The organism is Bacillus sp. MMSF_3328 (genome assembly GCF_030733525.1).
Classification (GTDB): domain Bacteria; phylum Bacillota; class Bacilli; order Bacillales; family Cytobacillaceae; genus Bacillus_AB; species Bacillus_AB infantis.
Window position 1 is genome coordinate 1 of sequence record NZ_JASHIV010000025.1, and the last position, 56,776, is coordinate 56,776.

A 56,776-nucleotide genomic window follows, 5' to 3' on the forward strand; every position below is an offset into this window, starting at 1 on the left:
AAAAAAGATATATATAGATTTTTTTATATAATTTTAAAAAGTTTATTAGCTAATCACCCAAAATGAATGATTAGATAGGCTTTCTTTAACTAAACTGACCCTTTTGTACATATAAAAGCTGTATAATTTGAGCGATATTAAAAATCACTTTTTCCGGAAATTTTTTCAACTATTCATCATATTACTTCAAAATTCATTTGTTTTATCGCTTAGTTAAAGGTGAGAATAGCCATTATAACTCTTAAGAACAGGCACATTTAAGAAGTGCATGTTTTTTTTACATACCTTTGAAAAATGGAGTAATACTACACTAAAGGAGTTGGCCTAATGTTTATACGTAAAGAAAGTAAATTCAATTTACTCATTTGGATGGGTATTGGTTCAGCATTACTCTCTAGCATCTTTAGCACCATTATTATTACTATTATTTGCAACAATAATAAGCGTATTAGAAATCAAATCAGCTAAAAATAAAGGTGCCACCAATGACTGCTCGGTTTTTCTTGTTTGTAACTCTCTACTCCCTTGGATTTGTTTACTGGCATATACCTTTTATATTTTTCGATACGGAGTATAAAAGAACTGATTACAGAAAGAAGCTTAACCTCATCTAATGAACTCTAAAATGAAAGGGATAAAATAATAAAATGACATCTATCTTTGAAGCATTAAAAGTTTATTTACAACAAAGTTTAGATAATGAACCTAAAAATCCACTACACGTAGGCGAAGTAATGAGTTGTTGGATGTATTTAGCTCTTATGGACGAAGCAACAGTGTACATACAGATAGGGCTTAATTCCACAAATGATGACGAGGTTATAGGCCTATTGAAAGAGAGCTTAGAACAGTGTGATGCCCAAAGACAGCGCTTCAAGAAATTTATGCAAGTAGAGGGAGTGCATTTACCTCCTACCAGTGAACCGCGGCCTAATTCAGATCCTAACGCTGTACCGTTGGGAACCAAATTAACTGATGACGAAATTGTGAACGGGCTGAGCATCAAAACTATTACTGCAATTACGCATTGCGCTGCTGGAGCTAGCCAATCAATTCGAATTGATGTCTCGAGTTTATTTACACAATGTCTACTTGAAAAAATGAAGTATGGTTACTCGTTAAAACATGCTATGAGAAAAAGAGGCTGGATAAAAGTGCCTCCTTACTACTACCCTCCTGGAGCACCCAGTAATTGAGCTCTCGTAATACCAAAGGGGATAAATGTATTTCCAAGTTAAAAAGGAAACCTTTTATCATGTGTGTAGATTAAGAGTAGGATATAATTCTATATGTGAATTTTTTAAAGAAAAACCTGTTGGCCACTTTTTTTAAAATAACGCATAAATTATATTAGTTGACTGCAATACAACTATCACCCTTTCTTGAAACAGGTACCTAATCCGGGACCTGTTTTTATTAATTCGCATTTTTCCCTTAAAGGAGTCATTTTCATCATAAAATCTTGCGGAATATTTCTAACTGAGCAGTATCGTGGTGCTGTACAATAAGTAGGTAGTCTTTACTGCCTTTAAATTAAAGGGATTTCAACAGCTAACTCTTCTGCTAAAGATTTTAACTAAAAGTGAGTTGAAAATACTTGAAAAGAAACTGGCTAATAAAACTCCGGAAATCTAAGAAATTAAAACAAGCTGACATTGCTGGTCAGATACCTATAAATAGAGGATATTATTCACAAATCGAATTAGGTGTAAGGAATCCGAGTGAACCAATTAGCAAAGCCATAGGAAGAATTCTAAATTTCGACCCATCACTCCTGCTGTTCGACTCATCGGCTTTTAAAGAGGCATTTTCCCAAACTGGTAGCTTATTAGCGCACAGCGATTTAGATTTGCGATACACCTGGATCTATAGTCCAAATCATCAGCAGAAAGCAGATAATTTAATAGGATTAAGAGACGACGAGAGTGACTTTTGGCCAAATAGCAGTAACCTCATAAAACTTAAGGAAGAAGTTATAAACTTGAAATCTTCTTCTTTAGTTATCATGAATATTGATTGTAACGAAGAAATACATACCTACCTTTTTTTAGGATATCCGCTCATAGATTCTTGCAGGGATTTGTTTGGTGTTGGATTAATGGTAATGAGGATATATGATACTCAATCGGATTGACACCTTATTTTGTATGCCCGAGTCATCTTTAACAAACCTCCCTCAATAAAGAAGCTGTCCCTTTTATATAATAAGATAGCCACCAAAATTTGCAGCGACCTTGAACATTTTTTCAAAAAGTGTATCAATATCATTATAAAAATAATCATTTATTTACTTCGATCAGTTACAGCTAGATTAAGCCTTAAAAATGAACGACAGGCGCACATAAAGCCTGTTTTTTTACATACCTTTAAAAATTGTAGTAAATACTACAGATAATAAACAAAAGGAGTTAACCAATGTTTATACGCGATCAAAGAAAATTAAATTTACTCATTTGGATGGGTATAGGATCAGCAATACTCTCTAGCATCTACAGCACAATAATAATCAGCTGTATCATTAAGAATAATAAGCGATTAAGAAATCAAAGCAGCTGAAATGAAAGGGGACACCAATGACGGCTCGTGTTATCTTGTTTGTTATCTCTCTTCTCCCTTGGCTTTCTTTATACTTCGTATCTAAAAAAACAATAAAAAGGTATATGCCGGTAACCATATTTACATCTTTTTTAATGACAATTATTTTTCAAATTGCCTACACCTACAAATGGTGGGTGATCCATGAATACATAGTGCCTTGGGGTTATATGATTGATGTAAGCTTTGCATATGGCATATTTGCAGTTGGGACTTTCTGGATTTTTATTCTTACTTCACATAATTTGAAACTGTATTTGATTGTAAATTTAATTATGGATGCAGTTATGTGTTACTTAACTCTTCCTCTCTTGGATAAGTTAGGAATAGCTGAATATAAAAACATTTCTCCTTGGGAGTATTTGTTAGTAATTTATGGACTATCTTTAATAATCTTTATTTATCATCACTGGCAAAAACAAATTTTCTCGACAGACTGATTCATGCAAATATCCCCCCTTAAAACAGGTGCTTTATCAGAACCTGTTTTAATGTGTTTATAGTATTATAGGTCTTAAATAAGTACGTATTCACGCCTAGTTCTTATGAATAAAATTGTGTCTATTCCCCAACAAGAAGTGGCGAATCTTTCCTCCACAAACCTGCCCCTTTTCTACATTAAGCAGGGAGTCACTTATTACAGGAATGCTGTGGCCCCCTTATGGACTTAAAGAACAGCTGCCAAGATTGGGCAGCTGTTCTTTAATATAAGCACCCGTTATTATAATTTGTTATCTTGACGATACTGATTTTTTTGCTTGTATCTCTTTTCAGAAACATTACCCAGTACCAATAAAGAACAACCAACAAGCATCAGCACAAATATTGTGAACATGCTTAAATCAGCAATATAATTAAGCCTATTTAGAAGAATAGGTACAATAAAAACACTAATACCCAGTATTTTTAATAAAATATACAAACACTTAAGTAACACCAAATTACTCCTTATATAACAAGATAAATTTAACTATCTTTACTAATATCCGTTTAGATATTTAGTGTTGCCGAGTTTCGCACCTTCACACTTTATTCTATTTCTTCCTTTTTTGAAGCATATATAATTGAATAGAAATAATAAAAGATGTTTGTATAGTCAACACCAACATTAATACATCTGTTTCTGTTGGACTATCTGGAAGTATATAAGCAATTAGATTAAATAATAGGTAAGAAACAATTATAATTACAATAAAATTTAAAGGTATTCTCCACCACACTCATCCCTCTTCCCTTCTATAAAAGCAATCCCATTTCCACTTTAGCGAACCAAGTAAGTTGTCATATTGGCAGCTGACCATGGAATCATTTAGCTTATTATTTTCTACTTTTTTCTTATTTTAAATGCAATAATAGCTATTACACTTACTAATACCAAAATGCCTATTACAACATATGTAAATGGATGTACAACAACAAAAAAACTGTCTTCAAATTGATAATTTTCACTTCCAAGTTGCATTTTGCCCTCCTGAAGTCTATGGATAGAATTAAAGTATGTTAATCAGACATACTCTTTTGAGATATTGCTTAAATATTCTTTCCAGATATTAGATACTTAGCACTTTTGAAGTCTGAATGAATAATAATTCTTTCCAGGATTTTATTTCTCCTTCTTCCAGTAACCTGCCCCGTTTGTCGCATAAGAAAAGCAGCCTAGTTTGGCAGCCGATCTGGATCATAAGCACCCTTTGCTAAACAACCGCGTTCTAAGACGCCCTACAACTAGCCATTTTTATCTTCTCTTTTTATTAAAATTTTTATAATTTGGCTTGATGAAATAATAAAAGCACATACAGCTAGCGAATAACTAGTGGTATAAAAACTAATATCAAAATAAATATTTCTTATTATTAAAATACAGGCAATGATTAAAACCATTGTGTTGGAAATTAGTAGACTGCTTCTTTTCATATAGTTCATCCTTTCTAACCAATATTACCATAAAAATCCACACCCTTCTTCTACTCCCCTGTTTGCAAATAAAAAAAGCTGCATCTGCAGCTTCAAAAGAATTTCTTGTATAACTCGCGTCTTAAATGTCCGCTTAGATAAGCGTATACTCTGGTTGTTTCGCTTTTTTCGTGTCCCATTAAATTTTGTATGACCTCTAAGGGTGCTCCATTATTAATAAGAGTCGTTGCGTAACTGTGCCTTAGCTGGTGTGGATGAATACACTTATTGATCCCTGCTCTTATGGAGATCTGTTTAATGACATATCTCATCTGTGCAATGCTCATGCGATGTGGCGCCCGGGTTGTAACAAACAGGGCTTGTTGATCATCCGTTCTTTCTTCCATATATCTTTTTAGCCAAATACTGCATCGAGTATTAAAGTACACTTCCCTTTCTTTTTTCCCTTTCCCAAATACGATAACCGACTGTTCTGCAAATTTGATTGCGTGCTTATCCAAGCTTGCAACCTCTCCGATCCTGCATCCGGTTGAATACATAAATTCGAATAGAGCTTTTTCAAAAGTGGAGTCACAGGCTTCACGTAGCAATTCGATTTCTTCCTCGGTTAAAAACTTAGGAATTCTGCTTTCTGGCTTTGGTTCTTTAATGGTTGATACAGGATTAACCGGGACATAATTCTCTTCCTGAGCCCATTTGAATAAAGATTTAATAAAACGGATTCTATGACAGAGACTTGATGCCTTTAACTCGGCTGCAGCTTCTCCAAGATAAAGTTTTACAGATTCTGTCGTAATATCAGTGATTTGGATGTCTCCAAAGTATTTAATCAACAAGAGCAGCTGAACCTTATACACCTTTAATGTCTGAAAGGAATATCCCTGAATTTGTTTATCTGCTTTATATAATTGCCAGGCTTCAGAAACAAGCATCATGAACAACTCCCTGGTACTTTTACATCTAGTGTTCACCTGAAAACCTGAAATTATACTAAGTTAATAGTTTTTTATTCGGTTATTGCACCCTTTAGTGCAACAATTAAACTAATCTATTGGGATAGTTGTATCAACGGTGTACATAATTTCATTATCAATATCCATAAAACGACCTTCATTTTCAGTTTGGAATAACCCTAGTTCCATCAATATTTCCGTATTGTTTTTAAATGTTATTTTGTATGGTGGTGCTGCAATATCAGAAGTATCTGATATTGCAGCACCTTTTGCATTATTTAATTTAGTAACAAGTGAGTCAATGAAGGCAGTATCTTCAAAGGATTTTATTAACTCTTCACTCTCCCAATTATATACTTCAACTTTGGTAACATCTTCATCTAGATTAAGGCTTTTATTCTGGCATCCTAATAGGATGAAGAATATAAGAGCAATTGAGACTATTCTGATTTTCACTATCAACTCCCCCTTTTTTATAAAAGCAGACGTGAAACATTAAACAAAATTTCCAAGCCCCTTCTTCAACTAACCTGCTCCGTTAGAAAAGCTGCCCTCTCATTTGGCAGCTGATCTTTAACATAAGCACCCGTTAGCCATCCATGAATCGCAAAAACCGGCGATTCACCACAGAGAATGAAAATGGCTCCAAACCGTCAATACTGTTCCTAGGCTGGGAGAGGAAGGTCGATCAACTATGGTGCCATTAGAGCCCATCCGTTAGTCTGACTCCAACGACCACGGTGCACCACCGACTGTCGCTCCCCTTTCGGGGAAGCACTCATGGTAGATTAATCCTAATTCTGGTTGCTGCACCAGCCTCCATTTTAACTGGCCAAGAAAGGAAGAGTTCAATGGATGTAATCATTGAAAGAGCTTGCGGGCTGGATGTCCATAAGGACAGTATTACTGCCTGCATCATGACATCTGACGGAAAGGAGGTTCGGACATTTTCTACTAAAACCATTTTTCTCCTGGAGTTAATCGATTGGATTAAGGAACAAAAATGCAGTCACGTTGCGATGGAAAGTACAAGTGTTTACTGGAAACCAGTCGTCAATCTGTTGGAAGCTGAAGGTATTGAATTTCTCGTTGTCAATGCACAGCACATGAAGTCCCTCCCCGGTCGGAAAACCGACGTCAAGGATGCAGAATGGATTGCCCAACTACTCAGACATGGGTTATTAAAAGCTAGCTTCATCCCAAATCGGACGCAACGGGAACTAAGGGAGTTGGTGCGTTATCGCCGAAGCATTATTGAGGAACGTGCCCGGCAACACAACCGTATTCAGAAAGTACTCGAAGGAGCGAACATTAAACTTGGGTCTGTTGTTTCTGATATTATGGGGGTTTCGGCAAAAGATATGCTTCACGCCATCGCAAATGGTGAAGACGATCCTGAAAAACTATCAAACTTGGCACGTCGAACGTTGAAGAAGAAGAAAGATGAACTTGAACTGGCTCTTCGAGGCTATGTGAATCCGCATCAACGATTGATGCTCAAGACAATTTTAACCCACATTGATTTTCTTACTGAACAGATAGAGTTGCTCGACAAAGAAATCGCTGAGAGAGTCAGTAAATATCAGGAAGATATCGAGCGGCTTGACTCCATCCCTGGCATTGCCACTAGAATGGCCGAACAAATACTTGCCGAGATTGGTCCCGATGTGGGTTCGCAGTTCCCTAGTGCTGCACACTTATGTTCCTGGGCAGCTTTGGTGCCTGGCCATAATGGAAGTGCTGGAAAGCGGAAATCTACAAGAGCCAAAAAAGGAAACAAGTAATTGCGTTCTGCATTAACTGAAGCAGCTCAATCAGTCAGAGGTTCGAAGAACTATCTTGGTGCTCTATATAGGCGGACAGCCGGTCGAAAAGGAAAGAAACGTGCAGCCATTGTAGTTGCACATGCGATGTTGCGGATCGCGTATTACCTTCTCACCCGAAAAGAAATGTACATTGATTTGGGTGAAGACTACTTTGACAAGCAGAGACAAGTTTCAATCGTACGGCATTCGGTTCGGAGGCTTGAAAACTTGGGATATACGGTGACAATTTCGGAAGCTTCCTAGTCTTTTTATTGAACATCCGAATTGGATCAGGCGCTCTCCTTTTTTTTAAAAACTGATTGAGCTGCGTCTATTTAAGCATGGCCATTTTCCTTTAGTTACAGAATTTTATTTTCATGGTAGTTTAAGTGTGAGCTTTACAAACTTGTACTTTCTCATATCTTTATTAGGGTTACTTCCCCCTCATTATAAAAAGCTGCCATTTAGAATGACAGCAATTTCTTTAATTGTCCTTATTGTTCACTTTCTCCTCCTGAGAAGGTTCGTAATACTTATAGTCGTTCCGTTTTATTGGGGTAAAGCCCTCCGGCGTGTAAAAACGTAGCAAATCACCATTGACGATTCGGTCGGAAAAAGCAAGCTTTTGCTCTGCTATTTCTTTGAATTTTTCAGCTTCCCCCAAGCTTTCCTCTTCTAGTAATTCGCCAGTTTTAGAGTCATAGAACTTTCCGTCAGCAGAGGTAATGGCCGGGCTTACAAAGTCACCATTCCGGAAAGGAATAATTTCATCATGCTGTTCTGACAGCAAATCAGATCCCAGATGTACATAATCTTTCGTTTCCATACCAAGCAAGTGGAGCAGGGTTGGAAGTAGATCAATCTGACCTGCATACTCATGGTTAATTCCACCTTCCATTCCCGGAACACGAATGAATAATGGCGTCCGCTGCAGACCTGCACTTTCAAATGGCGTAATTTCCTTTCCGATTACCTCTTCCATTGCCTTGTTGTGATTATTGGAAATGCCATAATGGTCCCCATACATAATAATAATAGAATTATCATACAAGCCGGTTTCCTTCAGGTACCCAAAGAATTGCTCCAGCGCTTCATCGGCGTACCTAGCCGTTTGAAAGTAATTATCAACTGTCTTGTTGCCAGTTGTATGCTTTTCAATGGTTGCTTCCTCCTCAACAATCGTAAACGGGAAATGATGAGTGACGGTGATGAAATTTGCATAAAAGGGCTCTGGCAATGCTTCTAAATACGGCATAGACTGTTCAAAGAAAGGCTTGTCCATTAAACCATAATCAGCCATTTGATCCGGATCCATTTCGAAATAATTAGCGTCAAAGAAATGGTTATACCCCAATGATTTATAAATTTCATTCCGGTTCCAAAAGCTCCCCGTATTGCCATGAAAGACAGCAGATGTATAGTCCTGCTTTTGTGCTAAGATGGCAGGCGCTGCATGATAGGTATTGAGACCTTTCATCGTAAAAGCAGAGCCCTGGGGCAGACCATAAAGCGAATTGGCTACCATAAACTCAGCATCAGAAGTTTTTCCTTGGGCTGTCTGATGGAAGAAGTTATCAAAGTAAAGGGTGCTTTCATCTTCTGCAAGAGAGTTCAGGAACGGAGTCACCTCTTCACCATGCAATTCATAATCAATCAGGAAGTTTTGGATTGATTCCATGTGCACATATATAACATTCATATCCTTGCCAACCCCAAAATAGTCAGGATTGAGTTCTGCATAATTCGATTTCGTAAAATTGATCACTTCTGTCATATCGTTGCTGTCTGCAAATGCCCTCTGGGCCGTTGCTTTCGTTGTTTGGACAGCATCATAGATCGTGTAATTGTACATGCCCAAATACTTGACAATGTAATTGCGGTCGAATCCCCTTGTCAATAATTGAGGACGGTCTCCTTCTGCGAGGGCCAAATTGAGTCCTGATATGGCTAAAGCTAACAGCAGCAGGGCCGTTACCTTGCGCTGTGCTAATTGTTTCACCTCCAATTGTTTAAATTGGAAGAGCAGCAAAGCCACGATCAGCAGAACGTCAGCAAAGAAGAAAAAATCCCAAGGCTTTAGCAGAGTGGCTATGCTGCCGCTCACATCCCCAAAATTCTGGGTCTGTGTCAATGTGGGCAATGTGATAAAATCGTTGAAAAAGCGATAATACATCACATTGGCATATAACAAAATCGACATGAACAAATCAATGACTATAAGGGCGATATATCTAGACCGCCCTTTGAAAAGAAATGCAAGTCCCAGGAATAATAGTGAGGAACCCAACGGATTCAAGAACAGCAAAAATTGTTGAAGACCATTATCGACACCAAGATTAAATTGGGTCAACTGAACAAAATAGGTTTTGAGCCAAATAAACATGACTGCTGTAAAGAAAAAGAAGGTAAATTTATTGGCAGCAGTTTGAATTGAAAATAATCTCATTACAACCCTTCCCTTTGAAAATGCAGCCTTTATACGCTGCTAGTTTTTTATTTTTAATAGTAGCTCCTTCTAGATAAAAAAAGTGTAACATGTTCAGAATCAAAAAGGAACCATTTTGGTAAAGGGGAATTCAGGAAGAGTAGTTCCTATTAACAGCAAAAAGAGGCCGTATAAAAGCCGGCCTCCTCAGAATAGATAAATTGTATACGCAGATTATTTAACAATCAGTACCGGACAGGAGGCACGTTTAGCCACCTTATGGCTGACGCTTCCAAGGACGAATTCCTGCAAGACGTTCAGCCCCCTGCTCCCAATAATCACAATATCAGCTTTGTTTTTATTCGCATAGTCGACAATACAAGGCCCGGGATCTCCATCCAATATAATAATCTCATACTGGACCCCTGATTCCCTTGCCAGCTTTTCCACCTCGATAAGCCGCCTCTTCCTTCCGTCACCAAGATCAGCAGAATTCCAATGGTTCAGCGTTTCCGACTTTGCTTTATCAGGATCAGCGACATAAACTATTTCAATCTTAGAGTCTGAGCTGCACTTGGCGATATGAATGGCATTTTCAGCAGCTCTCTTGCTATGTTCTGATCCGTCTGTTGCTAATAATATCTTTTGGTACATATGATAACCTCCCGATATTAAAATGATAACGCTTTCATTTATGCGTAAAATAAAGCCTTTCCTGCAACTTATTAATGATTATATCTATTTCTTTGGCTGATAGCTATTTGACTCAAGATAAATAAAGAATTTATTGCCCTCCGGACCCGGAGGGCATTTATTTATTTCACGATAAGGACAGGGCAGTCGACCCTTTTCACGACTTTATGGCTGACACTTCCGAGGACCATCTCCTGGAGAGCGTTCAATCCGCGGCTCCCTATAACGACCAAGTCAGCATCGGAAGAATTGACATATTCCACGATCGCCGGACCTGGTTCTCCATGAAGAATCTTTACACTGAAGGATAAACCGAGTGACTCTAGCTTTTCCTCAAACGGCAGAAGTTTTTCCCGCCTGGCTAAGTCCAGGTCTTCTTTGCTCTGTGTATGAAGGACATCGCTCATAGCTTTGGAATAATCGGCTACATAAACGATTTCAATAGAAGTCACACATAATCTTGCGATTTTAGCAGCTTCATCTGTTGCTCGCTCTGAATGTTCTGAGCCGTCAATGGCCAGCAGAATCCTCTTGTACATTCTTATTCCCCATTTCCATTAATGTGCTGATAATTTTGCGTTTGGATCATTAAAAACAGCCAGTTTGTCTACTAGTTTTTTACTTGCGGCATTTAAATTGATAACTTGAACATCGTTATGATTTTCTCTGAATTTGAAGACGGCCTTATCAATTGCACCTACAGCCGAGTCATCCCAAAGGTGGGCGTTTGTAAAGTCCAAAATAATTGTTTCATTTTGAACAGAAAAATCCAGTGAATCAAGAAAGCTTTCAACAGAAGCAAAGAATAATTGTCCTTCCACTTCATACACCACTCTTTGCTTATCAGTTCTTTTAACCAGCCTAACGGTTGAGATTTTCCAAACAAAGAAGATGGCGCTCAAGAGGACTCCTGCTAGAACTCCTTTAGAGAGATCATGGGTAGCTACTACAATAGCCACCGTTGCAAGCATAACTATTGCATCCGTTCTTGGCGCTCTTCGCAAATAAGTGAAGGAGCTCCAATCAAATGTCCCAATCGATACCATAATCATGATTCCGACAAGCACCGGCATCGGAATCTGCACTACGAGATCACCGAGGACAATAATCAGGAACATCAGGAAAACCCCGGCAACAAGAGTTGATAACCTTCCTCTTCCACCTGATTTTACATTAATGACAGACTGTCCGATCATCGCACATCCTGCCATGCCTCCAAAGAATCCTGTCACAAGGTTTGCAATTCCCTGTCCCCTTGATTCTTTGTTTTTATTGCTTTCAGTTCCCGTCATGTCATCGACGATAGAAGCTGTAAGCAGCGACTCAAGCAAACCTACAATGGATAGAGCTAATGAGTATGGAAAGATAATAGTCAGTGTTTCAAATGTAAAAGGCACATCCGGAATAAAGAAAGAAGGCAATGATCTCGTAATGGCCCCTAAATCACCTACAGTGCGAAGTTCTGCACCCGAGTAAATTGCAATAGCTGTTAAAACAATAATTGCAATCAAAGGAGCCGGAATAGATTTCAAAAACCTTGGAAGTACATAAACAATTACAAGCGTTATAGCGACAAAAACGTATGTCATGGTGGATATCCCAATAAAATGCGGCACCTGTGCCATGAAAATCAGAATGGCCAGGGCATTCACAAACCCAATCATGACGGCGCGTGGAATGAATTTCATCAACTTGGCTACTTTTAACACACCGAAAATAATCTGCAGGACACCAGTCAAAATAGTAGCTGCCAAAAGATAATTTAAACCATGATCTTTGACGAGGGGAACCATCAATAAAGCCATGGCCCCTGTCGCGGCTGATATCATCCCGGGCCTGCCGCCCACAAAGGCGATGATAACAGCGATGCAGAACGAAGCGTATAACCCCACCATCGGATCGACCCCTGCTATAATAGAAAAGGCGATAGCCTCTGGAATCAATGCAAGTGCGACAACGATGCCGGCAAGGATATCCGCCCTTACGTTTGAAAACCAATCTTTCTTAATTTTTTCGACCAATTTTACATCCTCCTATATATAAAAATAATGAATAACCAAAACCCAACTTAGACAGTCTAGCACGAATCGTTCCAAAAAGGAACCATTTTGAACCTAGATTTACAAAAACATAATGTGTTATGCTGTTTGTAAACCTTTCACTAAAGGAGAAAATCATGTTGATTGGATATATGAGGCCTCTTCAAGGCGATGAAAACTGCGAAAATCAAAAGAAAACACTACAAGAAATAGGTTGTGAAACCATCCTGGCGGAAGAGCATGCGTCCCCAAAGAGACGGACGCAGCTGACTTCTCTGCTGGAAGGGCTCAAGCCCGGAGATAAAATTGTGGTCACAAGATTATTCAGTTTGGCGGATTCTTCACGCCACCTTGTTGAATTGCTCGAAGAAGTGGACTCAAAGAATGCTTTTATTTTCTCACTCGCGGAGAACATTGATACAGGCAATTCTGGCTACTCTTTTCTCTACATAACCAAGCATCTTGTTGAATTTCAAAGCGATGTCAAAAGTGAAAAAACGAAGCAAGGGCTACTCGCTGCTAAAGAAAAGGGAAATATTGCTGGAAGACCGAGAAAGCCTGACAAGAATATCAGGCGGGCCATTGAGATGTATCAGAGCAAGCAATACAGCCTGAAGGATATCAAAGAAGAGACAGGCATCAGCAAATCGACCCTTTATCGGTATTTAGAAGGCTGATCCCATTGTATCTTGCCACCTTTCGGGACTTATAGAGATAGGGGAGCACGGGGAATGATAAAGGAAAGGTACAAAGGTATTTATTACGGTTGGATTATCGTCTGCTTGGCTGCTCTTGGCAGCTTTTTTTCCGGCCCCGGACAGACATATTCAAATTCTATTTTTATTGATGAATATATACATACTTTTGGCTGGTCCAGATCCGAAATTTCCGGGATCTATTCAGCTGCCACGCTGGCTGCAGGTCTCTTGATGATGGTGGTAGGCAGATATGTAGATAAGTTCGGACAGCGACAGATGATGGTTGTTGTAAGCATCATTTTAGGCGTAGCCTGCTTTTTCAACAGTATCGTCCAAAATATATGGATGCTCGGAATCGGTTTCTTTTTAGTCCGCTTATTTGGTCAGGGAAGTATGTCCTTAATTCCTAATACCCTTGTTCCTCAATGGTTTATTAAGAAACGCGGTCGTGCAATGAGCTTTATGGCGATGGGAGGGTTTGCCAGTGCAGCTTTTTTCCCCATCGCCAATGCCTGGCTAATTGACTTATGGGGCTGGGAAGCGGCTTGGCGGGTTTGGGGAATATTGCTCCTAGTCCTGTTTGCACCCCTGGCGTTCTTTGGCGTGAGAAACCGGCCCGAAGATATGGGTCTCTTGCCAGATGGCGATAGGGCCATACCCTTAAAAGCGGAAGAGGCACCGGATTCCAAACAAAAGCTACAAAAGCCAGTTAAGGATGACGACTGGACCCTTCAGGAGGCCATGAAAACGAGAGCATTCTGGGCGATCTTAATTTGTGTCGGAATCCCGGCTCTAGTCAATACAGGGATCACATTCCATCTGCTCTCCATATTTGGAGAAAGCCAGTTATCACCACAACTTGCGGCGACCGTTCTGAGCATGATGGCAGTCATTGGCTTCCCGATCTCATTGGCAGCCGGATTTATACTCGAAAAGGTCAGAACGACCCTTTTACTCACTGTTGTATTTGTTATTGAAATTGCTGTATTAATTCTTTTAATCTATACCCACTCAGTTCTGGCAGGAGTCGTGTTTGGCACCATATGGGGAATCGGCAATGGTTTGGAACGAATCACACTTAATATCATCTGGCCAAACTACTTCGGGAGAAGGTACATTGGCAGCATTAATGGAATTGCTATGATGATCATGGTAATCGGGTCTGCGTTTGGCCCTCTGCCCCTGGGTATTGGATTCGACCATTTCCACAGCTATAAAGAAAGTTTGTTTCTCTTATTGGTTTTCCCGATTATCGGTGTGATAGCTTCACTTTTAGCTAAACAACCCATTAAAGAAATATAAATAGGAAAGGAGGAGTGTCTGAACACTCCTCCTTTCTTTTAATTACCAGCCACGATTTTCTCCGCAACATTTCCCTATTCAACTAACCTGCCCCTTTTATAAAATAAGAAAAGCCGCCACAATTGGCAGCTGATCTGGAACATAAGCTCCCGTTAGCACAATAAGAACCCTTATTATAAAACCGAGAGTTTATCATTTCATTTAGATATACTTATAATTTCTTCAATGACGGAATTAACCTCTTTGTTATCTTTAATTACAAATAAATAATCTGCTTCCCCTTCTTCTGGGTCTAGTACATCTTCATGTAAAGATTCGGCTTGTTGCCGAATAAGTACTTGCTCAAAATTAGAATAGACGCCCCTAAAAATATTGGTATTACGCTTACTATTGATAACCCGTTCTTTTAGAATTTCATCTGGAATATCAAAATGAACCAAGATACGTATAAACTTATCTTTAACATAGAATTCTTCAAGCAAATACTTTCTACCTTTTCTAGTTCGATTTGCACTACTAGCAATGATATGAAGATCCGTGTTTTCTATTGCATAATTAGCAATTAACTTAGAGATAGAATGTTTAAGAGTATTAGGTCCAGTTTTCGGCTGTAACTTTTGGTAATACGTATTAATAAATTCAGCATGATTATCCTGATCTAAAACAAAAGAATTTTCTAGTTCTATTTCTAAATCTCTAGCAAATGTACTTTTCCCACTATGGGTTTTGCCTACAGTAATAACAACTAACCTTTTCATTATATTAGCCTCCTTTAAATCCATGCAATGTTAAACAAAGCTCCCTCAATAAAAGAAGCTGCCTTGTTTAGCAGCTGATCTGGAAAATAAGCACCCGTTACTTTAAGTACATTGTTTCACAAACTAAAAACCTGGTCGCTTTTAATTTCAACGCAATAAGGTCTACAATAGGTACTGAAACGAGATTTTTTACTACCGCATGTTTAATTGTAACCACATCTTCAACTTCTGAGCTAATATTATATGAGGAATTACCAAACAAAGTAAAAGGTCACTTTCTATTCCTGCCTTTTTTATTGCCAATTTTAATTGTTGGATTTTTACCTGGTCATTCAAAGAGTCTACTGCGTTTTCATTAGATTGAAGCTCAATTCTAAAATTATATGGTGTTGCAATAAAGGTTCTTCGTTCTCCTTTATCAACTTTCCAATTGAGTTTATTCGCATTTTCACATATCTTCAATTGTTCTTTTTCGGAAACAAAGAAACCAATATGGTCAAACATTATCTTTTTTCCGTACCCAAAAGTATATTTATAGTTCCTTTCCTTGCTTCGATAATACGAAAAAGGATATTTTCCTCCCGAAAGTCATCCCATTTTAAGGGAGGATTAAACTCTTGAAATTCCCCCTGGTATCTACCTATACGTTGAGATATGCGAAAACCATTATCTACATAAAAATTTTCCGTTTCTTCTACATTTGGAGTCCAAAAATGATAATGAAAAAGCATAAATCACCTCTTATTAAACATAATATTATATTTATTAATACAAAAAGGGAGGATATGGTCTTTAGTGATGGACTAACATAACTATTTATAAAAATGCCGCCTCGCAGTGGCTGCTGATCGAACTGAGTATAGAAAAAAAGCACTATTTATTATACGTTATATGGCGGTCATTCCTTCTTTAATTTGATACTTTCTGTTTTTTCATTCCATTCAACAGTCATTGTAATCACAGTATCTTCTTGGATAAACGCACACCCACTGCACATATCTCCAAAATCATGACTTTGCAGAACCCCGCCATTAGACAAAGTTCCCTGTCCCTCAGTAAAGCCAGAATCTGCTTCAATACGATATTTAATTTCTTTACCTGCAATACTCTTTAGATTACTCCCTTCGTACTTTAATGTGAAGTTTTGTTCTTGTGTATCTTCTGTCTGAATTACTCTGATTTTTCCGTACCAGTTTTGACTCACGCCGTCAAAATACAATGTTTTAGATTGGCAAGCAGTAAGAAGGATTATTGTTATAAAAAGAAAAGCAAAGAGCCTCTTCAAATTCAATTCCCCCTAAGACCTTTTGGGATATTTTAACATAAAACTCTGTGAATGGCTTTATAAATAACATTGTCTTAACCACCTTGCCGTCACCTTATTTCATTTTTTTTTAAAACGTATCTGCGTTATTCCAATAAGAAAAGCTGCCTGGTTTGGCAGCTGATCCTTATTAATCCTGTTTGCTTTCTTCCAGTTCCCTTTCAATTTCTTCATTAGAAACTCTAGGGAGTTCACCATTAATGTTAAGGTGTCTAACAATCATTCTTAACTGATATTTAATTGTTGAAAGACTAAATATTACGTATACCGCAAATATAAAGCCCAGTATAAACCAAAGCAAAAAATCCCACCTTTTATTTAAAGAGCTCCTTATCTGACTGTATTTCGGGTAACAGTTTTGTGATTATAAACCCTCCCGGAACTCACTCTGTTCTCTTAATGGTAACAATATGTACAAAAAAAACCAATAACCTCTATAAGTAAATTTAATGCGCAAACAAAAGGAGCCAAGGGGTCTGTCCCCCTGGCTTTTTAGGACGGCTTTAATCCTTTGTGTGATTCCTGACTGAAGATTCTTCCTTAGTTATTCTATACTTAGATTGTTCTAAATCGAAATTCTGCTCGATTCTGATTAGCGTATGAATTAATTCCTCATCTGCGTCTTGTTCAATGCGTTCCAGCCTTTTAATAATTCTCTCTGCTGCCTGCATATCGATTCCATCATTACGTATTGTTATCGTTTGTATTAGATATGATTTAACCCTATCAACGTCTCTCAGTATATTTGTCAATAACTCAAATAGCTCTTTATTCACAACCCTCCACCCTTTTTTAATCTGAACTGTGATTTTGTTATTTCTTTACCCACAATGCCAATGACTAATGCAAAGCCGACTTTAGTATCCAACTATTCCCTTATTTTCTCTGGCTTATCCGAAAAAAGAGCCACGGGGTCAGGTCCCCTGGCCCACTATCAGAAAAGAGCCAAGGGGTCTGTCCCCTTGGCTCTTTCCCCTTGGCTCTTAAATATTATTAAGCAGTGCTTGCTTTACGGTAGCGAATGTTTTCAAAGAAGGGAAGTTAATTTTAGCATTTACAACTGTTGTCGCTAAGTCAGGTCGAATCCCTGTGAATATGGTGTTTATTCCCAGCAATGCAAGAACATCATAAATATTAAAAATCCGACCGGCAATTTCAGTATCAATTTTAACTAATGCTGAAAAATCAATAATAAGGCACTCAATGTTCAGTTGACTGATTTTAGGTATAACATTGTTTAAGATATAATCACTTCTATCCAAACCAATTTCTCCGACTAATGGGAGAACAGCTATACCATCTTGCAAAGGCACAACCGGTGAAGAGAGCTCCATTATGACTTTCTGATTTTTTTTATTCGTTTCAATTGCTAATTGTTCCCGTTCAATAAAAGTATGAGTCATGCTTAAGTCGAGCAAATAATTGATGCGTTCAGTTACACAAATGATTTCCTCTACGGTAAGACCTTGTTCCATTGAGATATTACCTAGCATTCTTATCAATCGGCGGCGATTTTCCGCATAAGGTTCTATAATACTGGATAATTTCTCGAAAACAGAAGGATGAGACTGCATTTGAGCTTGCGATTCTTCCTGCTTTTGTTTAAACCATTGAATAAACTCCTGTTTCACTATCTCGTCCGTTAAATTCAATGTTTCCCCTGCAAATTCCAAGAAATCTCTATTGGTGCTTATGGAGCTCTCGATCAGTTCTGATGGCAGCTCGATTTTTAAATTTTTCAAACTGTAATTTACGATTTCTCTGCTTATTGACTCGGCATTTCGAATTAAAAATTCAGCAAATTTTTCCAGTGAATTCATTCATTTATCCTCATTTATTACTCTCTTTTTATAGGGATTATAACATAACTTCTATCAACTGCACTGCCTCTTTTGCTCAGGAAGACAAAGCCACCTGGTTTGGCAGCTGGACCATATAATGCACCATTTTTTCTTAATAACACTTCAATTATTAAGTAGGCTTAAATAATGTGTTGAATTTGGATGAATATTTTCCTTTGAAAATCCAAGGGAAGTATAAAACTTATCTCCTTGTTCTGTATCTGTATGAAGTACTAAAATCTTAAAAAAAGGTTTTGCATCTTTAATAATTTGAGTCAACAAAAGTCTACCAAGGCCAATCCTTCTATAATCCCTAGAAACATAAAACCTTCTCACCCGTCCAACTTCTTCATTATTTGAAAATGGATCTATATTAACCCCTCCGATGGCAATTAATGCACCTTCTTTGTTAAACAAACCATATAAAAATTCCCCAGTTTTATTAAAGTTATTAGTAGCATTCTCATAATCCTTAACTAACCTTTCAAGAAACCGAAAACCCTCTTCTTTGCTTTCCTTCACTAAATGGGTTAAATCCTTGTAAGACAAACTTATTAATTGCTTCACTTTAAACTCTTTCATAACTTCCTCCGAGAAAAGCTTTGTTTGGTTTTAAGACTTTCTCGAGAGTATATAGAAAATCCTTCTTCTAGTAACCTCCCGCTTTACTTTGAGTACATTTCTTCACAAATTTCTATAAATATATAAAAAGCTTTACTGCGAAGGAAGTGTCTACTACGTAATGCAATGGGTAATTGGTAAGCAGCCTGCCATTCTGTGAAATACTTTTCGTCATTAGGCAGTAACTATTATGTCAGAGGCGGTATATGGTAATGGATGTTATCATGATGTAACGGACTTCCCTCCGTGAGGGTATAGGGATTAGCAGAGACAGGTCCCCAGCCCAGCCATAAAAAGAGCCAAGGGACCTGTCCCCCTGGCTTCATTACTTAACCAACAAATAGATCAATGCCCCAACTGTTACTACACTTATCGAATAGAGCGGGATGATTAACTTTAGCATAAATCTTCTCTGTTCTTTCAGTGATTGTGCATGATTGCTTTTCATTAACGCTAACTGTTTTTTCAAATCGTCGTTGACCGACTTCATATATTTACTCTGATCGTTCAACTTTAACTCAAATTGTTGTGTTGTAACTTTAAAACCTTCGCTTAAATCATTTATGTTGTCAGAAAGCACTTTATTTGAGTGCGCTGCTTCCTTTTTCACTTCCTTGATTTGGTCACTAACTTGATTTAATGATGTGTTCAGTTTGCTTTGAATTTCCGTCCATGTATAATCAATCCTCTTGTCGAGTAGTGTTACTTTCGTATTTACGGTTTGCTCCAGATTTTGGACTGATTGTTCCTTATCCTTTAGTTCATTAGTTACAAACGCTTTTAGGCTAGTAACCGAACTATTTGTTTGCTCGATTAAGCCTTTATCTTTTGTATATTCCTGTTTTAAGTGCTCTAGTTCTTTATCGAATTCCCCTGACATTTGGGAAAGTCCTGTGATTAATTTTGCTACATCGAGCTTTGTTGCTTTTTCCCTATTTAATTGCTCTTCTACTTGTTTAATGTTTTCATTCATCTTTATTTTCACCTTTGCCCATGCCTTATCGGTTTTTTCCATATCGTGCTTATACTCTGTCCGCTTTATCATATAATCAGCAATTAATAACTGATTTTCCGCCATAGAACGCTCAAATATGTCATCAATATCCTGAAGAAACTTTTCCCGAGAGGAGTATTTATGGAGAACGCGATCAATATCCTCGTTTTTCTTATCCAATTGCTTACTATCGCGAATTCCTTTTGCTCCCTGTAAAAAAGCACCTAAAACCATCCCAATCACTCCTCTAGCAGGTCCTGGTCATTCCAAACAGATCCATTTAAATAATCTACCAATACAACTGTCATTCCAACAGGAGCGCCAATCTTCAGCACTTTTGATAATGACGTTAAAGCATGTGCTTTTGGGGCATTTTTCTCATACTGATCCTGTTTGTCTTGATTTATGACCTTCGCTGCTTTTTTTACACCTCTTGATAGGAGAATACCCAGCCCTAATGTGGCCGCACCGTCAACTAAATCGGCAGTTACGGATGCACCTTCCACGATAAGATCTACATTATCAAACAGTGCTCCTGTCCCTTCTATCAACTCGGCGAGATTAATGCCAACAGCCGCAAGCCCAATGTCGATGACCGCTGCCCCCACGCATATTTTGGATGTAATCGCCATCCCTTTTTGAAGGAAGTGTAACGACTGATCTAGTACTGGTAATTGCTTTCCTGATTTTTTGTACATATTCAAACAGAGGAGCGTATTATAGGAAATTAACAATGGATTGTCATCAACAAATCCTAATGCCATTCCAGCTGCAACCGCACCTTTATATGCCTTTTTATTCTTTTTTAAAAATTGCATTAATGCAGCTTGTCCACCAAGTTCGATAGCATCAGCAGCATTTACCGTTAACCAGTCAATTGCAATATCCATCTCCATTCCAGTTGCCTCATAAATAGCCTCTGAAAATGGCAGAGGAATACCCTGCGGTGAAGTAAAATCCTTCAGCATATGATCAAACCAAAGCCCGATTCCTTCAATCCCGTCTATATGGAAAGCTTCAATAGCCCCTTCTAGATCATGACCATACTTTATTCGATGCCCCATTCCACTAACGGAGTCCATCATCGCATCTACTTCCGAGCCGTTATGGCCGAGTTCATGAAAATTTTCCGTTAGGTCTATCAACACATCTTTCAGCACACCGATTCTCCTCTTTCTGATATCTTTATCCTAATAAAATACCATATTTTTGTATTGGTTAGTAGATGATAGGGAACTTTTACATACTTTGTGAATAAGTAAAAGATCCCTGTTGTATCCATGAATTGTTTCAATGACTTGGAGTTGTATTTACACAAATCTGGAGGAGCCGGGGGGACAGACCCCTTGGCTCTTTCATCTCAATGAATGTTACCATAGAGTAATAGATTCCCCTCCCAGAGGGTAAAGAGGTTAACAGAGACAGGTCCCCAGCCCAACCACAAATGGAGCCAAGGGACCTGTCCCCTTAAATTTTTATTAGGTGGGATTACGTGAATAAGAGATTGAGAACAGGGGCTTGTCTGGCAGCCATCCCCTATTTGATGTTAGCAGGCTGCTCGCAATCGGTAACGTCGTCAGAAGAAGGATCAAAGATGCATGAAGAGTCGAAGCTGCCTCTTAGTGAGATGCAGTATACGCTTGACGAAGCTGCAAAGTCATCCAGATTTGCACGTGAAGCGTCATATCAAGCAATCGAGCCTTCTGAAGGGGCACAGCCGCTGAAAACCAATTACACAAGCCAGCAGCTTGAGGAAATGCCAAAGACGCAGGCACATGGAGGCAGCACGAAAAGAAGCGTTCCTTTAGGCCAGACCTTGACTTCTGGCGCAGAAGATCAAACAGACGGACCGCTTAAGGAACATAGAGTCGTTTCCTATTATGGGCATCCCAATTCGAAAAACATGGGAATCCTGGGAGAATACAGTCCTGAAGTATTTATGGAAAAATTGCTGGCCCAGACCAAGGAATATTCCGAACTGGACCCTGAACGGCCAGCCATCCCGGCGATTGAACTGATTTCGACCGTCGCCCAGCGGAGCCCGGGAGATGATGGTGATTACATACACCCGACAGCCGAAGAAGATATTGAAACGTATGCAAAATTGGCCGAAGAAAACAACGCCCTGCTGATCCTGGATGTCCAGCTTGCCCGTGATACCGTCATGAACCAGGTGAAATCGGTGGAAAAATACCTCAAACTGCCTTTCGTCCACCTAGCCATCGATACCGAATTCCATGTCAAAGAAGGACAAATTCCCGGAGTGGACTTAGGGACAGTCGATGGGAAGGAAGTTCAAGAGGCAATTGAATATGTATCAAACCTAACAGCCGAAAATGGACTGCCTGACAAGATGGTCATCGTCCATCAATTCGCAGGAAATGTCCTCACCAACAAGGACTCCATCCATCCTACAGACAACACAGAAGTCGTCATCAATTTCGACGGCCATGGACTGGATGCCATCAAAAGAGCCGGATACAATGAATTTGTGCAAAAGGAGCCTATTCAGTATGGCGGATTCAAAGTGTTTTATAAAAAGGATGAGCCGTTGATGACACCTAAGGATGTTTTGGAGTTGGATCCGGCTCCGGGTTTTGTTAATTATCAATAGAGAGCCAAGGGGACTGTCCCCTTGGCTCCTTTAAGATTTATTTATTTAATCCGATTCGGGCTACATCTCCAATTCTAATAATTTTATCCCCAGTTTTTCTACCAGTTATTTGAGTTCCTTCAACATTAATTTTCTCTATTGTTGTAATTGTTTCTTTTGTGCCACCTAGTTCAGTAGAAGCTGCAAATGCTCTTTGCAACGCTGATGGGTGATATACTTCTTTCCTTTCTATCTTCTTACAAACTGAGAAGTCCGGATAAACCTCAGTAACTTCTAATTTATCTTTTATATAGTCTAATGTACCGAGTACTTTATCGCCTTTAAATGGATCGGTTATTTCATCACCTTCTAAGAATATCTCAATTTCTTCTCCTAATGAAATATCATCGTCAATCCCACCGTTTATTACGAGGCTATACTCATCAATTATCTTAATCACTCTGAACGTTGTATAACTGCTCATCGAAACTCCTCTTTTCGTTATTTATAATTTGTAAAGCCCTTTTCTTTACTGTTCCAGCTTCTTCTCTTAATTCTTTTTGTTTCTGTGATCGGTATGTATTTTTTACGTATCCTTCGTATTCGGTTAACAACTCGCTTAACTCAGTTAAATCGTGCTTTATAAATAGCTCTCTTTTATGAGTAAAAGCAGAATAGCTTTCTAATTTACCATTTAAAATAGTCTTTTCATCTTTTAATTTATCAATTTGGCAATTTAACGCAGAGGACTCTAGTTGTGCAATTTTAACCTTATGTTGAAGTACTATGCTAACAATAACAAAATAAAGTGTCCCAAATGCTAAAGGAACGATAACCTTTATGGGATAGGTTAAACCTGGCAAAAAGAAACTTAGGATAGTAACTGCAGCAGGAAAAATAGATGTAAAGAACGTTTCTGACCTTTTCAATTAGATCCCCCCTTTTGCTGGACAAAAGAGTATGCTTTCATACTAACTCCCTATATGTCGACTCTTTATAATTATATACATTTATTTCCTAGACCGTAAATAAAAAAGAACGCATAGAGTCCTTTATATGTGCCCAATTTCTATCTTTAATGAATATAACTTTTTCTCTTCATTTCTAGCGGATAACATCCGTATTTCTGGCGGCATTTGACGGTAATAGCGTATCTGCATAAGAGAAGGTACCTCACTCTACACGCTTTAAAGTTTTATCTGATGTAGGGTGAGCCAAGGGGTCTGTCCCCCCTGGCTCCTCACCCCCAAAACCGCCCAAACTCCTTCTCAAACCCCAACCTCACCATCCCAACCGGCCCATTCCGATTCTTCGCAATATTCACCTCCACTTCATTCCCCACCTCACTCTTGCTGTCATAATAAGCATCCCTATACAAAAACAAAACCAAATCTGCATCCTGCTCAATATTCCCAGAGTCGCGCAGATCCGAGAGCCGGGGACGTTTGTCCGCCCTTGACTCCACTCCCCTGGACAGCTGCGACAAGAGGATGATCGGAATCTTGAATTCCTTTGCCATGCTCTTCAGCTGCTTGGTGATGTACCCGATGGTAAGGTCGTGGCGGTCGAAGCGCTCTTTGACGGTGATGAGCTGCAGGTAGTCAATGACGACAAGGAATGGCTCGGTGGGATACTCGCGCTTCAGGTTCATGATATGCTGGCGGATCTCCATGAGGGTGACGAGACCGTTTTCCTCCACGGCCAAATTGGCTTTATACACGTTGTTCATGGCTTCCTGCATCCTCCCCATTTCTTCCATCGACAGGTATTTATGAGGATTATGCCATTTCATCATGTTGATGCCGGACAGGCTGCAGAGCAGCCGCTGGAAGATTTGCTTTGCGCTCATTTCCAGTGAGAAGACAAGCGATATCCCGTTCCTGCTTGCACATTCCCAGGCGAGCTGGATGGCAAGCGCCGTCTTCCCCATCGAGGGCCTGGCTGCGAGGATGATGAGTTCCCCTTCCTTCCAGCCTCCTGTCAGCCCATTCAGTGTTTCAAATCCAGTGTCCACGCCCGGGAGTCCTGTCTTCTGTTCATATAGCGATTCATACAGCTGGAGTAAAAGTTCATCTTTCGTCATTTTGTCTTTGTTATTTATCGTGTGGTATTGGATGAGCGTCTTATAAAGCTCTGCCGCAGATTCAGGGGTAAAATCGCCAAGGAAGTAGTGGGCAGATTTGCGGATCAGGCCCAGCTGGTAATACTTCAGGACAATCTGTTCATACTGATCAAGATTGGCTGCCGTCGGACAGCTATTGGCGACTTCCACCAGATAACTCACACCACCGGCATTCTCAATCTGCTCGCCCAGCTCTTCTACCAGCATGACCATATCAATCTTCAGTTTCTTGCTTTCCAAAGCCCTCATCGCGGAAAAAATCTGCCGGTTCTCCGCCTGTGTGAAATGCTCCGGTCCCAAAGTCAGCTGCTCAATCACCTGTGGCTCAAGCAGGACTGCTCCAAGAATCATACTTTCTGCCTCCAGCAGCTTCTCCCTCGGCTGATCACTCCTCCCAAGGCGGTCGTAGTTTATCCCTATACCTTCTGTCCCCAATCTTCTTCTCCCCTTCCCGCTCCCATTCTTTCATCATGTCCAGCACTGTTGTCTCCGTCTCATCCCTCACATAAAGATGAGCAAGTGCCGGCCGATATGAATTTTGCCTGATATAAGCATCCAGCCGCTGCTTCACGGCCGGATACCTGCATTCCGATAAATGACGATGCCAGATCTCAAGGGTATCAAGGTCCATCCGCTTTCCGGGAAAAGCAAGATGGATTTCCTTGATCACCCTGTTGAACTCCTCCAGTGTCATGCATTCTCCACTCTCTCGCCCAAGGCAGCAAGCGCCTCTTCCAGCCTCTGCTCCAGCACCTCCGGCGGTTCATACGATTCCAGGATCTTCTCCAAATATTTCGGGCTGTTGATCGTATCATGCACATCGCCCTGCTCCACCTTGTCAAACTGCTCATCCATAAACGCCGTCAGCTGCTCAGTCGATAGCGGAGACTCACAGATTCTTTCAATCGCTGCCAAATCCATTGCTGTCAGGAAAAATCCTTTGCCTCTCCTCACCATGAAATGTTCAGCAACAGCAGCGATTTTTGCTCTCCGGACATCTTCGGAGATGCTGTTGTTGTTGTTGTTTTTATTCTTTCTTTTCTCTCTTTTATTTCTTTTCTCTATTGTGTCTTCAGGTTCGATTCGCGAGTCCTCCACGTCCGATTCACGTGCAGGCGGCAAAAAAGGATCCTGTCCGTTTTCAGCCTGTACTTCTGCCGTATTTTTCGCTTCCACTTCAGCCAGTTCACGGCCATCTGCTGGTTCCTCCACACCCATTTCAGCCAGTTCTCGGCCATCCGCAGGTTCCTCCACTCCAAGCACCGTAAACAAAAACCCATGCGGAAACCGCTCTGCCGTAATCAGACCGAGCTTCTCCAGCCGCTTAATCGAACGCTGAATCCGCGAATGACTGTAAAAATCCTTCTTCTTCACATTATAAAACCACAGATCCTCCCGCAGCAGAGTGATCGAACGAACATACTGCCCCGCATTCAGCACTAACTCACCGCACGGCACCTCATCCTTCACCATCGCATCACTCTTCAGCAGCAAATACAACCGCAAATCCTCCACATGATGAAATACCTCACTCCACCGAACCTGCCTCTCAAACTGCGTCCACCCATTCATCTGCATCTGCATTCCCCAATCACTCCTTTTTGTTTGTTCACCTCTTATATATAGATGTGAATGGGAAATGGACATGGCGTGCGGAACTTTTTTTTGGCTTTTCCATGGGGTCTGGTCCCACTTAGCCATCGATATCGAGAATTTGTGCAAAAGCAGACTATTCAGTACGGCAGTTTCAAAAGTACCTAAGGATGTTTTGGAATTGGATCCTGCTCCGGGATGTGTTAACTATGAAAAGTTAAACAAAGCTAGCCACAGGGGCTTGTCTCTTGGCATAACATTAAAAAGAGCCAAGGGACCTGTCCCCTTGGCTCAGTATTATTTTAATGAGTTTCTAAATCAGCTTTTATCTGTATTCCTCTTGGCTTCTTTCAGGTATTCAATATATCTTTCAAGAGCAAGGCGATAATGATTTTTAGAATTCGGAAATTCTTTTTCAACAGCCTTTATCAGAGCCGGTGTTATCTCTTTTTCTCCTCTATAAATACCTTTATTAACAATGCCGTTAAAACGTCCGACATAGTCCTTGGCCGACTTATCGCCTATATTATATTTATGAATTAAAAACTCTTTAAACTCCATGATTTTTCTCCCATTAGTCAAACCTTATCGAGTTTTCTCTTAATAGCGTCCTGATCCGTTGTAAAGTAATAAGTGGCTCCATCCTTAGAGTACGATTCTCCGTACCAAATCCCTTTATTAATAGCAGACCAATTGAAACGTTTAGAGTTTGTTTGTCTTTTAAAAAATCTTGCAGCCTCCTGAATGCTTGGACATTCAGCAATTAATTCTTCTCCTTTGAAAATGTTAACAGGAATTTCAACTTTGTTTTGTATTATAGGTCTTTTTCTCTCCATATTAGCACCTGTCTACTTAATATTTTTATTCATGTTTATCAAGCTCAAAAAACTCCATAACCTTATCAATAGTATATTGACTTCTTAATTTATATGCACTATTCTGATTAGCTCTTAGCCCCTTCACCCAATAGGCTTCTTCCTTAGGTACAGTAGCTGTCCATTTTACTTTAACAACATACTCACACTTTTCAAGATCCTCTTCATCGTGAAACATGTTGGTTGCTTGGAGGTCTAGCGCTGACATTGAAACATCTTCTTCATTTACCTTAAATGTAACATCTTTAATAGGTTTAGCAGTTTCTATTACTGTACCAATACCGACATATCCGCTTTTAGGTATCATACAAAATATTCTGGCCCCTACAAATAATTGTTGTAATGTCCTACTATACCAGCGTCCTCCACCTGCTGAAATAAATCCATATTTCACTGCATCTTCCCATTTTCTAGATGCCTTATCTTCGAAATTCACCACAAAGTCTTGCTTATTCCATTTCTCCTTTTTATTCTCCACTTTTGTGTTACTTGATTTCTCATCGATGATATTAGGATCTAAAAGCCAACTTCTAGTTAAAAAATGTTGTTCCCCCTCTTCAAAATAACGGAAGAAAACAGCGTTGATGGGGACATCATAGTTATTTGATAAGTAATTAATAATTCTCTCTGTCTCACTATCTAGTTGTGAAGAGACAATTGTAATTTGATGTGAATCATTTAACTCGTCTGGTAAACTATCATCAAACTTCTCTGCAAACGCTTCCTCTAAAGGGCGGTTATTTTTATCTTCGTATATTTTTAATATCTGTTCATATGAAAGATTCTGTACCCAGGAAGCATAGTCTATTGCTTGGGCCACAACTTCTCTAGGTGCTTTATTCTTCTTTAATTCAATAATATGCAGGATGCCCTCTCCATCTATTGCTAGCATATCAAGATATTTCCCATACTCGGTTTGAACTTGTCTGCCAATCAATAATAGATCATCAGATAGGATAGACAAGTTTATTGAGAGAATATCTTCTAGTTTTTTTTCGGATTCAATTATAGAGAAATCCACCTTCTTTATACCGCCATTTACTTTCCATATCCCAACTTCTATAGGCATATACTCACATCCCATTATAGTTTTAAAAAAATAATATCCACAGTTAGTTATATAGTATAATGTTACCATATTAATCCAAAAGAAAGGTGAATTAAAATTGGCAAAAACAAAGTCTTTAACACATGACGCAATTATGAAGGCATTAGATTGGTCTTATGATAAAGCTATTAATGGTGGTGTACCTGGAATGGACACAGCTATAGAATTAGCTGATAGTTACTTACAAAAAAGTGGGACCTTAGAGGAAAAAATAAAAAGTTTAATACTATGGCAAAACACCAAAAGTGCTACCAGTGGGTTCTTATCAGGCTTAGGAGGACTTATTACATTGCCCGTTGCTGTTCCCGCCAATTTAACCAGCGTTATTTTAGTTCAAATGAGAATGGTTGCAGCCATAGCACATATGGGTGGTTATGACGTAAAAGATGATCAGGTTAAGTCTTTTGTTTATGCTTGCTTAGCTGGAAATGGAGCAAAAGATATTCTGAAGAATGCAGGTGTGCAAATAGGAAAAAAACTAGCAGTAACCGGCATCAAAAAAATTCCCTTCGAAGTAATAAAAAAAATCAACCAAGCTGTAGGTTTTCGATTACTGACAAAGTTTGGAGAAAAAGGAGTTATTAATTTAGGTAAGATGGTTCCTTTTGCAGGAGGGATTATTGGCGGTACCGTAGATGCAGTTGCTACCAATACTATTGGTAATGTTGCATATAAGCTGTTTATTCAAGAACAAAACATTAAGAGTGATAAAGAAACTGAAATTATTGATATGGTATTGGATTAGAGGAATTGTCATATATCTGAAAACTGTAACTGGGTTAGCAATATGGAGAGGACCCCTGGCCCGCATCAAAAAGAGCCAAGGGTCTTCTCCCCCTGGCTTCAACCCAACATCTCAACCAAACTCCTAAAAACCCCAGCCGGATTCCTCTGCAACACATCAAAGTGAACCCTCTTCTGTCCACTTCCACCAATCAAATAAACTTCCCTACTATCCCTATCAATCCTCACCAAAACATCCCTAATCCCATACTCCTCAACCCTAGTAGCAGCATCAAGATCAACAGCGTCAAGCCCAATAGATATCCTGTCCGAAACTCTCCTAAGCATTCTCCATAAAGTCTTTTCCTCCGCAGACTTCATGAACAGTTCAGGCAGCTCTGCAGCATCCTTCAGATTGCTCAATGTGGTAAACATATACTCAGCAATTCCATATCCTACAGGCTTAATGATCGGATTACAATTAGTCCAATGCTCCACTTCGAATTGCATATATTCCTCTAATTCTGATCTCAATGGCTTGATATCCTTAACCCTGCCATAGCAAATAACTCCATTATGCTCTAGTACACCGCTCTTCACATAAAGAGCGATATACTTAGTCTCCTGCCATCCCGCCCTCAATTTATCTACAGGAATACGGTAGCAGCTAGTCTGCCTATAGCTTATATATTCTTCACGGTCTCTAACAAGCCCGACCAGAACCTTCTCTTCCAGACTGGAGCTCCACTCTTCTAATGTACCTCTTGGCAGAATGCCTTCTTCCTGAATTTCTTCAGGGCTTTTTTCAATCAGCCTTCCCACGAATCTTTCGACCAGGTCGGTTGCATTCGGGAGAAATGGCAGCCCGCCAATATTTACTTTGTCGATGCTTTTATAGAAGTGATGTTCCTGGTAAAGCTCTTCATTAAACCATGGAAAAAGGACATACGCGCCAAAAGCAGTTCTTTCATATGGCCCATCATTATAGGCCACAATAGAATCTCGGTAACGGTGCATGGTGTTAATGTCGTCCTCGAGGGGTCCGGGCTGCTTGTATCGATTTTGGTAATAGCTTCCTTCTTGGGCGTAATCAATTCGATACTTGGCATCAAATACATAATTGTAAGTAAAGCCTTTCCCCTTTTTCGCTATGCTGAGCATTGTATCCGGCTTTTGAGGAATGGTTGGCAGACCACCTTCATACTTTTGGTATGTAAGGATAATTTCCTCTTTGGTATATGGATGCTTATATTTTCTTGTTGCTGAACGATTGGTTTGAAGATTTACAAACAAGCCTTCACGGTTTACCTGGATAATGTCCTGGCTCATCAGCTGATACTTTTTATCAAGAATTTGCCCGAGTTTCAGGTATGTCCAGTATTCATACAGAGTGGCTACATCTTTTACAGACATCTGATAAAGCTTGCCCTGAAGCATTAACCCTTTGGAAACCGTCAGGTAGATTTGAAAAGCATCGCGGTAGCCTGGTGCCATTTGCAGAACCAAACTATGAACAGAACGGTCAAGCTTCTTTATTCCCTTCCAAAATGGGCTTTTCTGTTTACCCTCTAGCTGCTTAATCATTTCGATCAGTTTATCTAAAAGATCACCGTCAGGTTCTGTTTCCCATCTCGAGCTTCTGTTCCTCAATGCTTCCAGCAAATCATATAGCTTGTGAGTGACCCGCTGCATCATCCATTTAACATACCGATTTTCCAATGTATCATAGGTAAGCTCCTTCTTTACGCGGAGACCTTGTGCTGGCATGAGTGTTTTGTTATGAATATGGATGCCATTTGGAACCTCTGTAAATAGGTGAGGCCTTTTTTGCAGATAGCTCCTGCTTCTGGAGTCCAACTTATTTAATTGGTCTCCCCTCACCTTTTCATATGTCTTCTGGAGAAGATGATGAGGCTGCCGCTCAATGCGGTTTACAGCCTGAAGCAGCTGATCAAAATGCTTGCTGATCAGACGGTAAAATTCACTTCGCGATGGCTTGCCATCAAGCTTCACTTTAGCCCCTAAATAGGTTTTCCGGATAAAATGAAAGGCAAGATTATAAATTTCATCGTTCACTTCTTCCAGCAGCTTTTTGTAATCATTTTTGTAATCAAGCTTTGCCGGGAAAATTTCTATTGTCACTTCTAATAGCTTTCTATTACCATCTCTAATTTCAAAGCTCGTTAACCCTACTTCGTTCTGGAACTGTAAATTCCCCATTAACATATAAGTGTGGGCGATTTCCACTCTGGCAACGGATTGCCTTAAACCTGGATGTTCGTGATAAAAAGATAAGTCTCTGCTTGTTTTAGGTATGACAATAACCTGATAGACTCCATTCTCAAAAAAAATGGGCCTTAATTGAGTAAATTCCTGAAGGACCTGCGCTTCAATATCATAGACTAATACCTGATTGACCATATCCCCATGAACAGAAAACTGCATCACATCATGCCTATCCATGGCACGATACTGCTTTAACCCTTCATACCTCTCATGATAAGGCTTTCCTTTCACCACAAGGGAAAAATCTTCTGTTTCGATCTTAACCAATTCAACATCATCACGAGATCCAGAAGGATGTAAAGCCATCGTCCTTTAACCTCCTAAGCATCTCAATCACTTTCCGAGCGCTCTTAGGATATATAGCACTTTCTTCATCAAACTGAGATTCCCCATCCTCCTGATACTCCGTATTAGTAAAGATCAGATATAACTCCCTTAGCAGCTGGTCAATCCTGGAGTCACTGCCAGACAATCGCGGCAGGATCTTCTGGAGGATACAATGATCAAACCCTTCTTCAAAGGTCATCAGATCACCTTCTCTGTTATAGGCAAGATAGAAGCAAATCTCGTCCCTAACCCGGTACCCAATATGTGCATTAATCAGCTGCAGATTCTTATTAATCCTTACCAGCTCACTTGTAGCCTTTTCAATAATCTCTGTATCTTCTATGTAAAGATCCTTTAAGTGCAAGTATTTTGAAGCCAGCTGAGTTTGTCCAATTTGTATTGGATCAACTTCCTCGAATTCATGAAGAAAAGATAAATGGTCTAATTCAACCCGATTAAACTCAATCGTATTTGCCCGGTCCAAAACCTTTTTACTAAAAGGGTGCGTCGTTTCATCCATATTAACGGTTCCAACCACATAAAGATTGTTAGGAAGTGTAACCTCTTCTTTTGCAGCCTCCTCTGATAACAAAACAGAAGAAACAACATTCCCATCCTCCCACCTTCTGCTCTCCATCACACTGAGAATATCACTAAAATAGTACTCCACCCGTGCCAAATTCATTTCATCCAACAGAACAAAGTAAGGCAAATCAGGCTGCTCTTGCGCTGCTTTAATCGCTTTGGTTAACGGTCCTTCTTTAAAATCGCCTTTGATATCCACATATCCCAATAAGTCAGATCCGTCACTCCAATCAGGCCGAACAGGAATCAACGTAAACTGCCCATTCTTCTCATTCGCACCCAAACTCTCAGCAAACCATTGAACCATTTTTGTTTTACCTGTTCCGGAAATACCTGATAGGATGACAAAGGGTTTGGTTTTTAGAGCGAGGAATAAATTGATGACTTCCTCTTTCCGATAATAAAACCCTTTGCTTTTTATGTAATAGTAAATATGATCAATGACATCCTTAGAAGGTAAATACGTATTCTGATTTTCTTTTACCACCTGTGCCTCACCTTTGGACTGCCCATTATATTTTGCTCCCTCGTTTATCGAGATAAAGTTCTCATAGATATGTATCATTTCCTGTAAATCACTTATCACTATATTTTCTTCAGGCATCTGGTCTGCAGCATAATGAATGTAAGCTGCAGTTGATAGTGCATAATCTCTAGCCTTTTTGCTCTCTCCCAAGCTAATATCATCGTCTATTTTGACCTTGCTAGTGGCAGGAATAGATTCTCTAATCTGACCCTTTATTCTTAACATGTCTTCCTTTGAGGTTTCTGTAACACCCTGAGCTAAAGTGAGATAAACACTTTGCATATCCTCACTGAACAGATAAACAATGTAATAGCCACGTTGAGTAGAAACGGTAATTCGGCGATTCATGATGGCTATCCAAGGTACAGACGCCCAGTTACCTTGTCCTACAGATCCAGTAACAACATACTCGGAAGGATCTATAAACGGGAGGTTATTTATTCCTTCTGTAACATCATTTCTAACAAATGGCCCTAGTGGATGACCTCCGAAGGGTTCTCTTTTTGCGGATAGGTATTGATTTGTTATTTCTATTAGCCTTCCTCTTAAGTTGCTAGTCATGACCTGCTCCTTTTTATTCAAAGTGTCAAAGTAATTTTCTGTAGGATTCCAATTGTTATCAATTAAGCTTGTTCTTTGTAGCCACATTAAAAGATTATGCGTTCTCTCTTTAGCTAACGATTCAACCATTAGGTTATCGCCTCGGGAATTTCGTACGATCAACATTGCTAGTTCTTCAAGAGCTGCTTTCTTGTCTCTTTTAGGTAAACTTCTTAATAGGTCCAAGCAAATTAATGCTACTCTAAAATAACCTTGATTCTTGATGATCCTTCTTATAAAACCATCTTTATCTTCAGCTTCCTTGTATGCTTCAAACTGACTTTTATTACTCTCATTAAACTCATTAACAAAGCCTAATAATCTTGCATCCTGCCGTCCTTTAGACTTAATTCTATATAAATTCCCATCAACCTGGTTGCTAAGTGTTTTAGGATTATATGTGCCATCAATAACTTCCTCTAGGAAGGTCCTTACTTTATGGTACTGCTCACTAGGCAAATCATCTGTCTGAAATTCCCTTAACTTAATTGCAGTCTTATTATCTAGAGTAGATACTTCCACAAACGGCAATTGAGCAAAATAAGATATGATAAACGAACTTCTTCCTCTTACTTTAATAAAATCATATGCAGTGACAATTCTTTTACTTAGAAACTCTTCCCATCCTTGCAGAATATAATCGTGGCTAATTTCTTCATTAGGAGATGGCCTTTCACCTCTCCTGTATTTTTCTCTAGATGACTCTGTTTCAACATGTATACCTTTATGATTAACAGCCGTAATTTGATTAGTTTTTTGCCCACTTAAGGTTTTTGTGGTATTTATTCTATTAGCAAGTTCATTGACAATTTTCTCAATCACTTTTTTCACTCCATTTACAAATAACTCCAATTATTTATATCATATCATAATAAAAAGCCACCCAATTAAGTGAATGACTTTATTGCTTGAGTGTTCGATTATAAAGATCTATTTTTTACCTTCTATAGAACCTCTCCGGATTATATTCAATATCAATATTTCAAATAACTAGGTTATTATCTGGAATAACTTCATTTTCTAATTTTTTTCATTTGCGGATTAAACATATATGGTTTTATATCTATTCTCTTTTTACAATGTTATTGAAAGGTGTGAAATGTATGAAAAAAGAAGAAATCATTGAATATGCAGATAATATAAATCTAAGATTGACGGATAGTATTTTTAGGAATTATGTCCAATTAGGTCTCTTGCGGTCAGTAAAAAAAAGCTTAGGCTATAAAAATGGTGTTTATACAGAATATCCCGAGGATTCAACTGAAATTATCCAACAAATTAAGAAATACAAAGAAATAAGGATCCCGCAAAAAGAATTTATATTCTTACTGTTTGCTGAAGGGTACAAAATTAATTATAGAAAACTGAAACAAGGTTTAGCAGTTACTCAAGAAAAAACACTTAGAGATATGAAATACTTGAAGACCAAAATTGAAGATAAACATACGTATGACTGGGCAATTAACACATACCTAGAAAAAGAAATAAAGTTCGGTATAGCTGGAAGACCGAGTTCTGAACAAAAAATAATAATAGAAAGTAAGAAAGAACAAGAAAATCTAAAATTCAATTTAGCTTTCCGTTTCATTGCTGATTTCTTTGACCAAGAAGATATTACTTATTCTGCAAACTCATTATTTCAATCGCTTGGTTACGAAAAAAGTTTCTTAAAAATAAATTTTCCACAAAAGTGGCTCTCAACTAACCAATGGGTTGTTGAAATTAATAATAGTTCTGAGAAAGACCTTCAAGAAGTGCAACAATTGTTTATTTTAATTAAATATTATTATAAATATTTCACAACAAATTCCAAAGAATCTAAAGTCTACAAAAGCTACATTTCCCAACTTGAAACGGTATATAAAAATGCTGGATTCGGTAATTTCTTTTTAGATTATGAGTTAATAAAATTGCTAATCACTTTAATGATTATTGCGCCAGATTGGAGAAGAAAGTTGATACAATTCTTAAGCTTAGATGGGAACATCAAGTCCTATGAGCATCTCGAACAGTGGATTCCTATACTATTAATGACGATCGATAAAGTACTGAAAAATGAAGAGGAGTTGAAAAATAAATGATTGATTTTTTATTTCATATTTTTATAGGTATATTTTTTGCTGAAGCGCTAGACGCAATCACTTCCGTTCTTCAAATAAGAGTTCTAATAATGAACAAAGAATTAAGTGTTCCGTTTATTTTTTCAATTCTTTTTCTCACATTTTATTATTTTAAAATTCTCGATTCAACGAAATGAAAAAGGGAAGAATGAGTTTACTCTTCCCTTATAAAATTATAGTTTGAACTGTTCATACCCTAAAGCTCAAAGTCTCTACCCTTCTGGAATATCTAATAAATTCCACCCTGTAATAGCGGCATTTTTTTTCATAAGAGTAACTCTCACGAGATCTAATCTTCCTCCTTCTAATACAGCTGCTTAAACGTTTCTTACAGGAATAGCTGAAGTTAATGGTCATATCAACATAGCCGCGTTTCTTCCGTAAGAAGATCACACCCTTTTTATTGAAATAAAGGGCAGGATTATTCATAAGAGTCTAAGCTGTATTATCACACTAGATTTATACTGTGCAGCAAAGACCTCACTCGTAGGGAATTTATGAGAGAATATCCAATGAACGGCTACCTTAATTAGTCAACAATAAAACTTTGTTGTTTTGTTTAAGGAGATCTCAGTGATTGCGTAATTAAGAATGAATGAAAATATTGTAAAGAGATGTCCCAAACTATTGTGATATCTCTTTTCTAATTGGAGGTTTTTTACACTCTTTGTCGAATTATGTTTTATGAACATTTGATTTAACAGTTATCAGATAATATTATTTGGAGGAAGCAGTATGCCAAAGAATGAATCTCCTGACCAAAAAAAGATAATAAAAATAGTTTATTTTGATGAATTGTCTGCAACGGATTATATAACCATTCAAAATGGTGGACAAATTGATTGGAGTACAACAGAAAATAAAGAAAAGCTTGCTAAAATATTGGCCGAAATTGATGCACAAGCAAAAGGAGGAGTAAATTGGTTCTCAGCAATTAAGGCATCGTTGTCTGGCCATATAAATGCAAGTTATGACTCTAGAACCAATAGTTTAATTGAGAGTACCTTAACAAATACATTGCTAACAGATTATATCAAAATTGCTAGTTTAGATAGCAATGTATATCAATTTCATGAAGCAGGGGTTCATGCTCCAGAAAACTCTGTTACGATGTATAAAATGTATAGCTCCTATTTAAACGTTGTGCCTAAAGAGGAGATACCTATTGATCTTGAACAATTAAATAATGCTGTTTTAGGGGAAAGAGGTTATTACCAAATGCTTTTAAATGGAGAAGCAGAACCTAAGCATGTATTAAGGTTTAATATCAATGCTTTTAAAAACAATTACAGTTTAGCAGATTTATCGAAGATGAGTTTATCCTACTTTGGTATAAAAGTTGGAACATGTACAAAAGAGCAATTATCTATGGAAAAAGAATTTGAATTTGAAAATTATAAGAAAAAGCCTACTGCGATACATGTAGTAACAGGTAATGAGCAGGCTTCTAATGATAAATTACTAGATGTTTACGATATAGTATTGGCAGGTGTTATGGGTGAGTAATATAGTAATATTTTATGGTTCGAAAACCGAATTTTATAAAATAATACCCACTGATCATAGGACTTTAACAGATCTAGTTTATGAAATAGATAAGGATAGTAAAAGTTACGTTATTCACATTCAAGGTCAGAATGAAAATAACAAGAATGATGCCCCTGTGGTTGTTGAGAATTTTGTGGTAAGCTCTGATGAATATGCAGGTGTAAGAGAACACGTTATAATAAATTTTAATAATTTTTTAAGCAAATTTGTTGCTGAGAATATTTATTTACACAATCCACCTTTACAAATTAGTGAGCAAGTTAAAAGATTGTATCCTAATATAGAAATTAGGTATCAAGATTATTCTTCAATAACTCTAAAGAATTTAAAAGCTATTAATAATAAATATGATTCAAAGATTATCGGCCAAGAAAATGTAAAGTTTGAATTGCTACAAGCTCTTTTTCCGTTGACTTTAGAAAATAGAATAAAGCCTGTAGTTCTATTACTATATGGAAAGTCAGGAATAGGTAAAACAGAAACTGCAAAGTTTATTGCAGAATTAATTGGAGAACCACTTTTTAGAAAGCAGTTCTCTATGTTTCAAAATAATCAATTCGCTACATACCTATTTGGAGGAGCACATTATGAAAAAAGTTTTGCCAAAGACCTCTTAGATAGAGAATCAAATGTACTTTTATTAGATGAATTTGACAAAGCACATTCTTCTTTTCATAGTGCTTTTTACCAATTGTTTGATGAAGGTATTTATGAGGATCAAAATTATTATTTAAAGTTAGATAAATCAATTATAATTTGTACTTCCAATTACAATGATCTTGATGAAATTGAAACACATCTAGGGAGTGCAATCTATAATAGATTCGACAAAATCATACAATTTAATGATTTAAGCGACGAAGCAAAACTAAAAATTGGGGAACAAAAATACGAAAGTTTACTAGAAGTGTATAAAAATCATTTAACCAAAGAAATACTAGAACGTCTATCTAGTAGTTATGTTGAATGTAATAACGTGAGGGAAATCCATCACCTTATAGAGGATACTTTTGCACTGCATGCTGTATTGGAAAACATTAAGAAATAGATGTTTTAAAAGTAGAACCACTTATCATTTCCTACTTTATTGTGTTAACTACTTTTTATAGAGAGAAGGACAGTGGAGGTATTTAAAGGGCTGATTAATCCTCAGAGTAGCTTGGACCTAATTCAGTTTGCCACTTTTTTGTCTTTTTTTCTGGGGACTGTGAAGTATACAGGGAATCCAATATTGCATAGAATAAAGATACTGCTAGAAGATTAAACATGTGAGACGATCGCTTAATTAGGGGGCGTTTTACTTATTTGACTCTTACTGCGCAGCAATTTAATTATACGCTTGGTTAATGTTCTATACTATGATGCATTTCACGATGAACTCTTAATGTCATTATTCTTAGATTTACCTCTTTTATCCAAAATTTACAATAAAAAAGAATGTAAGAAAAGCCAAGGGGAAAGGTCCCTTGCTCTTTTGCAGAAAAAGAAGGTGCCAGCCCCAACACTAAAGCTTCAGCTGGTGTTGGGGCTGGCACCTTTTTATTCTTAAGAATGTATTTAAAGCATTGGGCAGAATAGTTTGATAACCCTCACAAAGTTTCTTGCATAAAATCATCGGAAATATATACCACTCAAAAAAAGATGGAACTTAGTGGTAATATGAATAGGTTAACAATATTAATCTATGTTAACATCCTAGATCTTAAGAATTAACTTTCATAGAGGAGTAATCAGATGAAAAAGAAACTGAACTATCTAATCTCACTTTTAACAATCACCCTTATAGCCGGCTGTACCAACGCAGAAGATGCATCCAATACAAATGCAGATACAGTTCCACAAGAAGAAACTACAGTGACTGTTAAACCAGAAGCAGAGAAAGCGTCAAGTGTTCCAGCTGCCAAGGAAACATCAACCCAATCTAATAATGAACTTTTCTCAGGATACAAACTTATTGAAGTTGATGGCGGTGATGTATCTGGATCTCGTGAATCCAAAGTCGTCGTTGACATCGGTTATGGAGACCGGGAATATTGGGCTTTTACCAATGAATACGGGCAGCTGGTTCGTGTCATTGCTGACGAAATCATTCTGCAAGATGACGATAACGAACCAGTATTATCGTCTGGCAGATACTATTCTGATGAGGCAAAGGTTCCTGGTGTCGAAAGTGACGTTTTAGATGAAGGACATATTATTGCTGATTCTCTTGGCGGAGTATCGAATGCTTATAATATTACTCCACAAGATAGTACGCTCAACCGCCATGGCGATCAAGCTTACATGGAAGATGCGATTCGTAAGGCAGGTGGAGCTACTAACTTTGAAGCAATCATCACATATCCGAATACGGAAACGCAGATTCCTTCAAGTTATCAGTATACCTATACTTTAATGGGCACTGAAATTGTTGATACATTCGACAATGTGAACCCTGATGAAGTAAACGAATCACTCGGTTTAACGGGCAGTGAACCAACAGAAACAACTAGTCCAAACACAAGCGGTGATATTTCTAGTGTCGATACAAACGGTAATGGACAGGTGACGATTAAAGAAGCAAAAGCAGCAGGCTTTAGTATGCCAATAACAAGTGATCATTGGTTATACCCATATATGGACGATCGTGATGGCGACGGTATGGTTGGTGAATAACCCCTGCAACTTTCAGGCGCAATAAATGAACGCTAAAAATTTATACGTTGAAAATATAATTATTCTTAACTAGCGGGTGCGTTTCTTCGAAGGAGATCGCACCCTTTTCTTTGCCTTTCCTGAACTCAATCCCGGTAAAGGACCGACCTATACTCTTATGCCTTATGACCAAAATTGATTCAAAACTAGCATTCAATCCTTCATAAACGTGTGGTCACGCCTTCAATATCATGTAAAACAGACCTTCCCGTAAAAAAATCCTCCGCTTTATAAAATTTCATACCTTATGTGAACTATAGTTCATAGTGTTTCTATCTGCTCAGGTATGTAATTACTGTAAAAAGGAGAAATTTCCTTTGGACAAAGAGCAGATACTTTTTATCGGGAGCACAATCAAACGATTAAGAGCCGAGCAGAAACTCAGCCAGGAGGACCTTGCTGGATTAACCGGCTATTCACGCGAGTACATAAGCAAAGTGGAACAAAATCATATTGACCCCAGCCTCGGCGCTGGTACAGCATCAATCGCCAAGGCATTGGGATTGAAGACTTGGGAGTTAGTAAAGATAGCTGAGGAAAATACTCACCTTGAAGAGAAATAACAAATGCTGCAAAGTAGAGTGATCGAGGAGTAATTGTAACCTAATATCCATTACTTCTGTTGAGTACCATTACTATGCCCCTTATATATGGGTTGATGATTGCGATATGCTGTCATTTCTATATAGTTAAGTATTCACTAGAACGAGCTGCCAATTAATTTAATCATTGAAAGGGGACTAATCGTTGATAACTGAATATCGAAATTCTCGAGTTGTAAGGATGAAGAATGAGCACGGGGATGAAGTAGAAGTTGAGCTTCTGCAATTCCCTGCTTATTACAAAGTAACAGCAACGATTTGCCAGGATTCTACGCCCTACAAAGACTGTATAGGAATTGGAGTGGACGATGACAATGCGAACAGTGCTTTAAGGAAGGCACTTCGAGAGCTATACCTGGACGCTTACGGTAAACCCTCTTCACTATTGTTCTCTAGACGGGTATTGAACAAGCTCCCTTTGTAAAATTAACTATAAGATTAAACCATAGGGAAAAGCAGCTGTTTTTCGCTAACTAACTGCTTCTGCTCCCTCCCTGATTCAAGTGAATGCTATTTATATTCATGCATGTAAATTTATTGATGACCTGAAACCAAGACTTTAATCTATCACCGAAAGTGTGATAATACCTGATTACTTTCTCATATTTGAATAAAATCATTGATAAGATACTCTTCCCATCCTTGCAAAATTTTTATTGTGGCTAATTTCTTTATGATTAGAGATCCGTTACTCTTCTATACTTTTCTCTTGACAGCTCTGTTTCTACTGATCTATCTTAATGGTCAACATCGATAATTTGCTATTGAGATTTTTTTGTGAAATTGTTTTTTTAGTAAGTTTAATAACAATTTTCTCAATTATATTTCTACTCCCGTAGAGTGCAAATAACTCCATTTTTTTTGTATAAATCCATAATAATAAGCCATTCAATTTAAATGAATTGACATTACTTGAGCATTAATTTACCATTTGATTATTTTTTTTTACGTTATTAAAACTATCATATTCAAAGTTTATAAAGAAGGTGCCTGACCCCAAAGTGGGAAGTCAGGCACCTTTTGGCAATATTTTTTACGCTCTTTCTATTGTAGACTAAATATCATGAAACTCGACAATACGCATTATTAAGCATGTTAAGCCAAGCTTAATTGATACCGGGATGATGTGTTTCTTTCAATATAATCTGTTCTTTGGTCAAAGTGTGGTCTAAAAAACAATTTCAGTTGTCTACCACATCTTCATTTTCTTCTAAAGGTGTAGAAATAACTTCAATGTCTATACTTTCTTCCTCGGGTTTTTTAATCCCTAAAAGCAACCTAAGATTTGAGTCAAGATTCCCCTTTATAGTAGTAATTTGTTTAATTATATCGTGATTCTTTTTAAATTCGAAATTAACTGCGTTAACTAAAGTATTTTGTTCAACTATACTTGGAGGTTCTGGAACTCTGAGGATCCTGACTTTTTCGATACTAAGCTTTTGTTGCCTTAATTCACTCATTTCTTTTCTCATTTGAAATTGCATAAATGAAGACATAAACAAATATAACAAGAAATCAGGTAAGACCTTTTCCTCATTAATAGAAGATATAAGTGCAACATTTTCAGTTACCCCATAATTAACAGGATTTTTGGCTATACCTAATTTACCTATGGTACCTGCAATTGTAAGTATTACATCATTATGCTTTAGTTGATATTTTTCAATCGAATTAAAGGATTGCTCGCTTATAAACACAACTTGTTCTTCTAAAACTTTTCCATTCTCAACATCAGACCCTCTTAAATATCTGTATTCAGTAGATATATTCTCATATAATGTGCCTTTGGGCAGCCTTTTTCCACCTCTTACTGTAGCTATAGCACTTAGTGGAACACTTTTCCCAGTGACCTTTAATTTCTTCTCAAATTCCTTGGACATACTCAAAAAACGTTGTCCAAAACGGATTAATTTGCTATTACCTATTATATTAGAATTAACCGCTAGAACATTAGGAGGATCTAAAACTGTTTCACCCAAAAACCCTTCTAGACCTTCGTCAACTATTTCAGTGAAATTTTTTACTTTAGCATGTAAATCAGCTAATTTCTTCCATTCATTATCTGTATCTTCAATAAATAACTTTTGGGTATATAAATCTGGCAAAAGCACTTTCAGATTACCTAGTTCATTTACGTCTGCCCTTGATTGACACTTTCCATACTTTATTAAACCCAACGCTGCTTGTACTTCTGGTAAGAACAAGTACCTAAGGAGAAACTCAGGATAAATTTTCTCCTTATTTAGTTTAAGTGGTATTAGTTCCGTAGAGCCAATATAGGTATATTCCTCATTTTTAAAGTCCGGAATAAAAAACTTACCTCTTTCTGGGTCTAATTTACAATAAACTAAATCAGCATTATTAAGAATAACTTTTTTGCTATTAATACTTTCGGTAACGGTATCACTCTTAACAATTCCAAGGCTTCCATATACATCTTGCAGTTCAATTAGTATAACCTCATCTTCTAATGAACCTTTATCAACATATTCTGGTTTTTCATCCAATATTAATGAACTAAGAGACTCCTCAGTAAATGTACATTTATGCTTAAAGATTTCTCCATCAAGACTTTGCCAGAAATAATTATACCTAGCCGAGCACCTTAACTGTGGTGAGTTTGAGATTCCTTTTAATGAAGCAATTCCTATAAATGGTTTTTTATGTTGCCCTGGCTTTACCATTCTAAATTCCCTTTCAAAAAGTCATATATAGTATCATAGTCTTTCGAAATAGGTTCAGTATATATGCCATCCGGATTATAATATAGTTGGTTAGGGCGCTTTTGCTCGCCTAACTTTTTGCTTCTTTTATAGCCTACCTCTTCAGCATGAGCTATTAAAAAATCATACGACAACATTTCAGAAACCTTAGAAAAAGTTAACCATACAGGGTTTGAAATACACTCCTTAATAAGAGAAGAGTATATAGTAACAAGTTCCTCAATTTTAAGTTCTTCTAGCTCTTCATCTGGAACTTTCCCTTTAAGGAGATAGAAAATGGCGTCTTGGGTTTCTAATTCCTTTAGTCTCTTTTTATTAATACCTTTGTTCAAAACCTTTATAGCACTTTCTACTTGGTCAAATGTACTTTCCCATATAGCATCAAATTGCATAACTTCTTTCTGTGTTTTCTTTCTGGCAAATAAAATGCTTGTTTTTGTAGGAGTATAGGGTTTGAATGCTACCATAGGCAACGAGACAATGGCTTTAATTTCAAAAAATCTATATAAAAATATACGAACATCAATATCCTCTTTATTGTCAAAGATACTATCAGGAAGAACTACACCAATTCTTCCGTTTTCTCTAAGTAGCTGAAACCATCTTTCAATAAAAACAGTTTCTGAATTAGACTTAGAGGCAAGCAAATAATTACCTGGCAAAGCTTTTTGAGATTCAGTATCAAGCTCTATACTGAAAGGAGGGTTCGTCATAATTACATCAAATTGATTGTTAACCGTATAATTTTCCATCTTAGGAAATACACCTTTTAAAGATGGCAAAATTATTTTATTATTTTGGGAAAGAGCACTGACTTTGTTAGGTAATGTGTACTCTTCAAACGGTAAAAGACCAGATTTACTGAAAATATTTATATTTCCGTCACCATGTAACACCATATTAACTTTAGTACCCATTGCTAGATCTGAATGTATTTCAACACCATAGAGAAATTCTTTTGCCCAAACATTCGGTGTAAACTCTGGTGCATTTGAGGCTAAAAATTCCCTGCTCTTGTATGATAACTTTGAATGTTTTTTTATATTTTGGATTCTTTCAGAGATATTAGTCATACCTCTAATCAAAAAGTTCCCAGATCCAGCAGACGGATCGCATATATATGGTAACCTTACTTTTACATTATTTTCTCTACCTGTTACTAGATATTCAGCTAACCCTGCAATATCCAAGGTATCAATTATAAAGTCTACAATATTACTATGAGTAAAAAACTGCCCTTTGTCTTGCTTAAATCCGTCGGAAACAATGCCTTCAAAGAACTCACCTAGTAAGTCCTGCTCTTTGTTATAATTTTCTCTAAAGGATGTATCTTGTAATTTTTCAACCACATAAGCTACACTGTTTGAACTAATTTTCTCTCTATCAATTCCCACAGTCTCTTTTAATTCTGAATCAGAATACCCAAGATAAGCTTGTTGACTTTTCTTAAATAAGCTGTTAATTCTATTAAATGTTTCTTCAGGTGTTTCAGGATCAATTCCATTAAATTCTATTTGAAACTCATATTGTTCACCAATGTTGGTCGTTTCTTCATCATATATCTTAGCCAGAAAAAGTTTAACAAGGTTGGAGAAAATATCATTATATGACATCGCCCCTCCCCCCCATAACTTCTTATGGAGATCTCTTCTGATACTAAAAAACTTTAAGGATGTTACATATTTGTCCAGTGGAGCTAAGCCTATTTCATCATCACCATTATCTACGTTTCCAAATCTCCGTTTTTTAGCGATACCATATGACTTTGGAAGTGTATCTAATGCTATCCTACCTTGTTCATCCCAATGGCTATAAGTATTGTACTTTTCAAAATCAATAATTATTGACCTATCATCAAATTCATTACTTCTTGTATCAATTGAATAATATACTAAGTAATTTACTTGTCCATGTTTAGCTTCCAATAATGCTAAATTAAATAATTGTCCTTCAATCAATTCTTGATTTGAGTCATATTCATTAGGTGCTTTTAATTCAATAAAAAGAAAAGCTGCCCCTTTTTCTGTTGATCTATTATCCCTTACTATTACATCTATTCTGGGTTTAATTTTTTTGGGTCTTCCAGCTTCGTAAGATTGTTCCAGTTCTATTGACCCGTCAAGGGGATAATTTAAATCATAATGTAGTCTGCAAACTAATAATGCTCTTACTAATTCCTCATCAGTAACGACAGAAATTTTTCTACCAAGATTTAAATTTTCTTCATTATATTTAATAGAATTTTTATCAATGTGTTTAATAATTTTTTTCTCTTGATCTATATCGCTTATAGTCTTAATAACTTGGTCCTGCCAGCTCATTTCCACTCCTCCAATTAAAACAGACAATTAATATCTTTTTATTACATTTTACTACAAATTACTACATATTGTAATAATGCCTACTTTAATGAGCATTGTATTTATAAAACACTTTTTTCCACACTAACCAGAAACTTATTTTGAAAGAGCCTATATAGAGAAAAGAACTGCTCAAATTAAAAATTGCGCACCCACAATAAGTGTACAATTGATATTCTAAGTTCTCACAATACACTAATAAAAATAAAAGAATGAGTTCTAGTCCATCAATAAATAAATGTTCCCATATTTCACTTTCAAATGCAGGTGCCTGACCGACACACTTTAAAGCATTAGGTATGGGGCCAAGCACCTTTTTCACATTAGCCCTAAATCAGAATGCTGTAATCTCTTGTCAGGACCAGTAAGGGAGAATAATACTTCTTTTTCACTCTAATTTCATATATCCTGTCACTATCGGACACTTCATTTGCCACTAGAGCCAATGGGTTTTCAGTTGGGCTTTCCTTTGCTTAATTACAAAGTGAATGCCTGACCCCACACGCTATAAAGCAATAGCTAATGTATGGGTTTAAATCGCTATGGGAATACACCATAGGAAAGAGCTATTCAAGGGATGGAACAGGATTGCGAGGTGGATAGCTTGAAACTCACTCCCCACACGCTTGAAAAGCATAGGATGCAGCCAACTTATTTGGAGCACAAAATTTCTACTTCAAATAACTTCAAGTACAAATTCCAATCAAAATCTAGTAAGATATCCACTAGAGACATTTATACATGGGGGTAAAAAAATGAGCGTATTATACGTAAAAGATTTAAGCCACGGCTTTGGTGATCGTGCGATTTTTAATGATGTGTCTTTTCGTCTTTTAAAAGGTGAACACGTTGGACTTGTTGGGGCAAATGGTGAGGGTAAGTCTACTTTCATGAATATTGTAACTGGCAAGCTGCAGCCCGATGAGGGCAAAGTGGAGTGGTCACGAAAAGTTCGAGTTGGTTATTTAGATCAGAACTCTGTACTTCAAAAAGGGACGACGATGCGAGAGGCTTTGAGTACTGCCTTTCAATATCTATTTGATGCTGAAGCAGAGATCAATGAACTTTATGGAAAAATGGGTGATGAAGGTGCTGATATCGAGGCACTGCTTGCTGAAGTTGGAGAGCTGCAGGAAACGTTAGATAGTAACGATTTCTATCAGATTAACTCAAAGGTTGAGGAAGTTGCGCGTGGTCTGGGATTAGACGATGTCGGACTGGATCGGGATGTAGATGATCTCAGCGGCGGGCAGCGTACGAAAGTTCTGCTGGCTAAGCTTTTGCTGGAGAAGCCTGAAATCCTCTTGCTTGATGAGCCTACGAACTATTTGGATGAACAGCATATCGAATGGCTGAAGCGCTATTTACAGGAATATGAAAATGCCTTTATCCTGATTTCACATGATATTCCATTCTTGAACAGTGTTGTTAACTTGATCTATCATATGGAAAATCAGGAATTGAACCGCTATGTTGGTGACTATGATAACTTCTTAAATATACATGAAATGAAGAAGCAGCAGCTGGAGTCTGCTTACAAGCGCCAGCAGCAGGAAATTGCCGGTTTAAAGGACTTTGTCGCCCGTAACAAAGCAAATGTCGCGACTCGTAATATGGCGATGTCCCGCCAGAAGAAGCTCGACAAAATGGAAGTGATTGAGTTGGGGAGAGAAAAGCCGAAGCCGGAATTTCATTTCAAAGAAGCCCGTGCAGCCAGCCGCTGGATTTTCACAGCAGAAAATCTGGTTATTGGATACGACGAACCACTATCCCGCCCGCTGAATTTAAAAATGGAACGCGGACAAAAAATTGCCTTCGTGGGTGCTAACGGTATTGGTAAGTCTACTCTTTTAAAAAGCATTCTTGGGCTTGTTAATCCGATTTCGGGTAAAGTCGAACGCGGTGAATATCAACACCTCGGTTATTTCGAGCAAGAGGTTAAAGAGGCCAACTATAACACTTGTATCGAAGAAATCTGGAGCGAATTCCCAAGCCTGAATCAGGCTGAAGTCCGCGCTGCTCTTGCAAAATGCGGATTAACAACCAAGCATATCGAAAGTAAAGTCGAAGTCCTATCCGGCGGCGAAAAAGCCAAAGTACGCCTGTGTAAAATTCTAAACACAGAAACGAACTTACTCATCCTAGATGAGCCTACCAACCACCTGGATGTCGACGCAAAGGAAGAACTAAAGCGTGCTCTAAAAGCCTACCGCGGAAGTATATTAATGGTATCCCACGAACCTGATTTTTATCGTGAAATTGCGACCGATATTTGGAATTGTGAGGATTGGACTACGAAGGTGTTTTGATTAATTTTGGGTACTTAGTGATTTTGGAATAATTTTCTTAGGTACCCCCTTTTTTGCTAACCAGCATTTTTCATCTCAAAAGCCCATCCAAACTGATTGTTTGAATGGGCTTTTATTTAAAAAAGTGCCTGACCCCACACAACGTAAAGCATTAGCGAATGGGGGTTCAGGTACCTACTTCCAAACAAAAGATAAGTTAATTCTCAAACAAAAGAGGTTACCAGTTTGGTAACCTTTTATCTTCCTCCTAGATAAACTTTAATATATCCTTTATAAGGCGTTTCTCTATAGTGCTCATATCCCTTTTCTGTTTTGCGCTCTCGTCTTGGGTAATAATTTAGCTTCATCAGCACATCTTCTAACTTTCTTTCTAAATGATCATATCTCTCATTATTCATTTGTGCTAATTGTATCCTTCCCTTAAGGTTATGAAGCTCTTGATGTAGCCTTTTTTGTTTCAAAGAGTTTTTTCGTGCTTTTTTTACATTTAATAAAATAATTTGTTTAATAGTTGCTAATTCCTTTTTAATACCCTGTACCGTTACTTTATGAACTCTATTTAGCATAACTTCTGAGAAATCATTTAATCCCGCTGGTTTGCCAATAAAAAACGCACTAAGATTCCCCTTATTTTTTTCCTTATGTTTAACTGATCTGATTTGCAGGAATAAAAACAAGCCATTTTTTTCTTCTGATATACAGAGAGCTGGAACAAATTTATTCTCATTACTTTTTATTATATAAATCTTACCACTCTTATCCATATTAATTCCTCACTAATTTCTTAGTTCTCCTAACACCCGCAGACAGGTCTACCATAAACATTTCTTATTTTTTTATTACAAGAATTACAAATTTCAGGGTTGTCATCGTATCCGAAGCCTCCTACACCTTTTACTATAACCCCCTGACTCCTCATAATTATAGCTTTTACAGGTTGCTCAGGGAACTTTCCAGTTAATTTAAATACAACGCCGGAGACAGTATACCCTTTCTTCCTTAACAATTTGAATTCCTTAAGCATTTCTATGTCTTTATCAGCAAAAGCCAATTTATCGCTTTTCTTTTTAACATAAGGAATAATACAACCGGTTTGCCTTAATCTCTTTGTCCAGCCCCTTAATTCATTAGGGTGAACATTTAGCATTAAAGAAACTTGCCTAAAAGAATACACTTAAACCCTTCCTAACCTAGAATATTTTTCCTTTCATCATATCCATATGGGTGAAATTCTGCAATATATTTTTACAATATTGTAAAATTGACAGAAAAAGAAATCATCCCCTTAAATACATGGGCCTGGATTTCAAGTATTCTTCGCTAATTTGCTATAGCAAATAAAAAGCACCCAATAAAGGGTGTTCAAAAAGTGACTTCAACTAGTAACATTAAAAGCCATATGGATATGGATGGGTATTTATTTTAAAAAGCTTTGAAACGTACGTATCTTTCACTCTTAACGGAATAATGTTCAAGATAGCCTTCCCCTGCAAGGTTATCTAACACTCTTACAATGGTAGGTAAAGCATGCCCGAATTCTATACGTATCTTATCTATAAGAACTTTATAATTCTCTGTTTCACCAAACTTATACTCCTTGTTTAAATATTTCTTAATTCTTTTTGTTGTATTAGTATATGATGTTTCTTCAGCAAGATTAGCAAGAGAAACGAATCCCAAATTTAATTTAGGGGTTAATGAATCTTCTTTTGAATTAAGTAATTGCTTTAAATCATCTATTAGTTGCTGGTGTTCAGGAAAGTTATTACTTTCTTTATCTTTAATAAAGTTTTTTACCTCGTCTTTCCATTCCTGAATATTGGAAACTTGTTCAATTAATTGATCCCTTAGTAAAGTAATTTCATCTAATTTATTCATTAGGTTTCCAATTATCTCTTGAGAGCCCTCGTTTGTTTCAGAAAGCTTCTCTGCAGTCTCTTTCAGGTCAATTACTGATTGTCTTTGCCCTGCAACATCAATTAGGGATAATACAATAGCTATTACGGATAGGATTAACGATGAAACTGTAGAAGCAGTCCCCATCGTGGTACTTGCTCCTTCAGTATCTCCAAATGCAATTACCAAGAAAAACGAAATAACAATAATAGCTATAATTATTATATATACCAAATGACTAGTTCTTACATATTCTTTCATTTTCCAACCTTCTTTCCCCTTATATTTCGACAAGAAAGAGATAATCACCTCTCCATAAAATAAAAAGCACCCATAAAGGATGCTCAAGATAATCTCGGCATTTCTGAAAGTAGATTTTGGGTCTTAATTTGTGCAGCTATCCAATATATTGTTAGTTCTATCAAACCTTTTAAATCTTCAATATCCTTAGTGATCCACTTTCGGATATAGTGTGTTTCATCATTCCCCAACCAAACTGCTCGTTCAGAAACTTTCTTTATATTTGTATCAGTGATATGTTCGTTTATACATTTGCCGAGGAACTTTCCTTCAATTTGATCTTTATCCTCGTTTTGAAAAGAAATTAAATAATCTTTTATTATAAATTCTAGTGCTTTTCTATATTCCATGCCAGCAATATGATTAAGTCCACTTGCCTCTGCCTCAGCTGCTTGATTATATATTTCAGAGAACATTGGGGAAATATCATTTATTTCGGCATCAAATTCTCTTGGTCTTATTTTGTTCGGCATACATTCTCCTAGAGTCCACGTTGAACTACCTGACTTTGGACTATTATAGTATGCTATAAAAACTCGTTTGCAATCGTCATTTGTGCAAGCACATACCAATTCTATTCTTAACGCACTTGCGGAAGAGTCATTGTGTATTGCATTGATTGGTGTTGGCCGTTGCGCAAAGTGGCAAATCGGACAGACATCAGGGTAACGATCAATATAAGCATCATATCTAAGCGTTGAATCTTGTCCTTTAACTTTTATATATTTTATTTGTATCATTTATTTCTCCCTTTTAATCCCTAATATTAAGCAAAAAGTAAAGATAAGTACTCCCGAAGGAATGCTTTATTCTTGTATAAATCCTATAGTTTTTTTTGGCTCTTCTGGTGTTTCCTTTGGTAGTGAAACTAATAAAAAATTAAGTTGACTTACATGTTGTAGCAACTCCACTGGAGTTCCGTTGTCTGCTAAATTTCCTATAAATTTAATTAACTTCTTTCCTTTATAACCAATCCCAGTAATATTCACTGTTATTGTTTGTCCAAAAGAAGCTAACATAACACCAACTTCATGGTTCTCATCTAACTTTGATTGAAACTCATTTGCTGCAGAATGAAGTTCTTCAGCAATAGTGTCTGCATCATCTTTAAATTTAATGTTATCCAAATTAGGCGGATTAAACACCTTATACACCTCCCCTCACTACAATTATGAGAAAAAGGAAATTATTGGACAACCCCTATCGTTCGTCAAATAATGACAAAAAGGTTTTTCTCTGCTTTGTAAATCTCATTTACAACTATATTTCTCTATATTTTTTTAAAGCTTTTCTTGAGAGTTTGGATATATATGAAAGAAAAAGTATTACAATACTCTAATTAAGCACTCCTGCGTACTCTGATTAAGCACCCTTTGCAATAGTGCTTAATAAAGCACTCCTGCGTACTCTGATTAAGCACCCTTTGCAATAGTGCTTAATAAAGCACTCCCCTACATAAAAAGGCGACACTCCCAACCTGAGCGCCGCCTATCCTATATTACCGATAATATAATCACGCCAGTCTCCAAGCAACACGACTTCTTCCCGTCTTTTTTTCGATTTATTTTAGGAATTGAATTGTTTTGGATTATTTCCTCCTTTAATACTGATGTTATAACAGTATTGCCTTTCTTTAAACATTAACCGTCTACGCAGGTAAACTTACTCAGTTGTTGGAAAATAGTATTCTTTAACTTCAAAATAACAGTTTACATTTAAATCGTAATTTAACGCCCTAATAACATTTATTGACTTTGGTTTAATTACATAATTGTTTATATACTTGTTACTCAATACATCTTCAAGCTCTATTTTTATATTTAAATGGGGTAGTTGTTCTAAATCCAAATGAAGTTTTCCCGTTAACTGAAAATATGTATTATAAAGAGCGATAAATGCATGAGGAATTTTTACTTTGATGTCATCTCCTCTTTCAATCGCCAAGAATTCTTCTATAGGGAATTCTTCCAAGGCAAACAAGTTAGATCCAGCATATTCTTTACCGTTTGACCTATAGTTGTAATTTATATAAAGCCCCTTCTTCCCAGTCTGGTCGTGATAATCATCTATATCTCCCTCAATAAATACATATGTTCCTGGGTCAACAATGTTTCTAAAAACTGAATTATAATTTAGCATGTTAACAGTCACATTTACATTTTTAGCAATACCGTTACTTAAGTTTTTAATTACTATGTAAGAAGAATTTGATGTACCCCCTAAATCATATGTTCCAGTGTCCCAATTGAGGACATGCGGTGCCATTTTGTAGTCGAAATCAATATTTATTTCCTTTGGTTTAACAATCATAAAAGGCCGTAGTAATCTTCTGTTATTTTCACTAACTTCATTAAAATTACTACGAGCTGTATGTGCATTAATCATTGCCGAAATAGAAGCTCCTACTCCAGCCATCATTGCAAATATTGATATTAGCAATTGTCCCCAACTCAAAAATTTACACCCCTTAAAAAATTTCGATTTTTCTTATCCATGGAGTCTAATGACTATTTCCTTTTTACTTACGAAAGAGGTAAACTATTTAATTTGCCTCCAAAGGAGAATAATGCATCTTCTCACTCTTATTATTCCATCACTCTAAATATTTTAACTTAAAAACTATTTATCTGCTTTCATAGTTTTTTTCTAACAACCTTCAAACTTAATTCACTTTGAGCCTCAGACCTCTCAAAGGTGTTGCCATTTGCTTCGCTGTCGACCTAATCGCGTATTTAGCGACACAAGTCAAGTGTTCTTCTCAGTCTTTACCGAAATGTAATTTTCCCAATCATATATAATATCCTTTTTTATTGAGGTCTCTTTACAAACGAATTGGGAATCATATAAAATTTTACTTATGATCGTAGATTTTACCTTTAGTTGGACATCTTCAAATTATAGTAAGCCAGACGGATTCTTGACGTTACATTTTAGCAATAATATAACCTTAAAAGGGAAGAATTATATTGAAGCAGAAATTCTACTGTCCTGACTGTGCAATTAAAATTTCTAAGCGTAAAACATGCGCAAATTGCGGATTAGTCGTACGAAAATGTAAAAATTGTGATGCTGTCAATTTTGTTAGAAAAAATGAATTCTTAATAGCTTCTTGTTCACATTGTTTTCAACAAATGATTAGTGGTACAACCACACTAACTAAAGATTCTCCTTTTGTACATGAGGAAAGCAAAACTTCTAGAAAAAAATGTTTATACTGTAATGACTATGTTTCCTCCTTGTCGAGCTTAGTTTGTTTCAAGTGCAGGACATAAAAAGAAAAGAATATTATCTTTTTGCAATTACCGGCTATACTTTAATACTCGTTTTATGTCTCTCCGCGTTCTTCCTCAGTCATTTATCATACTTTAAATTTTAGCATTTATATTTAGCCCTTTTCTTATTAGTAACTGTGTACATGAGATTCATCTTAATATTATAATTTACCAGAAATAGGCACCCGATCCCACATAATGTGGGGTCAGGCACCTAATTCTATTGTTTTTCTTTCAAATAAATAATAAACTTAAAATCCTTGTGCCTAATTTCAGGTTGCTAAATTTTATAATCAATTTCCTGCGGCTGAACACTTACTTCTTATGTGAATGTGTTGAAAAGAGATGCTTCGCAGGCTTCCATCTCTTGAAAGAAGGTGCCTGACCCCACACGCTTTAAAGCATTAGCTAATGTGGGGCCAGGCACCTATTTTAGGAATTTCATTTCAAAGAAGCCCGTGCAGCCAGCCGCTGGATTTTTACAGCTGAAGATCTTGTTATTGGATACGATGAACCACTGTCCCGACCGCTGAATTTAAACATGGAAAGCGGCGAATATCAGCACCTCGGTTACTTCGAGCAAGAGGTTAAAGAGGCCAACTATAACACTTGCATTGAATAAATCTGGAGTGAATTCCCAAGCATGAATCAGGCTGAAGTCCGCGCTGCTCTTGCAAAATGCGGATTAACAACCAAGCATATTGAAAGCAAAGTCGAAGTCCTATCCGGAGGCGAAAAAGCCAAAGTCCGCCTGTGCAAAATTTCAAACACAGAAACGAACTTACTCATTCTAGACGAGCCTACCAACCACCTGGATGTCGACGCAAAAGAAGAACTAAAGCGTGCTCTAAAAGCCTATCGCGGAAGCATATTGATGGTATCCCACGAACCTGACTTCTACCGTGAAATTGCGACCGATATTTGGAATTGTGAGGATTGGACTACGAAGGTGTTTTGATTAATTTTGGGTACTTAGTGAATTTGGAGTAAATCGCTTAGGTACCCTATTTTTATTGGCCAACATTTTTCATAAGAACTCTTTTTTTGATAAAAGCCCATCCAAACTAATGTTTGAATGAGCTTTTATTTATTTCGATGTAATTTGGAAACAACCTCAACATGTGTTGAGTATATGTGGCAACACATGAGGTTGCTGCTGGTTTACATAAAAATATAATTCTGCAGGGTAACAGTTCTTTGCGCAAACGGGTCTAGCTAATTTGTTCTAATTCAATTTTTTCAACCGTTTCATTATTCCTTTTCTTCAGCATTGATCTAATGCACAATAAGTATAATGGATCAGTAAATACCCATTCAGTCCCTTTGGGCACCTTCTTTATAGGAGCATCTTCATATCTTTCTATTTCTCTTAATACGTTTCCTATTCCAAGAGTTACACCAGAAGTTGATATAGGGAATTCTCTTTTTACAATTTCTTCAACATCATTTGTTGTAAATGATCTTTTTTCAATACGTCCTAATGCATACAAAACTTGGTTTCTCCTACCTACTGTTGTTTCTTTGGAATTCATCATATTTTGGATGATTGTATAATTCTTAACCAAATATTCTTTAATGTATTTTTTTGTAGCCGTTTCTAAAAATGTCTCTTTTGCCTCCCATTCATTTTCCTCACAAATCTCTGCTAGAAATTCACAAAATTCATGCATCCTTTGTGGGATTCCATCTGTTACCAAATAAATATAATCCTGATATTTTTTTAATAACTCTGATTCAAAAGAGACTTTTAATTCATCAATAAATCCTTTTTTTACAAAGTCGTCCACCTGATTTTTATTTAATTTTGATACTTCATCTATTTCAGATAGCCTATTAGCAATTGAGGATAAGTTATCTACTTTTCTATAGTATTCTTTAAGTCCATTTGGTACTCCAACAATAATGAATTTGACTTTAAATTGTGAGATATAATCATCATCTAATAACAGGATCATATTACCAAGTTCATTCATTAACTTTTCATTATTGAATATGGTTTCTAAGTTATCAAGACTGTTTTTTCCCTGCGTCTTTGTACATATTCTCTAATAGCAACTCAAAGGAATCTTTACCTTTAAATTGATATGTTTTCGTGTGATCAATTTTTCCTTTTGCAACATACGCTGATAATTGCCCTTCTTTTTTCTCACTATAACCTGTATTTACTACTATTCCTTTCCTTCCAAGCAGATCTTCCATTTCTTTTCGAATACTTCCTTTAGAATCTGCAGTAGATAAGTTGACAGTTTCAAAAAGAGTATTTTCTTCGCCTAAAACCTTTTTGTATAACCAAGACTTACCACTACCACTTTCTCCATGGACAATTATGTGCTTGGATCTCGTAATAGCTCTTGCTAACTGTTTTTCTAATCCCTCTCTTTGTATGTACATTCTCTTATTTACATGATGACTTCTCGGCGTAAATACTTCATTTACTGGCTTTCGTTTCTGTTTGGCAAACACCTAAATCACACCCATAAAAAGATATTTTTTCCTCTAAATCCCTTACTCCTACTATAAAACTTTCAAAGTATATTTTAAACACTATTTAGCCAAAAAAGTGCTGATTTTTCAGAATCAAGTTTAAATCTATTAATTGCGCTTTATTTTCGAAAAGGTTGTATTAACGACAGAGTTAAAACCCCCAAAAGGTTCAGAGCCGCATCTCTGTTTAAACGCTGTCGTTTGCCGGGCTCGACAATAATAATTCGAGTAAAGAATAACAGAGGGAGCGTCCTTAAATCATGCAAAATAAGAGGTTGATGAGCGGAGCATGGTGTAAAATCAGCGTAGCAATCAAATCATTAGGCAAGGTATTTCAGCTGTTTCAGACTGAATTAATGTGGGGTCAGGCACCTATTTCTTGTAATATAGAAATTGCTCCCTACTTTCGAAGGTGACATTCTCGTAGATATCAGGAACATAAGCTAGCCACAATTGTAGAATACCTTTAATGATATTCCTATTTAATATATGGTATAATTTTCCCATTAATTATTAGAGAGAGTGAGCGTAATTAAATGAGGGATAATCCAACATCCAAAGGTCAAGTTTTTCATAAGAATACTATATTACAAATTCATGATGAAATTTATTTCAAAGTAAACCAGAAATATATAGATGTTTTTTTATGTGGAGGAGCAAGTAGTAAAAAACATATATCAGTTCGCGATAAAATAAGGGATGGATTAAGCAACTTTGAGAATATTAGAATTCTATACCCAGAGGATTTATTTATTGAGATGCTTAATAAAGATAAAGACTACAATTTATTAAGTCTTGAAAGATTTCTTGCTGATAATTGTGACATTATTTGTATAGTTTGTGAAAGTGCTGGTTCATTAGTTGAATTAGGGGCTTTCACTAACAATGAGAACACGGTTGATAAGGTAATAGCACTCATTGAAGAAAAAAGAAAAAGACAAAAAAGTTTTATAATGTTAGGACCTGTAAAAATTTTAAAGAAAATAAGTAAAGAACGGGTAGTATTTTATAATGAACATTTAGAAGGTATTAATGAGAAATTAAAAAAGGCTTTTGAAAAAAAAATAAAGCATTCTAAAGATATAAAGGATGGAAGCTCTAAGCCAATCAACACATTATTAGGATTATACTATTTTATTCCTTTAATTCTATATTTTTTTAAAAAAAT

Annotated in this window: 50 protein-coding genes and 2 pseudogenes; 16 read left to right on the forward strand and 36 right to left on the reverse strand. The window is 37.2% G+C overall.

Translation table 11 applies throughout. The annotated features are described in order from the left end of the window. Positions 1-647 precede the first annotated feature (647 nt). From RBB45_RS23285 to RBB45_RS23295, 3 genes are all read left to right on the forward strand, one after another. The gene (locus tag RBB45_RS23285) at positions 648-1,196 is read left to right on the forward strand and encodes a DUF3231 family protein (protein WP_306010406.1); all 549 of its coding nucleotides are present in this window, start codon (positions 648-650) and stop codon (positions 1,194-1,196) included. A gap of 401 nt (positions 1,197-1,597) precedes the next feature. After that, positions 1,598-2,134 (forward strand): helix-turn-helix transcriptional regulator, encoded by a 537-nt coding sequence (locus RBB45_RS23290; protein ID WP_306010407.1) that lies wholly within the window; start codon positions 1,598-1,600, stop codon positions 2,132-2,134. A gap of 439 nt (positions 2,135-2,573) precedes the next feature. After that, positions 2,574-3,035, forward strand: a complete 462-nt coding sequence (locus RBB45_RS23295; RefSeq protein WP_306010408.1) for a hypothetical protein — start codon at positions 2,574-2,576, stop codon at positions 3,033-3,035. Positions 3,036-3,919: 884 nt separating this feature from the next. Here RBB45_RS23295 and RBB45_RS23300 read toward each other — a convergent pair. From RBB45_RS23300 to RBB45_RS23310, 3 genes are all read right to left on the reverse strand, one after another. After that, on the reverse strand, positions 3,920-4,057 hold the full coding sequence (locus RBB45_RS23300) for a hypothetical protein (RefSeq protein ID WP_306010409.1): 138 nt from the start codon (positions 4,055-4,057) through the stop codon (positions 3,920-3,922). A gap of 544 nt (positions 4,058-4,601) precedes the next feature. Beyond that, a complete protein-coding gene (locus RBB45_RS23305; RefSeq protein WP_306010453.1) occupies positions 4,602-5,441 on the reverse strand; it encodes a tyrosine-type recombinase/integrase in 840 nt (279 codons plus the stop codon). A 111-nt stretch (positions 5,442-5,552) separates the two neighbouring features. Next, positions 5,553-5,918: a hypothetical protein gene (locus RBB45_RS23310; RefSeq protein ID WP_306010410.1), complete on the reverse strand. Its 366-nt coding sequence runs from the start codon at positions 5,916-5,918 to the stop codon at positions 5,553-5,555. Between the two features lie 395 nt (positions 5,919-6,313). Here RBB45_RS23310 and RBB45_RS23315 point away from each other — a divergent pair. Beyond that, positions 6,314-7,531 (forward strand): annotated as a pseudogene (locus tag RBB45_RS23315) (IS110 family RNA-guided transposase). Between the two features lie 220 nt (positions 7,532-7,751). Here the strand turns inward: RBB45_RS23315 and ltaS are convergent. The 4 genes from ltaS to RBB45_RS23335 all read right to left on the reverse strand — a co-directional run bounded on the left by ltaS (position 7,752) and on the right by RBB45_RS23335 (position 12,406). Further along, the gene (ltaS, locus tag RBB45_RS23320) at positions 7,752-9,713 is read right to left on the reverse strand and encodes a lipoteichoic acid synthase (RefSeq protein WP_306010411.1); all 1,962 of its coding nucleotides are present in this window, start codon (positions 9,711-9,713) and stop codon (positions 7,752-7,754) included. A 213-nt stretch (positions 9,714-9,926) separates the two neighbouring features. After that, positions 9,927-10,346, reverse strand: coding sequence for a universal stress protein (locus RBB45_RS23325; protein WP_306010412.1), 420 nt, complete (start codon positions 10,344-10,346; stop codon positions 9,927-9,929). Positions 10,347-10,507: 161 nt separating this feature from the next. Next, entirely contained in the window at positions 10,508-10,924 is a 417-nt protein-coding gene (locus tag RBB45_RS23330) for a universal stress protein (RefSeq protein WP_306010413.1), read from the reverse strand. Between the two features lie 18 nt (positions 10,925-10,942). Beyond that, a complete protein-coding gene (locus RBB45_RS23335; protein WP_306010414.1) occupies positions 10,943-12,406 on the reverse strand; it encodes a SulP family inorganic anion transporter in 1,464 nt (487 codons plus the stop codon). A 155-nt stretch (positions 12,407-12,561) separates the two neighbouring features. Between RBB45_RS23335 and RBB45_RS23340 the strand changes: the two genes are divergently transcribed. Continuing rightward, complete coding sequence (locus RBB45_RS23340; RefSeq protein WP_306010415.1) at positions 12,562-13,101, forward strand: recombinase family protein; 540 nt, start codon at positions 12,562-12,564, stop codon at positions 13,099-13,101. A 54-nt stretch (positions 13,102-13,155) separates the two neighbouring features. Next, positions 13,156-14,424, forward strand: coding sequence for an MFS transporter (locus tag RBB45_RS23345; RefSeq protein WP_306010416.1), 1,269 nt, complete (start codon positions 13,156-13,158; stop codon positions 14,422-14,424). Positions 14,425-14,621: 197 nt separating this feature from the next. On the opposite strand, the gene RBB45_RS23350 is transcribed toward RBB45_RS23345, so the two are convergent. The 9 genes from RBB45_RS23350 to RBB45_RS23390 form a co-directional block, all read right to left on the reverse strand. Then, positions 14,622-15,182, reverse strand: a complete 561-nt coding sequence (locus RBB45_RS23350; RefSeq protein ID WP_306010417.1) for an AAA family ATPase — start codon at positions 15,180-15,182, stop codon at positions 14,622-14,624. A gap of 192 nt (positions 15,183-15,374) precedes the next feature. Beyond that, complete coding sequence (locus RBB45_RS23355; RefSeq protein ID WP_306010418.1) at positions 15,375-15,686, reverse strand: hypothetical protein; 312 nt, start codon at positions 15,684-15,686, stop codon at positions 15,375-15,377. Then, on the reverse strand, positions 15,686-15,913 hold the full coding sequence (locus RBB45_RS23360; RefSeq protein ID WP_306010419.1) for a VOC family protein: 228 nt from the start codon (positions 15,911-15,913) through the stop codon (positions 15,686-15,688). The genes RBB45_RS23355 and RBB45_RS23360 overlap by 1 nt, the downstream gene beginning before the upstream one ends. A gap of 167 nt (positions 15,914-16,080) precedes the next feature. Continuing rightward, positions 16,081-16,467 carry a hypothetical protein gene (locus tag RBB45_RS23365; RefSeq protein WP_306010420.1) on the reverse strand — a complete coding sequence of 129 codons (387 nt, stop codon included), beginning with the start codon at positions 16,465-16,467 and terminating at the stop codon, positions 16,081-16,083. A 542-nt stretch (positions 16,468-17,009) separates the two neighbouring features. Then, positions 17,010-17,282, reverse strand: coding sequence for a hypothetical protein (locus RBB45_RS23370; RefSeq protein ID WP_306010421.1), 273 nt, complete (start codon positions 17,280-17,282; stop codon positions 17,010-17,012). A gap of 207 nt (positions 17,283-17,489) precedes the next feature. Beyond that, positions 17,490-18,326, reverse strand: a complete 837-nt coding sequence (locus RBB45_RS23375; protein ID WP_306010422.1) for an STAS domain-containing protein — start codon at positions 18,324-18,326, stop codon at positions 17,490-17,492. Positions 18,327-18,470: 144 nt separating this feature from the next. Beyond that, a complete protein-coding gene (locus RBB45_RS23380) occupies positions 18,471-18,929 on the reverse strand; it encodes a GNAT family N-acetyltransferase (protein WP_306010423.1) in 459 nt (152 codons plus the stop codon). A 364-nt stretch (positions 18,930-19,293) separates the two neighbouring features. Next, complete coding sequence (locus RBB45_RS23385; RefSeq protein WP_129613774.1) at positions 19,294-20,196, reverse strand: hypothetical protein; 903 nt, start codon at positions 20,194-20,196, stop codon at positions 19,294-19,296. A 5-nt stretch (positions 20,197-20,201) separates the two neighbouring features. Then, on the reverse strand, positions 20,202-21,122 hold the full coding sequence (locus tag RBB45_RS23390; protein WP_306010424.1) for a hypothetical protein: 921 nt from the start codon (positions 21,120-21,122) through the stop codon (positions 20,202-20,204). Positions 21,123-21,454: 332 nt separating this feature from the next. On the opposite strand from RBB45_RS23390, the gene RBB45_RS23395 reads away from it, so the two are divergent. Beyond that, the gene (locus RBB45_RS23395) at positions 21,455-22,576 is read left to right on the forward strand and encodes a hypothetical protein (protein ID WP_306010425.1); all 1,122 of its coding nucleotides are present in this window, start codon (positions 21,455-21,457) and stop codon (positions 22,574-22,576) included. 37 nt (positions 22,577-22,613) lie between these two features. On the opposite strand, the gene RBB45_RS23400 is transcribed toward RBB45_RS23395, so the two are convergent. From RBB45_RS23400 to RBB45_RS23435, 8 genes are all read right to left on the reverse strand, one after another. Then, positions 22,614-23,039 (reverse strand): hypothetical protein, encoded by a 426-nt coding sequence (locus RBB45_RS23400; protein WP_306010426.1) that lies wholly within the window; start codon positions 23,037-23,039, stop codon positions 22,614-22,616. Beyond that, the gene (locus tag RBB45_RS23405) at positions 23,008-23,484 is read right to left on the reverse strand and encodes a hypothetical protein (RefSeq protein WP_306010427.1); all 477 of its coding nucleotides are present in this window, start codon (positions 23,482-23,484) and stop codon (positions 23,008-23,010) included. Before RBB45_RS23405 ends, RBB45_RS23400 begins: the two co-directional genes overlap by 32 nt. 311 nt (positions 23,485-23,795) lie before the next feature. Further along, positions 23,796-25,112 (reverse strand): replicative DNA helicase, encoded by a 1,317-nt coding sequence (locus RBB45_RS23410; RefSeq protein ID WP_306010428.1) that lies wholly within the window; start codon positions 25,110-25,112, stop codon positions 23,796-23,798. After that, complete coding sequence (locus RBB45_RS23415; RefSeq protein WP_306010429.1) at positions 25,063-25,371, reverse strand: hypothetical protein; 309 nt, start codon at positions 25,369-25,371, stop codon at positions 25,063-25,065. Before RBB45_RS23415 ends, RBB45_RS23410 begins: the two co-directional genes overlap by 50 nt. Then, positions 25,368-26,261: a hypothetical protein gene (locus tag RBB45_RS23420; RefSeq protein ID WP_306010430.1), complete on the reverse strand. Its 894-nt coding sequence runs from the start codon at positions 26,259-26,261 to the stop codon at positions 25,368-25,370. The genes RBB45_RS23415 and RBB45_RS23420 overlap by 4 nt, the downstream gene beginning before the upstream one ends. A gap of 327 nt (positions 26,262-26,588) precedes the next feature. Continuing rightward, positions 26,589-26,831: a hypothetical protein gene (locus RBB45_RS23425; protein WP_306010431.1), complete on the reverse strand. Its 243-nt coding sequence runs from the start codon at positions 26,829-26,831 to the stop codon at positions 26,589-26,591. Positions 26,832-26,848: 17 nt separating this feature from the next. Then, on the reverse strand, positions 26,849-27,106 hold the full coding sequence (locus RBB45_RS23430) for a hypothetical protein (protein ID WP_253616332.1): 258 nt from the start codon (positions 27,104-27,106) through the stop codon (positions 26,849-26,851). A 25-nt stretch (positions 27,107-27,131) separates the two neighbouring features. Continuing rightward, the gene (locus RBB45_RS23435; protein ID WP_306010432.1) at positions 27,132-28,214 is read right to left on the reverse strand and encodes a PDDEXK family nuclease; all 1,083 of its coding nucleotides are present in this window, start codon (positions 28,212-28,214) and stop codon (positions 27,132-27,134) included. A gap of 97 nt (positions 28,215-28,311) precedes the next feature. On the opposite strand from RBB45_RS23435, the gene RBB45_RS23440 reads away from it, so the two are divergent. After that, on the forward strand, positions 28,312-28,998 hold the full coding sequence (locus tag RBB45_RS23440) for an EcsC family protein (RefSeq protein ID WP_306010433.1): 687 nt from the start codon (positions 28,312-28,314) through the stop codon (positions 28,996-28,998). Positions 28,999-29,096: 98 nt separating this feature from the next. Here the strand turns inward: RBB45_RS23440 and RBB45_RS23445 are convergent, their stop codons facing one another. Then, a complete protein-coding gene (locus RBB45_RS23445; RefSeq protein WP_306010434.1) occupies positions 29,097-31,568 on the reverse strand; it encodes a restriction endonuclease-like protein in 2,472 nt (823 codons plus the stop codon). Beyond that, entirely contained in the window at positions 31,540-34,122 is a 2,583-nt protein-coding gene (locus tag RBB45_RS23450; RefSeq protein WP_306010435.1) for an MrcB family domain-containing protein, read from the reverse strand. The genes RBB45_RS23445 and RBB45_RS23450 overlap by 29 nt, the downstream gene beginning before the upstream one ends. A 281-nt stretch (positions 34,123-34,403) precedes the next feature. Between RBB45_RS23450 and RBB45_RS23455 the strand changes: the two genes are divergently transcribed. From RBB45_RS23455 to RBB45_RS23475, 5 genes are all read left to right on the forward strand, one after another. Then, positions 34,404-35,381, forward strand: a complete 978-nt coding sequence (locus RBB45_RS23455) for a hypothetical protein (RefSeq protein ID WP_306010436.1) — start codon at positions 34,404-34,406, stop codon at positions 35,379-35,381. A 774-nt stretch (positions 35,382-36,155) separates the two neighbouring features. Continuing rightward, entirely contained in the window at positions 36,156-36,926 is a 771-nt protein-coding gene (locus tag RBB45_RS23460; protein WP_306010437.1) for a DUF6414 family protein, read from the forward strand. After that, positions 36,919-38,016, forward strand: a complete 1,098-nt coding sequence (locus RBB45_RS23465) for an AAA family ATPase (RefSeq protein WP_306010438.1) — start codon at positions 36,919-36,921, stop codon at positions 38,014-38,016. The genes RBB45_RS23460 and RBB45_RS23465 overlap by 8 nt, the downstream gene beginning before the upstream one ends. A gap of 686 nt (positions 38,017-38,702) precedes the next feature. Further along, positions 38,703-39,623: a DNA/RNA non-specific endonuclease gene (locus tag RBB45_RS23470; protein ID WP_306010439.1), complete on the forward strand. Its 921-nt coding sequence runs from the start codon at positions 38,703-38,705 to the stop codon at positions 39,621-39,623. Between the two features lie 356 nt (positions 39,624-39,979). Further along, positions 39,980-40,225, forward strand: coding sequence for a helix-turn-helix domain-containing protein (locus tag RBB45_RS23475; RefSeq protein ID WP_306010440.1), 246 nt, complete (start codon positions 39,980-39,982; stop codon positions 40,223-40,225). A 1,220-nt stretch (positions 40,226-41,445) separates the two neighbouring features. Here the strand turns inward: RBB45_RS23475 and RBB45_RS23480 are convergent. Both RBB45_RS23480 and RBB45_RS23485 read right to left on the reverse strand, forming a co-directional pair. Next, complete coding sequence (locus RBB45_RS23480; protein WP_306010441.1) at positions 41,446-42,948, reverse strand: restriction endonuclease subunit S; 1,503 nt, start codon at positions 42,946-42,948, stop codon at positions 41,446-41,448. Beyond that, the gene (locus RBB45_RS23485) at positions 42,942-45,308 is read right to left on the reverse strand and encodes a type I restriction-modification system subunit M (RefSeq protein ID WP_306010442.1); all 2,367 of its coding nucleotides are present in this window, start codon (positions 45,306-45,308) and stop codon (positions 42,942-42,944) included. Before RBB45_RS23485 ends, RBB45_RS23480 begins: the two co-directional genes overlap by 7 nt. A gap of 794 nt (positions 45,309-46,102) precedes the next feature. On the opposite strand from RBB45_RS23485, the gene RBB45_RS23490 reads away from it, so the two are divergent. Further along, positions 46,103-47,656 carry an ABC-F family ATP-binding cassette domain-containing protein gene (locus tag RBB45_RS23490; RefSeq protein ID WP_306010443.1) on the forward strand — a complete coding sequence of 518 codons (1,554 nt, stop codon included), beginning with the start codon at positions 46,103-46,105 and terminating at the stop codon, positions 47,654-47,656. 236 nt (positions 47,657-47,892) lie between these two features. Here the strand turns inward: RBB45_RS23490 and RBB45_RS23495 are convergent, their stop codons facing one another. From RBB45_RS23495 to RBB45_RS23520, 6 genes are all read right to left on the reverse strand, one after another. Beyond that, on the reverse strand, positions 47,893-48,420 hold the full coding sequence (locus RBB45_RS23495) for a hypothetical protein (RefSeq protein WP_306010444.1): 528 nt from the start codon (positions 48,418-48,420) through the stop codon (positions 47,893-47,895). A gap of 29 nt (positions 48,421-48,449) precedes the next feature. Next, positions 48,450-48,830, reverse strand: coding sequence for a MerR family transcriptional regulator (locus RBB45_RS23500; RefSeq protein ID WP_306010445.1), 381 nt, complete (start codon positions 48,828-48,830; stop codon positions 48,450-48,452). 248 nt (positions 48,831-49,078) lie between these two features. Beyond that, positions 49,079-49,813 (reverse strand): hypothetical protein, encoded by a 735-nt coding sequence (locus RBB45_RS23505; protein WP_306010446.1) that lies wholly within the window; start codon positions 49,811-49,813, stop codon positions 49,079-49,081. An 83-nt stretch (positions 49,814-49,896) separates the two neighbouring features. Further along, the gene (locus tag RBB45_RS23510; RefSeq protein WP_306010447.1) at positions 49,897-50,592 is read right to left on the reverse strand and encodes a hypothetical protein; all 696 of its coding nucleotides are present in this window, start codon (positions 50,590-50,592) and stop codon (positions 49,897-49,899) included. A gap of 66 nt (positions 50,593-50,658) precedes the next feature. Continuing rightward, complete coding sequence (locus RBB45_RS23515) at positions 50,659-50,997, reverse strand: DUF6173 family protein (RefSeq protein ID WP_306010448.1); 339 nt, start codon at positions 50,995-50,997, stop codon at positions 50,659-50,661. Between the two features lie 517 nt (positions 50,998-51,514). Then, on the reverse strand, positions 51,515-52,306 hold the full coding sequence (locus RBB45_RS23520) for a hypothetical protein (protein WP_306010449.1): 792 nt from the start codon (positions 52,304-52,306) through the stop codon (positions 51,515-51,517). 1,254 nt (positions 52,307-53,560) lie between these two features. On the opposite strand from RBB45_RS23520, the pseudogene RBB45_RS23525 reads away from it, so the two are divergent. After that, positions 53,561-54,082, forward strand: a pseudogene (locus RBB45_RS23525) (ATP-binding cassette domain-containing protein); the annotation flags it as partial. A 253-nt stretch (positions 54,083-54,335) separates the two neighbouring features. Here the strand turns inward: RBB45_RS23525 and RBB45_RS23530 are convergent. After that, a complete protein-coding gene (locus tag RBB45_RS23530; protein WP_306010450.1) occupies positions 54,336-55,097 on the reverse strand; it encodes a hypothetical protein in 762 nt (253 codons plus the stop codon). Between the two features lie 34 nt (positions 55,098-55,131). Further along, positions 55,132-55,587 (reverse strand): P-loop NTPase family protein, encoded by a 456-nt coding sequence (locus RBB45_RS23535; protein ID WP_306010451.1) that lies wholly within the window; start codon positions 55,585-55,587, stop codon positions 55,132-55,134. A gap of 557 nt (positions 55,588-56,144) precedes the next feature. On the opposite strand from RBB45_RS23535, the gene RBB45_RS23540 reads away from it, so the two are divergent. Then, on the forward strand, positions 56,145-56,776 hold a 632-nt coding region (locus RBB45_RS23540; protein ID WP_306010452.1), incomplete at its 3' end, for a retron St85 family effector protein.

Coding starts and splice junctions, on each gene's coding strand:
- RBB45_RS23285 (WP_306010406.1), top strand. CDS start 648: ATGACATCTATCTTTGAAGCATTAAAAGTTTATTTACAACAAAGTTTA.
- RBB45_RS23295 (WP_306010408.1), top strand. CDS start 2,574: ATGACGGCTCGTGTTATCTTGTTTGTTATCTCTCTTCTCCCTTGGCTT.
- RBB45_RS23300 (WP_306010409.1), bottom strand. CDS start 4,057: ATGCAACTTGGAAGTGAAAATTATCAATTTGAAGACAGTTTTTTTGTT.
- RBB45_RS23305 (WP_306010453.1), bottom strand. CDS start 5,441: ATGCTTGTTTCTGAAGCCTGGCAATTATATAAAGCAGATAAACAAATT.
- ltaS (WP_306010411.1), bottom strand. CDS start 9,713: ATGAGATTATTTTCAATTCAAACTGCTGCCAATAAATTTACCTTCTTT.
- RBB45_RS23325 (WP_306010412.1), bottom strand. CDS start 10,346: ATGTACCAAAAGATATTATTAGCAACAGACGGATCAGAACATAGCAAG.
- RBB45_RS23330 (WP_306010413.1), bottom strand. CDS start 10,924: ATGTACAAGAGGATTCTGCTGGCCATTGACGGCTCAGAACATTCAGAG.
- RBB45_RS23340 (WP_306010415.1), top strand. CDS start 12,562: ATGTTGATTGGATATATGAGGCCTCTTCAAGGCGATGAAAACTGCGAA.
- RBB45_RS23345 (WP_306010416.1), top strand. CDS start 13,156: ATGATAAAGGAAAGGTACAAAGGTATTTATTACGGTTGGATTATCGTC.
- RBB45_RS23350 (WP_306010417.1), bottom strand. CDS start 15,182: ATGAAAAGGTTAGTTGTTATTACTGTAGGCAAAACCCATAGTGGGAAA.
- RBB45_RS23355 (WP_306010418.1), bottom strand. CDS start 15,686: ATGTTTGACCATATTGGTTTCTTTGTTTCCGAAAAAGAACAATTGAAG.
- RBB45_RS23360 (WP_306010419.1), bottom strand. CDS start 15,913: ATGCTTTTTCATTATCATTTTTGGACTCCAAATGTAGAAGAAACGGAA.
- RBB45_RS23375 (WP_306010422.1), bottom strand. CDS start 18,326: ATGAATTCACTGGAAAAATTTGCTGAATTTTTAATTCGAAATGCCGAG.
- RBB45_RS23380 (WP_306010423.1), bottom strand. CDS start 18,929: ATGAAAGAGTTTAAAGTGAAGCAATTAATAAGTTTGTCTTACAAGGAT.
- RBB45_RS23385 (WP_129613774.1), bottom strand. CDS start 20,196: ATGGTTTTAGGTGCTTTTTTACAGGGAGCAAAAGGAATTCGCGATAGT.
- RBB45_RS23400 (WP_306010426.1), bottom strand. CDS start 23,039: ATGAGCAGTTATACAACGTTCAGAGTGATTAAGATAATTGATGAGTAT.
- RBB45_RS23415 (WP_306010429.1), bottom strand. CDS start 25,371: ATGACACTGGAGGAGTTCAACAGGGTGATCAAGGAAATCCATCTTGCT.
- RBB45_RS23420 (WP_306010430.1), bottom strand. CDS start 26,261: ATGCAGATGCAGATGAATGGGTGGACGCAGTTTGAGAGGCAGGTTCGG.
- RBB45_RS23425 (WP_306010431.1), bottom strand. CDS start 26,831: ATGGAGTTTAAAGAGTTTTTAATTCATAAATATAATATAGGCGATAAG.
- RBB45_RS23430 (WP_253616332.1), bottom strand. CDS start 27,106: ATGGAGAGAAAAAGACCTATAATACAAAACAAAGTTGAAATTCCTGTT.
- RBB45_RS23435 (WP_306010432.1), bottom strand. CDS start 28,214: ATGCCTATAGAAGTTGGGATATGGAAAGTAAATGGCGGTATAAAGAAG.
- RBB45_RS23445 (WP_306010434.1), bottom strand. CDS start 31,568: ATGGCTTTACATCCTTCTGGATCTCGTGATGATGTTGAATTGGTTAAG.
- RBB45_RS23455 (WP_306010436.1), top strand. CDS start 34,404: ATGAAAAAAGAAGAAATCATTGAATATGCAGATAATATAAATCTAAGA.
- RBB45_RS23460 (WP_306010437.1), top strand. CDS start 36,156: ATGCCAAAGAATGAATCTCCTGACCAAAAAAAGATAATAAAAATAGTT.
- RBB45_RS23470 (WP_306010439.1), top strand. CDS start 38,703: ATGAAAAAGAAACTGAACTATCTAATCTCACTTTTAACAATCACCCTT.
- RBB45_RS23480 (WP_306010441.1), bottom strand. CDS start 42,948: ATGGTAAAGCCAGGGCAACATAAAAAACCATTTATAGGAATTGCTTCA.
- RBB45_RS23485 (WP_306010442.1), bottom strand. CDS start 45,308: ATGAGCTGGCAGGACCAAGTTATTAAGACTATAAGCGATATAGATCAA.
- RBB45_RS23490 (WP_306010443.1), top strand. CDS start 46,103: ATGAGCGTATTATACGTAAAAGATTTAAGCCACGGCTTTGGTGATCGT.
- RBB45_RS23495 (WP_306010444.1), bottom strand. CDS start 48,420: ATGGATAAGAGTGGTAAGATTTATATAATAAAAAGTAATGAGAATAAA.
- RBB45_RS23505 (WP_306010446.1), bottom strand. CDS start 49,813: ATGAAAGAATATGTAAGAACTAGTCATTTGGTATATATAATAATTATA.
- RBB45_RS23510 (WP_306010447.1), bottom strand. CDS start 50,592: ATGATACAAATAAAATATATAAAAGTTAAAGGACAAGATTCAACGCTT.
- RBB45_RS23530 (WP_306010450.1), bottom strand. CDS start 55,097: ATGAATGAACTTGGTAATATGATCCTGTTATTAGATGATGATTATATC.